Here is a 56,913-nt window from a genome sequence, read left to right on the forward strand (position 1 = left end):
TTATTACCGGTGCCTCTAAAGTAGAGCAGGTAAAACAAAATATGAAGGCTATTGATGTGGTTGATCAAATGACTCCGGATATTATGGAGCGAATTGAAGAAATCCTGGACAATAAGCCGAAGCCGGAAAAGAATTACCGGAGCAATTAATTAACATCGTTAATAACACCTGACCCTGAGGATCTGCGGATCCTCAGGGTTTTATTTATTATTGATGAGGAAGCTCTACTTCCAACGATTGCATTCTAACCCAAGAGCTTAGGTTATGTTGTGGCATGAAGCCTGAAAAATGAATCATCAGGCTAAGAAGTAGAAAAACAGGAAGCTCACTTGAAGTGAGCTTTTTAAGTGAAACTCTTAACCCATGGATTCATCCGTGGGTAAAAGTATGGCATTCACGATGAAATAATAGTTAGCGCGGGAATTAATTCCCGCGCTGGTGATATTACTCCTTTATTTTATTCTGTCAATTACTGTCTGCGGCAAGTCAGTTCGATCTATTTCCGTAATTTATTTGTGCTCGTAAATTAAACCTTCATATAGAATGGTATATTCGTTGCGAAAACGGATAGGTATTGATTTATCACCTTTTAAAACTGCGAAATGTAAGTGGGGAAAATTAGAATACCCGGTATTGCCGCTTAAGCCGATGACCTGTCCGGCATAAACAATATCTCCAACTTCTACAAAAGCTCCATCTTTCTTCAGGTGAGCATAAACTGCAACTGTCCCGTCGTCATGGCAAATTAAAACGCGATTTGTTTTTTCTTTCATGCTTGCATCACTGCCACGCTCACTATACTTATCAATTACATAACCGACTACGCCACCCCGTGCCGCAGAAACAAAGCTACCGACAGGCATAGCAAAATCGAATGCATATCTGGATATATCTTCGTTATGGGTAAAATCTGATTTATTCCCTTGAACTAATTCATACGCTTCCCCTTTAGGAAAAGGAAGTTGATACTGATATCTGTCATCGTGGACGACATCAGGATCTCCCAATATAAAATCGTATTCGAATATTTGATCAAAATTTTCGACCAGTACTTTCGGCGGGTCATTCCAGGAAAATAGTGTCCGCTTTTCATTTTTGGGGATAAACTCCTGGAAAGTTGTATCGAGCACCGATGATTTAACCGTCAAGGTGATTGGGCAGGGAAACTGATTTGTAACCTCCAGAACAAAATTGCCTTGTTCTTCAACTTCTGGAATATGGACATGCAAATTCTGTGCATTCACTCCGATACACGTACAAACAATGAATAATATGCTCATGACCAAACGCATATCAGCATATTTCGTTAGAAACGTTGCGAATTCTTGTTAACTCATACAATTATTTATCGATGAGGTTACTAGCTAATACTAACACTAAAAATAATAACCAACATTGATTTTTACAGCATAATCTTCGAAAAAATCCGGTGTGGACAATTCCATTTCTATCGGTCCGATGATTGTTGTAGCGCCCAGTGACAGCGAGTAGCCATATTTCATCCGCTCTCGATCCAGATTGAATGTCCACTTATCTGCCAGGTGAGCTATATTCATTCCTCCAGACAAATATATATTTTTATTAACCCTGAATTGTAATTCTGAACCCCAACCCATTACATTCATAGTACGCAGTTCTTGAGCCGAATGCCCCATAAATGGATACTGGCGCATATCAAAAATCGGATTTTGAGTTAGTCCGCCCAGATAATAATGATAGTGCAATGGAATTTCTTCACCGGACGTATATCCCGCAAATAGTTGGTTGTTGAAATTCAGATCTTTAATAATTGGGAATGTTGCTCTCCATTTTCCCGTAGCCTGTGTGAAATTGGACAGTCCGCCCCAAAGACGATCCGAGATAAGAGCTTTAAAATTTAAAGTTTGACCACGGGTGGGAAAGTACGGTCGGTTTAATGAGCTAAAACTAATCTTGCCATAGGGATTGAGTAAAAATCGAGTATTACCCAATACCAAAGTATTGCCTACAGCTTGATTAAGATTATAGAGTTCCGCTTCAACACCAGCCTCAAAATCGGTACGTTCTAAAATCCTAACCGATGCCGAAGAACGGAACGTAAGTTTTTCAACATCAATAGTTGACACTGCTTGATTTAAACTGTAAAAATCGATCGGAGAACGCTGAAAGTCGATTCCCATATTAATCTTCGAAAGCGGAGCCAGTGTAAAAGGAATACTGTACCTGGAACTGAGTTCGAGGATTTCACCCGCCCGCAGCCGCATGGTAAAACGGTCTCCTTCAGCCAAATTATTGGTTATAGACCCCTCAAACAGTAATGATGCCTTATACTGGCTGTCATATCGCATGCTAAAGCCCGCATATTCCTGCTGCTTTTCTTGAAATTCCAGTAGTAATGATTTACTACTGGAGCCGGAATTGTCTTGGAGCCGGTACGAAATTTGGCTAAATAATCCCGAACTATAGAGGCGATTTACTTTTCGTTCGATATCACTGAGGGTTAACAGGGCCGGTGTTCGGATATCGAGAGCGACATTCGCTTGTTTTTCAAGTGTTCCGCTAATATTTGCCAGCCTCACATCTGTGATAAACAAAGTGTCACTTTCAGCAGATTTGATCGGCTTAAACGAGGGAGGAGCTACTCTGTGGTTAGAAAGTTGTTCTTTCAGCTTCGGCATAATTTGTCGGGCTGCTTCTTCACCGCGTTCAATTATTGACCGGACCCGACTGTAGCTGAAGGAGGAAAAATCTGCGATGTTGGGACGAATATAAAGATCAGTCTGCTCTCGCTGCCTGATGTCAGATTCTTGCTGATGAAAACCTACAGACTGATATAATATATCCACAAAAGTATTGAGACTGTCTAATGGTTTTACAGGTTCGCCGGCATCGGAGGCAATAACGAAGTCAGCTCCCAGTTTTTTCACATCTTCTACAGGTATATTTCGGGCCACTCCGCCGTCAATGAAAGTTTGGTTGTTTATTTTTATCGGCTTAAAGATGGGGGGAATAGCACTGCTGGCACGCACAGCATTCGGCAAGTATCCCGTGGTAAATGTATGTGCCTTGCCGTCGGATAAATCTGTGGCAACCGAGGCAAAAGGAATGGGCAGTTCAGTAAAGTCCTGAATATTGTGGTAAGGCAGCATCAGGCGATAGAGCATCATCGAAATATTTTGCCCGTCGGTAAGGCCGGCCGGTAGCGTAAGACGTCTGCCATTCAATGGAAAGGTAAACAAATAAGTTGCTTTATCGGATATGCTGTTGGCGATATCTTGCGGGTTAATGCGATAACTGTCGTTGAAGAGAACATTCCAGTCGGCCGAAAGTGCAATGTTTTCAATTTCTTCGGGTGAATAGCCAATAGCGTAAAGTGATCCCACAATTGCACCCATGCTGGTACCACTTACCATATGCACGGGGATACCCTCTTCTTCCAATACCTTAAGCACTCCTATGTGTGCAAAACCTTTGGCTCCCCCACCACTTAGCGCTAATCCCAGTTTTATATTTTCATCGCTGGATATATTCGTTTGTTGCGAATTTTGATCTTCTTGACCCATACACACGTATGGCAAAGAAAAAAGGAGGCTGAATAAGATTATTGTTTTTGAGATAGATGAACACATAAGCGAGACTGGAGAACATGAATCAGTTTAGATGAATAATACTATTTTTAACCTTTTAAGGATTGTATCCGTTAGTCTGCAGACTGTCAACACTCAGCTATCCAGCAATGGTTAGCATTGGGTGGCCGATAGCCGACGACTTGCAGCTACATTTTGTAAGGGATGATTACGAACTCTTTTTAAGTGAGTTCAATTCCTTTTAATGGTAAATCGGTTATTTCAAAAGATAAATATATCATTAGACAATGGAACAACCGAAAACAAATAATTTTTCGGGATTATTATTTCTTAATGGAGGGGATCAGAGATTGGAGCTGTGAGCAGGATTATATTACCTAAAAACCTTGCTTTGAAGCAAATCCCGAAGCTAAGGATGTCAAAGGGCTCCTTTATTTTCTCAAGCCAGACAATATTGCAAGATTTTTTTATTTCGCGAATTGCAAACCTTGAATTAGATCGTCGGTATTCTTATTCTGTTATATATGAAAGAACACAAAGGAATGCGTCCCCAAGACGTCGTAATACTATTAAAAATCATTGCGTTAGGTGAAAGCAAGTGGTTTAACAAGGATTTGGCTTTTCAGCTTGGGATCAGCAACTCTGAAGTCAGTGAATCTTTAAACCGCTCCCTGATCGGTGGACTCATCCAGAGCGACAAGCGAACTGTCTGTCGCGAAGAACTGCTCGAATTTTTAGTCTATGGCCTCAAATATGTATTTCCGGCCGTTGAAGGGCGTCTTCTGAGAGGTATGCCAACCGCCTACTCGGCGCCCGTATTGGATGAAGGCTATGTGATTGATGATCCATATGTTTGGCCATCGGAAGAGCATTCGGTTAAAGGTATTGCTATTGCTCCGCTTTACAATACGGTGCCACAAGCCTGCGACGATGATAAACAGTTGTACGATCTGCTTGCACTTGCCGATGCGCTTAGAGTAAGTGATCAAAAGGAGGAAGTGGTAGAGCTGTTGGCAAAGAAGGTCTACAACATCGAATAGCTATCCCAGATTAAGATAATTAAGCGCTGTTTCCACCATTCCTTTGGATCCCACATACAATGGAGTACGCTGGTGGAAATCCTCTGGTTCCAGATCCAGGATCCGTCTTTGTCCGTCATAAGCCATGCCGCCGGCTTGTTCGCACAGCAGTGCCAATGCATTACATTCATACAATAGCCGGAGTTTCCCCTTAGGATGATTATCTGTTTCGGGATATATATAAATGCCGCCCTTCAGCAGATTGCGGTGAAAATCGGTAACAAGCGATCCGGTATAGCGCAGCGTGTAGTCTTCGTTTTTACAATGGTTAATATAGCTGATGACGGGGTCATCAACCTCGTTTGTGAGGCTTTCGTTAATAGAATAGATTATTCCTTCAGGTATTTCCATCTCCGGATGAGAGAGGAAGAACTCTCCGATAGAAGGTGAAAAGGTAAAACCATTTACTCCCTGACCCGTGGTATATACCAGCATTGTTGAAGATCCGTAGATTACATATCCTGCTGCCAGCTGGTCAGTACCTTTTTGCAGCACATCCTCTCTTGTGATATCGGAGCCCGTCTCCGATTTACGTTCGAAAATAGAAAAGATGGTTCCGACTGACACCGTCACATCAATATTTGACGAGCCATCCAGCGGATCAAGGGCAATGATATATTTTTTATCCTTGTCCACTTCAAAAATATCATCCTCTTCTTCTGAGACTATAGCACATATTTCTCCGCCATTTTCCAGCGCTCGGATAAAGCGGGTGTTTGCAATGATATCCATCTTCTTTTGCTCTTCACCCTGGATATTTTCGGTATCTGTATAGCCGCTGATATCCAGCAGTCCGAAGTGATTGAGTTCTCTGTTGATGATACGGGCTGCCAGGGCAATATCACGCAGCATCTGCGAAAATTCACCGGTTGCGCCTGAAAATTCATCCTGCTTCATCTTAATGAAACGATCGAGAGATATTCCTACCGGAGGTGCCAGATCTTTTTGCATAGTAATAAGGTGAATTGGACTTTGAATGACAGCTTAAGGTAATATTCAATTTAACCCAGAGAAATTTAATTTGTTCATTTTTCAGCACTATCAATCTCGGGAAGTTTAGCCGGATTTAAAACAGCAAAAATTTTTTCGATTCTTTCATCCGACGATATGTCGAAGGTCCATATGCTGTGGAACTTTTTGTCAAGAAAGACTTTAAAACCAGGACGATTATTCACTAATGCATATGTAGTAGAGACCCCTTCATTTTTTTCAGCTATTGAAAGTAAAAATTTGCTGACCTTTTTGGCACTTTTGATCGGCTTTGGAGCTGCTGTTGCCTCTCCGCCACCGTCTGAATAGAGAACTGCTTCATCCGTTAAGATAGCCTGTAACTTCTCAATATCTCTGGATTGTAGCGCATCGATAAATTTTTCAATGGTTCGCTGCGCTTTTTCAACGGAGGGATTATCTGGCAACTTGTTGTCGCGGATTTTTGCCCGGGCTCGTTGTGCGGCCTTGCGACATGCAGCGGATGTTTTATCCAGCAGTTCGGCAATTTCAGAAAACGGATAATCAAAGACATCATGCAGAAGATATATAGCTCGCTGGTCGGGCGATAAGTTTTCCAGGATATGGAGCAGAGCAACCGTCAGCCTGTCATTAAGTTCTATCTTTGTGTCCGGCATCTGAATATCAGATTCAACAACCAGGTTGTGGCAGCCAAGGACCGAAATATTCTTCTCGCTGCTCTCGGGCTGAACGATAATGATCGATACACAATCGTGAGACTATTGTTTTCAGATAGCTTTCGGGATTCTGGACCTCTTCGAGCAGTACGTTATCCCATTTCAGGTAAGCATCCTGTACAATATCCTGTGCATCGGACAGATTTCCCAGCATACCATAAGCAATATTTATAAGCTCAGTACGGTGCCGGCTAAATATTTTCGTTTTGTGGTCCATCGTTTATATCTCACATAATTCATCCGATGAAATATGCAACGGACGGTTGATAAGATTATAATAGTTTTCCACCGCATTTAGCCATGTGATCTCGACAATTTCTTTGTCGCTGTAATACTGCTGTAAATTTTCAAATATTTCATCGGTAACTTCTTTTTCGATCGTTGCCTGTTCAACATATCGAAGTGCTGCCTTTTCTGCCTCAGTAAAATTCTCTGACGATTCATATCTTACTAGCTCGCTGTAGTTTTGGAGGTCGGTTTCGCCATCAGCACTTGCTTTTGCAATATCGACACAGAACGAGCAGCCATTCAAGGTAGCTATATAACTCTTGATATAAAAAGCCAGCTCTTTGGGGAGTGAAAGATTTTCTTCGATGTTCACCAACTTTTGGGATAGTGAGAGCGTTTCGGGCATTCGAGCTTGTACTACTTTTATGGGCGTGATTACTTTGCCCATTTTCTTTTTGGTATACCAGTATGTAAGCTTGAGCTTAATGCTTTTGGGATTCTCTATGGGTTCAATTCTGGGTGAAGTGCCTGTATTTTTTTCGGCAGATGCTTTCGTTGTTTCCATGACATTATCTTTTGATTTGGGTTAACAATATAAGACGAAAGCGAGATCAAAAGTGTGACATGAAGTGCTGATTTTGAGAAAGAGGCTGATCTTTGTCTCTTACTCCACAATGATTAGAAAAGAAATTTTCCGATGAAAATACCAGCAACAGAAAATATGCTATCTGTCCAGACTCAGGATCGTTCCCAATCCGCCAACGATATATAGCTTATCCCGCACTCCCCAAATATCCATAAGATTTTCAAGGACCAGGCTGCTACCCTCTTTCCAGCTTGATCCATCGTAATGAATAATCATGCCACCAACACCGACAGCATAAATATTATCTTCAGTGTCTCCCCACATGCCGTAAATGCCTTTATCGGTTGGACTTTTTACTGCTTTCCATTCGGCGCCGTTGTAATGAAGTATAGTGCCCCCCGATCCAGTGGCGAAAACATTATCACCGGACGTTCCCCACACATTAAAAAGAGGAGGTTTATTACTTGCTATTGTTTCCCAACTGTTGCCATCGTACTGCAAAATCGATCCGCCGGTACCAACGGCAAATACATTATTTTCTGAACTGCCCCAGATGCTATTCAGTTGCTGCGTTTCCGGAGTTGTCATTTCTTGCCATTTCGTGCCGTTGTAATGTAAAATGGTTCCATTAGACTTTGCGATGAAAATATTATTGTTTGTACTTCCCCATACAGCATTCAGGTGCTTTATTGCCGGGCTCTCCATTTTACTCCATCCCGATCCATCATAATGCAAAATATTTCCGACCTCACCTACAGCAATAACGTTATCCGAGGAAGTACCCCAGACGTCCAGTAAATCTTCGGTAACACCGCTTTCCATTACATCCCAGTCGGACCCATCATAGTGTGCAATAGTACCGTTTGATCCAACCACAAAAACATTATTGGGCGCATTAGCCCATACACCGCTGTAGTACTCTTTGGGCCAGGGAAACTCCTCCATGTTTTTTTCTTGATTGTCGGAATCCGGTCCGAGACTGGTACATGTAGAAAAGAGCAGGCTTAAAATGATAAAAAGCATAATAAACCAAGAAATCGAGGAAATTTTCAAAAGGTATGCTGGTAATAAATTAAAATTGACAGAATATCTTCGAATTCTCTTCATAAGATCTCCTTTTGCTTCATCTGTATTTTAAAGATAGAACGATAGCAGAAAAGATTCAGATTTTTCTGTTATCACTCGGCAGTTATGGATGGAGGACAGAATTTTTAGCTAGATATAAAAAGCAACAGGTGTTTTTTTCATTATTTATTTTGATTCAGGACTATATACGCCGGAGTATTCCAGAGACAGGGTAAGAACGATACCGTATGCCAGGTGCATTACCAGTCCAGCCAATGTGGTAAGTACCGGGAACCAAGTATTTGTATAGAAGATACCAAACGACTCATCACCCGCCCAAGAAACTACCGGGGAGATTACTAGTGCGGCGGCAACCGAAATGATGACTCCATAAATGATCCCCTGAACAAACCAGTTGCCCGGAATATATTTGTCCAAAAATACAACCCATATTAATGCCAGCAGTAGGCCACCTGTATAACAAGCTGCATTTCCCCACACGATCGTATAGGGATCGTGTTCGTGAATATGGTTGAAGATCTCTTGTAAGATATGTCCAACATCGATAACCGGCAGCCCAAAGCCGCCCGAGAGAAAAGCAACCATCGACATAACAAAAGTAGCGATGAAACCCGAAATAATCGTCCGCCAAAATGTACTTGAGTGTATCATTTGTTCATTTCGTTAATTAGAACTCAATTTTTCTATATAGATAGACACTGGTAGAGAAACAAGTATGAATTAATTCTTTGGGAAGAAAGGTAACAGGCTGCTCCTGTATCATGGAAAGATTAAATTGTTTTATTACTTGTTTGTAACGTGTGAATGAAGGAATGTTATCCTTACATTATAAATTGATCAATGTGTAAAGCACCTGCACGTTAATCTCGCCATTTGAAAGCGAAGATAATATTAAGTAAAAAATCTTGAGAGAAATGAAAAAAGTAGCAGCTTTACTAACTATTCTGATTTTTATAGCAACTCATGTTTATGCTCAGGACGCTATTAGTTTGAGTGACAGTCTTGATGGCTGGACATATAATTGGGTGGCGGGTCTTAACGGATCACAGGCATCTTATTCTAACTGGTCGCAGGGTGGGGTTAATAATATAAGTGTTTTGGGCAATTCTACCTTCAGTACCAAATACCGCGAAGGTCAGACGGCCTATGGGTTTCAATTGACGACACGTTACGGCAAAACAAGAATAGAGGATCAGGGAACGCGTAAAATAGATGACCGTCTTTCCGTTCAGAATCGTTTTCTTTACGATCTCAACGAACCCGGAAGTAACTATTCACTTTTTGCGAATGTTGACTTCAGAACCCAGTTCGATCAAGGATTCGACTACGGAGCCGGTCCAGACGGCGGTGACGTGTTGATATCTAATTTTATGGCGCCCGCTTATTTTTCACAGAGTGCCGGACTGGCCTACACGCCGGCTGATTATTTCAGTGCTGAAGCCGGACTTGCCATGAAGCAGACGATTGTAGCGGATGAAGATCTGCGGCCGGTTTACGGACTCGATGAAGATGAATCGCTTAGAAACGAAGCAGGAGTTATGTTGGGAATGGATTATGAGCAAGCACTTGCACCAACTATTTTACTTAGTACCAGTGTTGAAACTTTTACGAATCTGGCACGGGCTGTCGACCGAACTGATGTTTACTTCACCGGAGAACTAACGGGAAAGATCACTGACATCATCAATACCTCGCTGCGGGTTAATCTGGTATACGATGATGATTTTTCGGATGAACTGCAGGTCCAGCAGGTACTCTCGGTTGGCGTATCGTTTGTTTTGATGTGAAATGAGATGATAAACTATTCCGTACAGAGCATTATGTATTTCGTAAATCCTATTCCTGTTACGTTGTAGGTTACAGCAGGAAGCGATCTAATCTTTATTACCAAGCCAACTAACCAGTTGATATGTCAGAGGAATATCGAATACATTTTTGTCCATAACAAAACAAGAATTTCAAATCCGATTTCATATCGCCTCCTTGTTTATGCTATGAAACACTAGTTATCCCTTGGCCGTAGTGTGTAACTAGTATGTTGGCTGAGACTAGTAAATAATCTAAAAACCACACATGAAGCTATCTTCTTTTTTTTATATTGGCAATCCAATATTCATTTTGAGCTATAATGCAATCAGATTTTTGATAAAATTAGATTGATTGCAACTCCTAAGAAGTTACAGAATTCAGTATTGCACTTCTAAAATGAAATACTACACTGTTTAGTTTTTTATATGGAATCAACTAATAAATCATCAACGATGAAGTATGTCATTACTAGCTGGATATTATTTTTCCTGTTAGCCGGATTAGGCCATTCAGCTGCGGCACAGGATATCACTCTTTTGGGAACGGTTAGTGACCAGCAGACAGGTCAAGCCCTAGAGATAGCCAATGTAACTCTGCAAAAAATCGGTAAAGAGAACGTGCGGGGGCAAACCACCGATCCGAACGGATTGTATGAATTTGGCGGGGTGGAAACCGGAATACATATCCTGCGTGTGAGTTACGTTGGGTACGAATCACATGTGGACACGCTTCAGCTGGAACAGGAGGGGATAACTGTAACCCATAATATTCGTTTGTCTCCTGTTGTAGAGGGACTGGAGGAAGTAACCGTAAGCGAACGGCGTTCTCAAACTGTTGCTGGTCAAACAACTGTTGATGCAAAAGAAATTGGAAGGACACCTACACCGGCCGGTAGTGGTGACCTCGTAGGTGTGCTGCAGAACCAGCCTGGCATCGTAGCCACCGGTGATCGGGGCGGCAACCTATTTATCAGGGGCGGTACTCCCTCTGAAAATCTCGTGCTGGTGGATGGTATTCAGATTTACCAACCATTTCATATTTTGGGCTTCTTTTCAGCATTTCCGGAAGATGTGATCTCAAAGGCGGATGTGTTTGCCGGGGGATTTGGACCCGAATATAGTGGTCGAACATCCTCGGTGATGGACGTACAGCTAAAAAACGGAAACCTCTATGAACAAAATTGGTCTGCATCAGTAAGTCCTTTTATCTCAGAGGTATTCATGGAGATGCCATTGGCAGAAGGTAAAAGTTCCATGCTGGTTTTGGGCAGAGGATCGCTGATCCAAGGCGCCAGTGATATCTATCTAAAGGAGCAGAAACCGCTCCGCTTCAACAGCCAGTTGATAAAGCTGAGCAGCATCGGGGAAAAAGGGCCCTGTTCTGCTCATATGATGCGCACCTACGATCGCGGAAAAGTCAATTTTGAGGAAGCGGATTATGTCAAGTGGAGTAATTTTGTGCTGGGTGGCCGCTGTTCAGGGGTGTCCGAAGGATCTGCTGTATCTTATGCTGATGTACAAGTAGGAGTCTCTCATTTTTCCAATGAGGCTGGTGGTATTGATTCACCGGGACGACGATCCGATATCACTAAATTTCAGCTGGATGTTAATCTCACTCAAAACACAGGAATCTTTCAATTAAACTATGGTGTTTTCGGGGGATTTAACTTTTTAAACTATGATGTATCAGATCTGTTTATCGGAGTTCAAGAAGAGAAGGAAACTTTGTTTTCAATCGGAGGATATTTTTCGACCGAAATTCCACTACATCAAACTTTAACGATAAATCCCGGGGTTTCCGTTACTTCTTATGTCAATCGTTTCAGTCCCAGTGTTGAGCCGCGGCTTAAACTTGCCTGGCAGCCATGGAATGAGGAGAGCGAGGAGCTGCATGCTGCGCTTGGTATCTATCATCAGCCACTACTGGGAGTGGGAGATTTCCGAGATGCGGGGAATGCTTTTACTGCCTGGATGCCGATGCCTGATCCCAACCGGAGAATGGAATCGCAGCATGCACTGTTGGGATGGAATCAGTCAATTGGCCGGCATCTGAGTTACGTCATAGAAGGATATTACAAGACCATCAAAAACAAACCGGTTTCGACGTGGAGCCAAATTGCAAAATTTTCAACTGACTTGGCTTATGCCAAGGGGCAGGTATATGGAACGGATGTACGGCTGAATTTTAACCACCGTTTTCTCTATGCCACTGTAGGTTACGGATATTCTTTTACCAAGTATGAAACGACGCAGGATCATTTCGGTCTCTGGTTCGGGGAACCGGTACAGGAATATCACCCGCCCCACGATCGTCGTCATCAATTGAATGTTGGGGTAGGTTTCGAATACGGTGATTTTACCGCAGATATAAGTCTTAATTACGGATCCGGTCTTCCTTTTACCCGTCCTCTCGGCTTTGATAGTTTTTTCCGGTTTGAAGAACATCTGCCGGATGTCAGAGAAGATTACGGTGATCCGCGGCTGCTTATAGATAAGCCGTTCGACGGTAGACTGCCTGACTTTCAACGCATAGATATATCGCTGGAACAGGCATTTCACTGGAACGCCGCGACCGTGCGTGCTCAGGTCGGGGCCATTAACATGCTTGACCGAGAAAATCTTTTCTACTACGACATCTTTAATCAGCAGGGTGTTAGTCAGCTTTCACTTATGCCTTTTATTTCACTCAAATACGAATCTGGATCATAAGTCATATATGTACAAGAAGACTATATCTACTGTAATTGGTTTATTATCAATTATTCTGGTTACCAGTTGTGATTCCACATTCGAGCCCATCCAGCCTAGCGACGAAATTGCTTTTTCAATGTTTGGGACACTGGATCTCCATGCCGACACACAGTGGGTACGGGTGATGCCTGTCGGCGAAACGCTGTTGGCGAAAGATCCAGATATAAAACGGGCGAAAGTAACCCTGACCCAGTTGGAAACGGGAGAAACGGTGACCCTTGAGGATTCTCTTTTTGCGTTCCGTAACAACACGTATGCGCTGAACTACTGGACTGCTGAGCCGCTACATCCCGAAGAAGATTATATGTTGGAGGCAGAAGCCGCTGATGGTCGTATCAGTAGCGTCCGTGTTTCCATACCACCCCCGCTTCCACGCCCGTTGATCGATTACAACACCCAAAGGGAAGAAGGTCTTATTGAGATACCCACCGATGATTCGCTGGTGGTGGTCGAATCCAAGTTTGTAGTACAGGAGCTTACCCCTTTTGGGCCCGCTCCCCCAACTGAAGTTACCTTTTCTCACTTGGATCACCTGTTCCTGACAGATGAAGGGAGTTACAGATTTCGTGTGGAAGGTGGCTCGTTGATTTACAATGAACTTGAGACGAGTTTTCAAGTGCTGGATCGGGAACTGATTATAGCAAAAGGTAGCAAAGACTGGCCGGATTTATCAGATCTTACAGAAGAGGAGATCCCCATACCTGGTAACTATTCGAACGTGGAGAATGGAACTGGATTGGTAGCCGGGATAGCCAGCCGAAAAGCGCCGCTGAAGCGGTGTGTAAACGATGATGATGAGCTGATTCCCTGTAAATGAATAGAATAATGCTGTTATAAACCTGATCAAAGAGATAAGATAAGTTTTGAGGACTAATGGAAAATTAAGCTGTAGCGGCAATCTTAAGCTATAGTATAAGGTGCTCTTTTTATTTAAATCAGGATTTTAAATATGCACAAAGCACTCACCTCTTATATAACAGGGCTAATACTACTTGGGCTGGTTACCAGCTGTGATGCCACATTCGAGCCAATCCAGCCGAGCGAACAAGTCGCTTTTTCTATATTTGGAACGCTGGATCTCCATGCCGACACACAGTGGGTGCGGGTGATGCCTGTCGGCGAAAAATTGCTACCGGATGATCCTGATATCAGGCGGGCAAAAGTTACTCTTACCCGTATTGAAACGGGAAAAACGATGACCCTTGAGGATTCTCTTTTTGCCTTTCGCAACAACGTCTATGTGTTAAACTACTGGACTGATGAACCCCTGCATCCCGAAGAGGATTATCTGTTGAAGGCAGAAGCTGCAGACAGTCGCACCAGTCGTGCCAAAGTTTCTATACCACCTCCGCTTCCACGCCCGTTGATGGACTACAATACCCAGCGAGAAGAAGGCCTCATTGAAATACCCACCGATGATTCGCTGATAGTTGTCGAATCACGGTTCTTGGTGAAGGAACTTAGAAGGTATGATCTTCCTGGTGATATAGTAGAAGTCAATTCCTCACATATAGATCACTTATTTATAACTGATGAGGGACATCAGCGATTCCAACTTAAGGGTGGAGAACTAATTGAGAATGAACTGGGTCAGGCATCATATGAGGTTCTTGAACGTGAAGTGATTATAGCTAAAGGTAGCCCCGAATGGCCTGATCTGTCGGATCTTACGGAAGAGGAGATCCCGATACCGAACAACTATTCGAATGTGAAGAATGGAACGGGTGTCGTAGCCGGCATAGCCAGCCATACAGTCCCACTGAAACGGTGCGTCAATGAAGACGAAAAGCTGATTCCCTGTGAAGAGTAGAATTGCATAATCTGGTTCTTTGTGTTAGTGGTTGTCAACCATTTTCTTTTTGGAAAGATTATAACTTCCCCTCTCAATTAGTTAAAAGTCTCTGGAGAGTTTATCAATAAAAATTTTTAGGGATGCGAATATGTAAATAGTGTACGGTTTTTCTTTTGAGTATCTTATCTGAAACCTGCTATCCTATCTGGGAGTCAGTAATATTTTGGCTAATAATCCATGAACAATTTCGTTATTTAAAAAAGCTCTACTCATCATGAGGGACTTAGAATGGTTAAAAAAATTAATGTACTTATTACTGATGATCACCTATTGATTCGGCAGGTTATCAGGAAGATGATTAATCATCAATTCGATATGCGGGTTATAGCGGAAGCCACCAATGGCATTGAAGCTGTTGAACTAGCAAGAAAGACTACACCCGATGTAATTCTGATGGATATTAATATGCCCAAGATGGATGGGATTGAAGCCACAAAAAAGATTACAGCTGACAAAAATCATGTACGGATTATTGGCTTATCGCTGCACGATGATATTAGCGTCAGGGAAAGCATGATGAAAGCCGGTGCTGTCGCATACCTTACTAAATCAGATGATCTGAAAAAGATATGCGAAACCATTCGAAGTTATGCTCAAGTGAAGGAATAATTCGTATCGAAAACTCTTCTAATTGATAGCCTAAGAACTTCTAAAGCCAAAAATTATGACATTAAATAAATATACGTGCTTTGGAAGTGGTAAACTATGAAAATTCACCATTTCAACCACTTTAGTGAGAGTCCTATTCCTATGCGAGTTTTCGATCCGGAGGATTATTCGATAAAGGATGTAAATTAGGCTATGGTTGTTCTGGATGGTTATTCAAGAGAAGAAATCTTATCGTTCACATATATTTGATCTTCATTCATCAGAGATGGTGCCGAAACTAAAAGAACAAGTGGTCCGGGCAGGGGATTCTCCATTACGATTACGAACTTTTCGTTATAGATATTACAAGTATATCCTATTTTCATTTATTGTGATTGCAGTGGTGTGGAGGTTTATTAAATATCAAAGTAGGAGGGAATCACTTTTTATCGAAAGTGCAGTGGGCAAACAAATGCCCTTACCTTTATTACTACCCTGGACAACAACAATTCAAAAAAGGAGAGAATATGTATACAAAACTAACACGGGATTTAACCAGCACACGAGTGAAAAGGTCGTGTATACACAAGACTTGGTTTTATGCAATAATGGCCATTGCCATCATCTTGACAAGTTGTGATTCTACGGGGACAGATGGTATATCTTCTGCGACAGATAACAACCAAACTCTTTCTCAGGTACAGTCAGTGGCTCCGACTGCCGCAAATGACGGTTTGACATTGCGAGATATTAGCGGAATTACGGCAACAAACTTTGTTACGGCAGGGACAGGAACAGCAAGTGAAGATGTAGAAACTATATCGATCGATGTACCTGCGGGTGCTACAATAGAAAAAGTATACTTGTACTGGGCCCGAAGAGGCTCTGAGAGTAGTCCATCTGAACCAAAAATTACTGTGGAAGGTACAGAGTATACAGGTTCCATCATTGGGGGACCTGTGGATATGATTTCTTCAAGCGAGGATTTAGCTCCTGTCTCATATCGTGTAGATCTGAGTGGTGAGGGCATTGTTGCCCCCGGCTCGAATAATATAGAGGTTCAGGATAATTTTGCTGATACCGAGTCTCTGGGAGCTTCATTATTGATATTTTATTCATTGAGTTCTGAAGAAAGCGAATTGGTACTTTACGACGGTGTTGATTTCTTATGGGCGGATGCTACAGCACCAACTTCTGATCAACAAAATGCTTTGAGAACTGCCGAGCCTATAACGTTCTCTTTCGATCCTGCCAGTACCAGTCGAACAGCACAACTTACGCTCTTTATAGGTGATGTTGAATTGGCAGATAGGACGGAGCGTCCCAATTCGTTGAAAATTACGATCGACGGGGTAACAACTACTTATGGGTCAGACGGGTCAAGTGGAGAACCGCTATTTCAATCATATCAAGGGGCTGAATGGGATAATTATAGACAATCTATAGAAATCCCGGCAGGCGTAACGGAAGTCACTGTTGAGCCTATTTCCGGTACAGGTACAAATCCTGCTTCGCTGGTCTGGTCACTGGCAGGCTTATCTGTACCTGTTGTGCAGCAAGAGGGCGGAGAGGGTTGTACTCCGGGATACTGGAAACAGCCGCATCATTTTGACTCCTGGACTACATACGCACCGGGAGATGATCTAAACGATCCTTTTGATGTACCGGCTTCACTAGATCTGGAACGCCCTGAACAAGGTAAGGCTATAGATATTACCCTTCTTGAAGGACTGGAACTGAGAGGTGGCAAGCTTAATGCACTCATCCGCCATGCCGTAGCTGCATTACTCAATGCATCTAATCCGGATGTCAGCTATGATCTATCTGTAGCTGAAGTTATTTCAAAGTTTAATGATGCCGTAGATGGTGGAGATATCAAAGCTGCAAAAAATGAATTCGAGAGCTTTAATGAGCAGGGCTGTCCGTTGGATTAGGGATAAATAATCACACGGTTAAAGTTGATTTCCAGAAAGATTGGCTTTTACTATCTATACCGAAAAGGGAGCACATTTATTTGTGCTCCCTTTTTGTATTTAACAAAACTTGCAAGCCACAGACCTACAAGAAGGATGGTGCCCTGGACTGGAGTCGAAAAGCGTAATGGGGTACTCTGATTATCGCTCTTCTAATACATAATACCCGTTTATGTAATGTAATGAGGATTTTTAAAATGGGTGAATTACGACTTTTGTTTTACCAATGTTTTACCAAACTTTCAATTGGTAAAATAAAATTTATTTTAGCCAAAGTTATCTGACCTAATTATGCCTGCAACATTTCATTACTATATAAGGGAAGAAAGACCCAATCATAAAGGAGAATGTCCTATATATCTTCGAATAACTTGTAATCGGAAGCTACAATACTACAATACTGGAATTAGAATTGATCCTTCTGATTGGCGGGACGATAAGGAGGAGGTCCGCCGATCTCACTCTATTTACAATAAGTTGAATGAGGAGTTGGATATTCTTCTAGAACAGGCTAAGGAAGCTGCCCGTATTTTGAGGCGTGAAAACAAAGAAAGTGCTACCGCAATTAAGGATCGAATTGTCGGTGCTTCAAAGAAGAACTTTTTTGTTATGGCTGATGAAGAACTTGAGGCACTTGAGAGGAATGATCAGTTCTATCTGAAAAAACAAACCAATGCTACTTTGTCAAAACTGAAAGAATTTAACGGATCAGAGGATCTGTTATTTACCGAGATCAACAGCGATTTTCTTTCGAGGTTCCAAGATTGGATGCAGCAAGAAAAGGGAAATAAAGGATCTACCATACGTAAAAATATGAGTGACATGCGACGGATCCTTGAGCGAGCCCGGGATGCAAACCTCATATTTAACGATCCCTTTGAAGATGTAAAACCGATAAAAAAAGGAGATCCAGCACCAAAAGTAAAGCTCACTCATAAGCAGATTAAAGATCTGGCTAATCTATCATTGCAGAAAGACACAATCGAGTGGAATGCGCGCAATGTATTTGTCTTAGCTTTTTATTTGAACGGTGTCCGGTTTGGTGACATGGCCAAATTGACGTGGGGTCAAATTGATAACGGGCGCCTGTCCTACCGGATGAGTAAAACGGGTTCAGTTATGTATTTTCCTATACCTGAACCAGGAAAAAGGATAATATCCTATTATAAAGACTCGGGTAAGACTGATAAAGATTACGTTTTTCCTTTTCTAGATGGATTATCCACGGAAGAGAGAAAAGATAAGTCTATTGTGGAAAATAAAGTCTCAAGCTCTCTAGTACTTGTAAATGAGGCAATAAAGGAGGTTGGAAAACAAGCGGAGATTAAAGAAAGCATTGCCGATCAAATTACCACCCATGTTGCCCGCCATAGTTTCGCTCAGTATTTGGTGAATAAAGGAGTTTCAATTTATGAAATTTCTCGTCAACTAAGACACTCAAAAGTTTCAACAACCGAAAATTATTTGGATAGACTAGGGCTACAAGCAAAGGATCAGACTATGGATAATCCATTTAGCTAATTGGGATAAAAAATGAATAATATGAAAAGTTATCCATTATTTAAGAATTTTTGGGATGGAACATAATTTATAGTTGCATCTGAGTGATATGATCCCTTATCTTTAAGTAATGCTTAAAAGCAGGATTCAGGGAATGATTAATATCCTGATTGACTAAAAAAGTTAGTCGGGTATTGCCAATCTCATTCTTTTGGTTAAAAAACCACAAGAATCTTGTAGCTAAGCAGTATGTGATGACTGTGAAAATCTCAGTCCTCAAAGGCACTCTCAAAAAGTGAGTGCCGACCACTTACTAATTATAATTCTAAGCGAGTTTCGCTTGGAGGGTGGTTCGAGGAATGAGGATAGCAGTTTTCACAATGCTCTTCTCTTTTACAATCCCTCATCCCCTTTCTTGCGAAGCTTACAGTCACACACATATTATGTCTCAAGATGACAGAGTTATTATTGTCACTCCGGCTGAATTCCGGAAACTTATAGAGGAGACAGTTGGTTCCCTTCTTGAGCGGCGCATCCCGAAAATAATACGTCGGGCTAATCGCAAAGAATACCTAACGACAGCTGAGTTCGAAGAGCTGACAGGCTGTTCCTCACGCAAACAACATTATCTGCGGAAGGAGAAAAAGATACCTTACTCCCAGGAAGGTAGGAAAATATTTTATCGCACCGAGGACGTGGAGAAATTCATGGAGGAGCGCCGCATTGAAGCCCGAGGTGAGGTATAGCGATGAGACGAGCCACACTAAAATACAAGGTAGCTGACAGTGTTGACAGGTTTGCAATCGATGCGTTTTCGTTTAGCCAGCTGGATCTTCCCAGCAAAAGTTACCTGCAAACCTACCGGATTGAAATCAACGGCATAATTTGGCACCTCAAGTTTGCTGAGCCTGTTAATGGGATCCGAAGTGGAAATGGATTGCTAGTCCCATCGGCGCTTGCCGGATATTTCGATCTCTCCCAGAGATCAAGAGCGACAATTTCGGTAAGCCAGGCTGATCAGGTCGATACTCTTCAATATGAAGTGATCGAAGACGATCCATCTGCTATACCAATTATGGAAGGTCTGGAGGTGCAACCTGGTGATATTGGTAGGCTTAAAGGTGAAACGATAAAAATTATTGAAGGTTCTGGATATATCACCAAGGAGACGCGATTAGAAAACGCGGAGCCGTCCAAAGATCACTCAAAGTCGAAGGTTCGCAGGCTGGGTCACCAGTCCTCCCAAAATGATGCAGACGGATATGACAGACTTGCGGGGAAGGATGATGTTATTGGAAAAATGAGAAACAAGGTCTTGTTGTCATTCAATAACCCTGATCAGGCAACAAAGCACCTCGGTAGCCCGCTCAATGGAGCCCTTATTTACGGCCCCGAAGGTGTGGGTAGATCAACAGTAGTTGAGGCCACTGCCGAAGAAGCCAATGCAACGATCTTACCTATACCGCCCACGGCAGCAGAAGATCCAACGAGCATCCGAGCCATTTACAAAAAGGCATCTTCACAGAAGGAGAGATCCGTTATTATCGTGGATCCCATCGAAGATATAATAGCAGCGGAAGATAAAGGGAATCCTGTTGTAGCCGTTCTGCAGGAGTGTTTAGATAACAGCCAAATGGACGAGCAGGTGATAACCATCGCTGTGGCCAGGAAACCAGACAAGCTTCCACGAAGTCTTTTGCGAGCCCGCCGCCTAGAACAAGTAATTGAGATGAGGCTCCCTGATCGCCAGCAGCGAGTGGAGCTTTTCAGGTTCTTTCTGAGGGGAGTAAAAGCTCATCCTGAGACAGATTGCGAGGTGTTAGCAGATCAAACGGAAACCTTCTCGGGAGCAGATATCCAAAAACTTGTCAGAGAGGCCGCACTGCGCGCAATGGTAGAGACCAAGACCGGCGGAGAGGGAGAAATTACTACTGAAAACATCCTCGAAGTTATTAATGCACGGGGCTTTCCTTGAGAGGTGAGCCCGCGTTCTCAGAAGTAGCTTAAAACACAAAATATTTCAAACTTTAAATTAAGTTATTATGAAATCAATAAAATTTTATCAACGATACATCCAAGAAATCACAGCAGAACAATCAATTGAGGGAAACTTTCCTCTTGAAGGTTCCTCACCGTTTGGAAAGGGGGAAATTCAAATCAGGGAAGATGGCTCGTTCAAATGCCAGCCCACCGGGGCAAAAGGTGGCAGGGAAGATTTCCTGCGCCAGCTCTATTCTCTGCTTACCGAGGCGGGAATCCAACGGGCCATCAATGCCGAATCCCACGACGATGAACAGCTCAGGAGACATATTTGTGAAAGTCGTCTGTCAGCGTTTCGGGAAGATCCCGAGCGATTGAAAGAGCTGGAGGCTATTAGCGGACTATCTCCCTCCATAGTCCAAGACTACCCGTTATGGCTGGACCAAGACGGCCGGACTTTACATTATCAGTGGCGAAGTGAGATTGGTCATCCTGTAAGCAGGTTTTCTTGGCAACATGGGCATCCCGGGGAAACCATCATCGGGGTGCCTCGCGTTGAGGAATACCCGGACGCCCCGAGAATCTGGTTCGTGGAAAATCCTCTTCAGGCTGTAACTTTGCAATATATCGTGGAAGAGCCGGTATATATTCGGCCTCATGACAGTGGGGTGGACTGGATCAACTACGAGCGACTTCTCCAGGATAAGACCGCTGTACTGCTTATTGGCGATGAGCGGGGCGAATGGGAATATTCATTTCACCCGTTTATTAAATGTCTTCAGGACATTGATACTCAGGTGAAAAGCATTCATACGATGCCATTAACTAGTGGCAAGTTATTTACAAAGTGGCTTTTAGGTAAGTCTGAACACAAGGACGCTTTGTTGGAAGCTGTTGAGCGAGAAAGTGCCAACCAAACGGTGGCCTATGACAAAGCCACGTACCAATCATTTATCAGCGGGGATAAAAGTGAATCCTTGTACTTTCCCCAAGATCACAAAGGTGGAATGTACTGGTACGGAACAGCTGAAGGAAAATTTGTCCATTCCCATCCATTCAATATTCTAGAGGTGCAGGAGGTAAAAGATATCTATAACATCGATGCCTCGATCCACGAGGATCCAGGGATTCGCCTAACGAAATCCGATGTCTTTAATATCGACCGCTCCTCGCGGCAACTGACGCCAAAAAATGCCTTCAACAGCCTGAAGTCCCTTATTCTGGATCATATTCACCTGGAACACCCGCAAACGGCCTCCCTCATCGGCCTGTGGATTATGGGAGGATACGTCTATAAGCTATTTAATGCCTATGGCTATCTCCACCTGCACGGGAGCAAGGGTACAGGGAAAACGACATTCCTTGAACTGATCACCAAGTGCGGGTTTAATGGGTTGTTGGAATCTCAAGCCACACGTGCCAGTGTTATTCAGCAGGTACATAAACTGGGATGCACTTTGGGTCTTGACGAGTTTGAATCCCATTCGAAGGGAACAGGAACGGAATATACTCACATGATAAACGTCGGATACAAGGAGGGCGGGAGCTACCGGAAGATGACGGGGAAAAATTCGACGACATATAATCTGTATTCTCCCAAAGCCTTAGCCAGCATTGATCCTATTCAAGCCCCGGCGCTTAGCTCACGTGTTATTCCCATTACTATGAGGCAGACACCAAATCAAAAAAGCCTTAATCTTTGGGAGCCGGATACTCCAGAGGTTCAAAATCGGATTGAACTCATCCGGCGGGGTTGCTACGCCCTCGGATTATACCATCACAAAGCAATACAGAAGTATTACAGGCGCATTCCTTCTCCTATTGACTTACCATCCGGCGGGGTCTTGAGCGGAAGAAAGCGCCAGCTGATGGCACCTCTGCTTTCTTTGGCAAGACTCGTAGATATCAACGGTCCTCAGCGGGCGGAAGACCAGTTGCTAGAGGCGGCTGAGCTTGCCTGGTATCCTAATTTGAAAGAAAAACAGAGGCGGGAAAAAATGCTGGCCACCTTGCTTGAGCAGTGGAGCAGTGATCCGGAATTTGACGCCTATGATGTCAAAGATGGATTTGTATGGATAGATAATAAACGTTGGATTGATACAGGTCTCGCAGCTCAAGCGGGAGGGAAGGATTCATTGTTGGTTTGGTTTGAGCAGTTCCCAGGGGTTAAAAAAGACCAAAAGCATATTCCCGGAATAGGGACCCGGGGATGTACGGCTTTTCCCGAAGATCTAAAAATTGCCGGAAAGGAGTTTAGGGAATGGTTTAGCTGATAATCACCCTCTGCAAGTTTCTGCGGTTGTTTCTAAAAATATAAATCGTCTAAACAAAATTACTCTAAAAGGGTAAATAGGCCGGATCAGCAAAGGAGAGATCCAATTGCCGATTTGGCCTTTTTAATTTAGGAGGTTTATAAATTTATTTTCTCCTCAAATCCTTACCTGTGGCTTGTGAGAGGCGATATTGAAATAAATTTTAAAAAGATGAGTATTTAGAAGATTTAGAGTTGAAATCTCCGATTATCTGAAATAGATTAATACAGAGTAAGGATGAGTTAAGTTCATCCATACCACAATTTGAAAACAGAAAACCTTACAAGAGACAACAAGCTTAGAAAATAAAGAGAATAATTAGAATAATTAGAATGGAAAAATTTGAATTTACCGCCGACCCTAACAGGTATGACCACAAGCCAACCAGCGCTGAGGCGGCTCATATTAATAACAGCCTGCGACGTGCCAATGTGAGCAGCATAAAAGATTTTATTGAAGGCATAGAACAAGGTATATCGTGAAGTCCCTCGGTTTTTGACGGTCAACGATCCAATCAGAATTGGGTTGGATCCTGTATAGTTGCATTAGATTTTGACGGAGGAATTTCCCCGTCTGAAGCTATAGAGCGAATACAGACCTACGATATCGTCCCCAATGCATTTTACCCTACCTACGGCGACAGCCCCGAAAAGCGAAAATTCCGTCTCATATTCTTTTTAGATACCCTCATCACGAATCGGAAAGCACGTAACTATCTCATGGATGGGCTGTTCGCGCTGTACCCGGAAGCTGATAAAGCTTGTCGGGATGAAGCGCATTTCTTTTATGGTACCAATAAGAAGGGGGAGGTGCTCAACTCAAAAGCCATTTCCTTAGATGTGCTGTTTTCGGTGTTGGAATCCGACAAAATTAAGAAAGGCGGACGCATGTATAAAATTAAAGCCGATGAGGAAGGTTCACGCTTTATCCGAGGTATTTGCGGAGAGCAGTCGCCTTATACTAATAATATAGGAGAACTGGAGAGCTCAATGAGTCTGGAGGAGAAAAGGCAGGCCATTGAAGCTCTTCGCGCCAACCGTAATAACAAAACCGTAGACTGGGATAAGCTGGAACAACGCGTACAAATTTTTTATGACTTCATGAACAGCGATCAGCGCCTGAAGTATGAGCAGCTTTTAGGCCTTGCTCAAAATCTCGTTTGAATGAAGGGGGGAAAGCGCATCTACGAAGAGCGTCTTCGGGAATTCAATGCCAACCATAAAGGAGATAATCCTTATCCGCATGACGGGCGCTTTGAATTAATACGGTCATTGCAAAAATACAACCGGACCGTGGAAGGAGCCTATTTCCCGCAGCGGCTGGAGAATTTTTCCCCCTACCGCGAAGACCATAAGTACCGAAATTTAATTCAGGCTGAACGGGATATGATCTCCGGCATCGAGCAGACTGAGCCGATAAGCAAGATTTCATTGGATAAAGCAGAACAGCTGCTGCAATATAAGCTTGACCGGGCATTGGATAGCCTGGATGACAAAATCTATATTTTCCGTTTGGTGACGGGAATCGGCAAGTCGTGGCGGGTTAAGGACCTTGACGATGTTACGCTGGCCTTTCCCACCAATGACTTGAAAAAAGAGATGTATGAGAGCAGGAAACAGCCCAATACGGCCGTAATGACACCCGAGCTTCCCACCTTTGGCCATGAACTGCTGAATCAAAAACTGGACCGGCTGTATGCTACCGGACTCGGCAAGCAGGCTCACCGGCTGCTGTGAGACCTGAAGAATGGTCATGTTGGCTACCCCAAAGACCAGCAGTTGGCTGCAAATTATCTGGATGCCAACAAAGCCGCTAAAAATTCCATCCAAACTGTTTTTACTACTCACGAGCGAGGCCTTCATACCTCGTATGGGGCTGATACTATCGTGTTTGATGAGGATCCGATCGAGCTGTTACTTAACGTGGATACGTTGAAGATTGCCGACCTGAAGAAAATCGAGAAGAAAGCCAATATGTTTGGCAACAAACATCTGGATATCCTAGACCTGCAGCGATACTTGGAGGAGGTGCAAGAGGATCACATCCTGGAGCTGCCCGGTAAGTTCGAGGTCGACTTAAGCAAGCATTGGGCATCGGTGATAAACGCGCGTGGTATTGACAGCAATATCATGGAATTTTTGGACTGCGAGTATTTCTATAAGGACCCCAATGACCGCGACAAAATTCACTTCGTGAACCGGCATAGCTTGCCCGAGGACAAAAAGATTATCATAATGAGTGCGACGGTGCCCATCTTTATCTATAAGAAGCTCTACGGGGAACGTGTAGAAGTCATCGATATCAGCGATGTCCAGCATAAGGGGCAAATCATGCTTCATCACGAATATTCCTACAGTCGTAATTCTCTGGCCAGCCGCCTGGAGGAGGCCAACGAAAAAACACGAGATCGCCCCACGATAACCTTTAAGAGTTTCAACGATAGTATTGAAAGCGCTTCTCCCACAATGTGATTTCAGAATTGCTCGGGATATAATGGCTATACGGGCGTCGACCTGAATGTGTTAGGCACGCCTCACAAACATAACAGCCAGTATATATTAATAGGGAAGGCACTTGGCGCAAATGTAGACCAGTTCAACAGGGAATTCAGCATGCGGACCGTGAGGCGAGGAGGATTTACCTTCTCGTTTAATACTTTTGCCAACAAAGATCTCCGGGAGATTCAACTCAGCCTGATCGAAAGCGAGCTAATACAAGCTGCCGGACGGGCGCGGGCTCTTCGCACAGATTCCAAGGTAGACATCTATTCCAACCTGCCACTAAGAATCGCGACAGATTTTAAGCCCTCAATCCGGCGGACATATCCGGTGGAAAGCGAAGCGAGCTAAAAAATATTCCAAGATTATATAATGAGCTACGAAATAAGAACAGCCTCACAGGCTATAAACCTTAATTAAATAAATAAAATACAAGATATATAACTATGAAAGATAAAAAGATCGATTATCCGGATGAGCGTAAGCCACGGAAAACAGAATACAGTAAAACTTATAAACTAATAGATCGCTACGGCCTTGATACCATCAAAGAGATTTGAATGGAGAAAGGCATGTATAGGGCGGCCAAAGAGCTGGAAGCAAGTCCCTACGTCATTCGATATGTGGCTAAAAAATACGGATGACAACGACCGGCCGAGAAAGCCCCGGTTATTTTAAAAGGAGTCAAGAATGGGAATTTAGATCCCGACCAGTACAAAACACTGGATTTTTCAAACGTAAACATAAATCAAACAAATGAGGAAGATAAAAATGAATAATAAAACTGAAATAGAACAATATACCGAGAAGCTATTTTTAGCATGAATTCCACAATACGATGGTAGCTTTACCTACTGCAATGAAGTCCGCCAGTGAATGGCATACGATGATAAAATGGCCAATGCCGGCTCCCTTGCGAAGCTCAAGCAGGTTATCCGTCAACACCGTGATTTTGAAGAGCGGCACGTACGGAAAGTGGACGCCGCCTTCGAGCATTTCATGAAGAGACTGGCTTTATATTGGCTTCTGACGTTGAAAATAGTGCTGAAGATTCCTTAGTAGGTAAGCTCCTCCACATAACCTGTGGAAGCAACTTTACTAATCCTTTTATACCCTGAGATTACCATCTCGGGGTATTGCTGTATAATAGGAGGGGGGGTAGGTTAATCGAGTTCTTTAGGATTTAGGTTCCATAACATAGCCCCACCTTTTTAAACTAGGGTCCCCAAGCAACATCATTTTTTATTTTTTCTCGCTCAGAAAAGGACACCCCTTCTATATAAACCATCCCCCACCTTCCAAAAGTTGATTTTTGTTTTTTTGTTATTTCCCTATCAGTGGATTCTTTTAGCCAGCCATTGTGTATGCTCACGGGAAAAAGCATTCTCAGAATCGTTAACGAAATCAGAGAATGCTTCTTCAGTATCTACCTTCTCAATTTCTCCTCTTACTGTACCTATTTCATGCGCAGTGAGTGAATATGCTGAGGATAATTCTTGAAACTTTTTTACTTGTATCCAGGTCAAACAGGCTCCTGATACTACTACTAAAATCTCTACTGGGAAGTATGGAAAAATGGGAAATTTTATTCTGAGGATTACTAAAATAAGAGCTAAGAAATTGAAGAAAAATAAAAGACCAAACCACAATGATTTCTTATCTCTGTTCTCTTTTGATTTTTTGGTATACCAAGTCCGTTGTTCATCAATACGATGAGTTAAATAAAAATCTTTTCTGTCATTCAAATCCATTTCCCGGACTGTATTCATAAAGTCAGTAACTTGCTCATTTTCACTAAACTCTCCCGCAAAATCAGATGAAAGGTCCCTGTTCTCTCTTAATAACCCCTTCAGTAAATTTCTAAATTCGCTTTTTACTATTTGTACATCCTCACAATCCTCATATGGTTCAGCCCTCATCATATACTTCCATGTACTTGTCTTAATGGATTCTGCCAAGGCCCGACAATTATACCAGCTATTTTCAAAATTCTTAGTAATGATTAAAATTGTTAAGGCTAGAGCAATGAAAAATACAACTGCTGCTACTATTGCTAGAACTGAATTACTTATCCCATAGAAAGAGAAACATGCTCCAATAATTAAACAGCTTAAATAACCTTTTACTGTCAGGTGATGATACCATTGCGTACGATTTGAACCAGTATCAGCTGCCTGGAATAAAGCTGGATAGTCTTGATTTTGCATACTAAAGACCTAATTTGCGATAGACAGAATCATTATAATATCGGGGACCAGAATCAGATGATTGTCTTCTATGATATTCTCCTGGGAAGTTGTTTAAAGCATGCTTAATAATTTCCATTTTAAAAGGAATGTGAACTACATATTCATCTCTAATTATCGGTGGTACAAGAGTCTTGTCTTGACTCCTTTTCCCATTTAAATTCACAGCTATGATGGGCAAGTTTAGATCCTGAGCCATTTCTAATTCCCATCTCACATACCGGTATAGATTCTTAGTTTTCTTGCCAATTAAAACAAGAATCTGTTTGGCTGTTTTAAATCTTTTCCTGAGTTCAGATTTTATGTAACCCTCATTTTGAGCTCTCCGTGTCAAAGCTCCAATATCATGAGCATCATGGAAATCAAAATTAATGTTATCATTATTTTTCCACCCTTTCATATAGGAGTAGGCCCACATATCATTATCCCCGTCAAATACCACGTAAGTTTTGTTTCTATAGCTCATAGTTATTGAAAATTTATTTAGCTTATACCGTCATACCTTTCAAAAGAACCCGTAAATAACGTGGGATCATCATGCCTGCCAGGATCATAGTTATTTGAGAGCCAGCTTAGAAATTCGAGTGCAATTATTTGGTCAACATTTTTATGTCCTTGGCCGGAAATACAAATTTCATTTTGATATTTGTTTGGTATATCAATTGCGCTGTTCCCGAAGTAATAAAAATTTTCAGAAATCAATACATAATCGCCACTTAGATCTCTTTCCAAATTGTAGCCGTTCACAGTACCATCTTCATAACTGTGGTGTGAATTTTCTTGTGTCCAGTTATCACTATCATCTTTATGATAGATATTATCACCATACATTTGGACTAAACTGCCATTCATTATCGGTTTTTTATATTCAAACCTTGGATCTTCCCAATACTGCTGATATGTTATTCTCTCCGTAACATTCATTGCAAATATAAGCTTGCCTTCAGCATTCATCTGCTTTGAACCAGTTCCAAATACCCAATCACCAACATTCAGATTTCTTCGAATTCTCTGTTTACAGCAGGCCAATGTACAATATTGCCCGAATGGATTAGGTGCAAATCCATAATCTCGGGCTACTATGTATGACTTAAATTTCATTAGCAATTTAAATGAGTTATTGTATTAGCAGGTTCTCTAGGATTGCCTTCTGGATCACACCAATTCTCTTCCCCAGTGAGATTTCCTTCAATAGCATCAGCGATTTTTTCAGATCGCCAAGGCACCAAACTGTCACCATATAAGTTAATGCCTTCCGGGACATCATTTTCAGTACCTCCATGCAAATAAATACCGACTATCCGTTTATCTTTTTTATGAGCTTGTTCAATTTCCCAATTAACCCAATCACGATTGTGGGTGTCAGGACCAACAAGACAGATGAAAGTACCAGCCCATTGGATACGCATTCTTAATAAGCGCCGAATGTACTGTGTATTAGTTGCTTGGTTAGGTTTAGAACTATCTATAGAGCTATTCTTTATCTGATAGCCTTGTTTTCCTAATAGCTTCTTGAGCTTGCTTATATTTTCTTCATCCTTACTGTGGTGACTTATAAATACATTTTTTGTCTTATCCATAGTTTTTATTTGTTTCGTTAAAATAAACGGGTCAAATAATTTCGATACTTCGTGCTTTTAAATCTACTTGCAGCTTTCCACCATCATTTTTTCGGAGATAGCGATATATTTTGTATGACTTTAGAATAGCATATTCCCATTCTTTTAAAGTTCTTTGTTTCACTTCAAAAGGTTCTACAAGGCGTTGAATTGTTTTTAATATCTCATAATCAACAGTTTCAACTTCTTCAAAAAAGTTTGTCTCTTTTGCAAAGGGATAAATATATGCTGAAATAGCTTCCTCAATAACAGCTGCTCTAGCTCCGTCTTCTACTTCATCAATTTGGGGATCACTTTTTCTCTTAACCTTGAGTAATTTTCTTAGAACTGGAGACCAACCGAGATATGCGGCAAATCCATAGTGGAAAATATCATGGTATCGATATCCATCATTCTCATATGAATTATCAGTAAGCGGATTTCCTACCTGTTTACCATCAAGAAGAACTTCTACTTTATTATCCCCACTGTTTGCAATTTCGTTGAACTCTAACTCAAAGTTCCGGGGTAGCTGTTCATCTGATGGAAAATTTTTATCGAATAGTTCATAATTATTTTCCCCGTTAAGCATCCATCTGTCTTGGTTTTTTTCAAGGTTTTTTTGTGCTATACTCTCCAGATCAAGATCCATTTTCGTTGCGATATTCGATAAATACCACAACACATCGCCAAGTTCTTCCTCTAGATGAGGTTTAAACTCTTGATATGATTTTCCATCCCTCAACCTTTTTTTAAATTCTGAGATAGTGGAGCCCATTTCCCCCACTAGCCCCAGAATGGGAATTAAGAAGTTGATGAGTTTATTGGAGCCTGGTCTTTGATCAGTCTCCTTTGACTTTATTTGATATTCTCTTAAATCCATGTCATGTAATGGCAATTAATTTTGAAAGAATGATAAAGAAGCCCTCCCGAACCAACGGGCGGGAGGGTCTAACATAAGGCTTATTATTTCTCGCCTACCCAAATAGGAAAAACTTTTCCGTTCTTTGGATAGACCCTTTCGCCGGTATCTGGATGCACGTAATAAGCCCGAAAGATGATTCTCTTTCCAGGCTTGTGCTCAGAATCTTTGGAATTTTCCATCTATGGACCTCCAAACATTTTACAAGTTTGCTATTGCAACAAAGCACAAGCCTCTTTATAATTGCCAATAGAGAAATGGCGTTAGCAGACATACTGCTTTGCGAGCGCTAGTTATAAAGCACTTGGGGCGCTAGTTCCCAAGTTGCGGTCCTTGCTTAAGGAGTTTATGAGCCCGTTTGATGTTAGAGCATCGAACGGGCTTTTCTTTTGCTTAACACAATATAAAGGACATACACTTTGGAGCAAGTAAAAACGGCAATTACTTTTCCACAAAAAGGCGAAGTTATCCACATTTCGCCAGCTTTTTTTATAAAAATTATCATAAATTTTACCTGTATATATTATTTAATCAGGTAGGGTGACACCATGCTGTCATAATTATCCACAATATTTCTACTCTTCAATAGCCATTGGAAAGTAATGCAAAGCATGAACCTATCTACCCATGTTTATATATTGCTTGGAACAGCTTTCCCGATCCAAAGTTTATGATTAAGTCAATTTACATAGATTAAACATTCAATGGACTGGCTGGATGATCCAATAAAGCCGATGCTGGCTAAGCTGACAGAGGAAATACCAACTGGCGATTATCTTTATGAAGTCAAGTGGGACGGTATCCGCGCTATACTGGTCATCAATGAGGGTAAACTCTCCATTTACACACGAAATCAGAATGACGTTACCGACCAATTTCCCGAACTGCAAGACCAGCTATTTGATGTAACAAATGGAGTCTTTGATTGTGAGATCATCTGCCCGGATAAAGAAGGCAAACCCACTTTTAGCCGAATTATTAAACGAGTCCGGACTACAAATGAGCTAAGTATCAAGCGTCTAGCTAAATCTCATCCGGTCCACTGCTACGTGTTTGATTGCCTCTATCTGGATAACAATCTGCTAATAAGCAAACCACTGTGGAGTAGAAGAGAGCAATTGTCTGAAGTATTAAGGCCGAATGAGCAGTACCGGTTAAGTGAAACTTTTAGTGATGGAGACAGACTTTTCAAAGCAGCCAAAGAGCAAAAACTTGAAGGAATCCTGGCCAAGAAAATCGACAGCCAGTATATGCCGGGAAAGCGATCAAGCAGCTGGAAGAAAGTAAAAATCAGACATTATGCCGATTGTAAGATCATTGGTTACACTAAGGGAGAAGGTGATCGCTCCAACACATTTGGGGCTCTTCATGTTGCTGAAATAGATAATAGCGATTTGATCTATCGGGGAAAGGTCGGTACAGGTTTTTCTTATAAAGACATGAAAGAAACGCGTTCATTGCTCGATATGCTTGATAAAACAGATCGGCCAGATTTTGCACCATCTTCCAAGGGAACCGTGTGGGTTAAACCTTTTATTACGGCGGAAATATCGTATAATGAACTGAATCCAAACGGCACTTTTCGAGCACCGGTATTCGAGCGTTTTAAGGTTGAATCCTAATGGAATAGGTAAATACTATTTAAGCAGAAACCACTTTGTTATTCTCATTTGTAACAACGTAATTGTTTTTGAGATTTAATTTATTCGATGACATGCTTGCTTCCATTGCGCCTAATATCTATACCTTTATCGCGGCTGTTATAGTCGCGACTCTTTATCTTTATTTACAGGCGGTACCAAAAACAGCTAGACAATGAGTAACCGGTGTTTGTTGCTTATAGTTCTACTGCTGCTATTACCAGCGTTAGCATTCAGTCAGAGCTTTTACTCTATTTCCCTGCAGAGCGGCTACAAATATACTGCAACCAGCGGATTTGGCGTGGACGGGAGCATCAATATTGGCATTTCGGATTTTTTCGTGTCAGTTTCTCCTTTAAACCTCAATGTAATGCCAAAGGGAGATCGCTACCAAGGTCAACAAGCCGGGGGATGGGAATACTGCCTAGATACGGAGCGAACAGACGTAGTTGATCAATCTCTTTGCTCAGGTAAGCTTAAAGCTATATACGGCTATAGCGGGGATATAAATTATTTAGTAAGGACTGATTACCTACTGCTGGGATTAGGTGGTGGTTACAGGCTAGGAAGAACTGCCACACCGTATCTCAATATTGAGATGATCCTAAATTCTCAGCCCCAGAGATCTGATCATTACTGGTATGGTAGCATTTCTGGTGGTCAGCAAATGATTTCGGTTGGTTTTGGTATAGCTTTTAGTTTATAACAAAATAAAAAAAGGCCAGCCCGCTAAGACTGGCCCGATTCATACCGGAAACATACAGAGTTCAATAGTAAGACCTTTTTGCAGCCGATTCCTTACAAAAAATTTTCATTTCATAGGTTTAACGCCTTCTTCATATTGTTTTTCATATTTTTCTTTGTATAATTCTCCCCCTATGAAATCACTTACAGACAAACAATCCGAGCTCTGGGAGTTTATTGTAGAATATCTTGATGATTACAGCCAGTTTCCCTCGTATGCCGAAATGCAGGAGGAGTTCGGCTATAGTTCTACCAACAGCATCTTCCAACACCTCAACGCCCTGGAAAAGAAAAACTATCTGATAAAGAAAGGGCGAGGGAACTATGACCTCCATCCCAGCAAGCGCAACCAGCTTCCTGGTTTTTATCCCGGCATTCCTGTTAAGGGACGCATTGCTGCGGGAGGGATGCATCAGGCGATAAGCGAAAACCTGGGCCATCTCCCCGTGGAAATTCATCCCTCCAAGTCGGACCACTATTTTGCCCTTATCGTGGATGGGGAAAGCATGATTGATGCGGACATCCGCGATGGCGATTATATTATCATCGATCCACGTCCGCCGAAAGACGGGGAAATCGGAGCAATCCTCTACAACGGGGAAACCACCTTAAAGACGATCCGGAAAAAGTCGGACGGCGTTTTGCTTCAGCCGGAAAATCCTTCTTACGAGCCCATAAGTATTACTCCTGATGAATGGGAAGAAATTACCGTCTTTGGGACCTTTGTAGGTAAAGCCTGGAAGAGCAACGGCAACTGGGGACTAATCTTCCGGTCCGGATAACCCGTTCCACTGGATATCTACGTCCACTTCCTTTTCGTCAAAGAGCATCTGATCGTCAAACTCATATAACAGGATCCAGATGATCTTATCAGCATCATAAACCAGGTGAAAGTAGCGATCTTCGTTGGTGCATATGACAAAATGGACCTGCACGCGCTTGCCCTTGCGCTGGGCATATGAGCGGCGGACTTCTTTAATCTCCAGGATCTCTCCCTTTTTACGCTGGACATACCTCGGTTCGATCCGCTTGTGTTCCCACCCGCTGCGGGAATGCTCCTCGGTGCCTTTAAAGCTGCGGAAGACCGAATACACGTTAACCTTTTCTTTTAGCACTGTTTGCATGGCATGAATAATATATTCTTATTTCATATATTTTTTCATGTATATTAACCATTGATAACCCTCAATATCAACTGTTTTTCATGGTACAAGAGAGCAATATCGACCCCGGTACCTATAACCCCGATGAAGACGTGCACAAGATTACCGACTACCGGTGCGTCAGTCGGGACATGCAACACAGCTCCATCAAGCAGCGCTTATATCTGCACCTGGACATGAACTGCTTTTATGCGCAAGTCGAGCAGCAGTGTTTTAAGCTGCACGGGATGCCCATCTACATTGGCGGGTGGTATAAGGGCGAAAAGGGAATCCCCAGAGGCATTGTGGCCACCAGCTCGTATGAGGCTCGAGCGCTGGGAATAAAGACAGCCATGAGCGCCTACGAGGCCGAGCAGATCTGCCCGTATATCATTGGCCTGCAGGCCGACTATGAGAAGTACAAAGGCATCAGCGGGCTTATTGAAGATGTATTAGAAGAGTTTGCTCCCACGGTGGAGAAGTATTCGATGGATGAGTACTTCCTGGATATCAACTTTCTGCAGGGCAAGCCTCGATCGGAGATCATCCGGTACGGGAAAGCGCTTCGGAACCTGATCTATAAGGAGATCGGGCTAGTCTGCTCGATTGGCATCTCCTACTCGAAAACTTACAGCAAGCTGGCCAGTGACATCAACAAGCCCGATGGACTGACGCTCGTTTTAGACAAAGAGGAAGCCTCGGAGGTATTAGGTCCGCTGCCGTTGGATGAAGTTTGGGGCATAGGACGAAAGCGGTACGAGAAACTGAAAAACAAAGGTCTTCAGACGATAGCTGATGGTATTCAACAGGGATACCAGCTGTTTCAGGACCTATTCGGAGAATACTTTGGAAAAATTATGTATGAGATGGTGGCCGGCAAGGACCGGGCGCGGGTTCTCACCGACCAGCTGGCGACCAAAGAGCAGCTCAACTACATGCATACCTTCAGCACGCAGTCCACTGATGTTACCGAAATAAGGGGAGAGCTGATGAAAGGTATTTCCCGGCTGTGCTACCGCATGAGAGGTTATAACCTGCGGGCCCGATCCTACTTCTGTTACCTGCGGATTCAACACCGGGAGCGTAAAGGCATTAGTTTTCGTTTTAACACAGATGGGTACACCAACCTGGACGGGTACATTCACCACGAGTGCATGAAGAAAGCACGCCCGCGAATTAAGAACCTGCTTAAGGGAGGATATGCACTTCGGGGCATCGGCATCGGGACAGTCAAAGTCGACCATTCAAATCAACAAGAGCTGTTTTTCCGGGAAGATAGCCAGCAGCGCCGCTTTTGCCTGGTTAAGGATGCTATTAATAACAAGTTTGGAAATAACACCTTAACCAAAGCCTCTATTATGGATTCTGTCAAAGGAAAAACGCACTTCCTAGAGCGCTCTTGATTTCTATGGGTTACAGCTGGATTTTCCTTTTTCGAAGATACTATACGGAGAGGAAAGGGCAGTTGCTATGAAGAAATACGGAGATCAATTCAAAGAATTTTGACAGGTAAAACTGCAAGCTGTTTAAAAAGCTTGTTGATTTCCTTGAAACCATTAACTTTCATATTGAGTCTATGAGCTAATGTCTTTGAAGCAAATATAAAGAGGTTAGACTATGTATTTTTTCTATTGCGATGAGACAAATCTACAAGACCATAATCAGTTCTTTGTCTATGGTGGTCTATCAATTCCCGAAATCAATGCGGAAGACCTATCAATGAGGGTTGATGAGATAAGAAGAGAGGCAGAGGTGGAGCAAGATTTTTTACTGAAATTCAATCCAGGTCCTGACAATCTTGATCATCAAGGATTTATTGACCTGAAGCAGAATGTAATTCAGGCAGCTATTGAACATGAATGTAAGATTTTTACCTCAATGATTCACCATAGAATCATTCATGGAGGTGATGTCAATCTTGCTCGGAGACGTGAAATAAATCGTGTGATTTTTAACTTCCATGAATATCTTAGAAACGATTATGGAATGATCTTATTTGATAGATTTGATGATGGTGAGATAGATAATCATCTAAGAGAAAAATTTTCAATTGGTTTGAGAGGATTACCTCACGAAGATCCATATCAGTTAAGTAACATCTTAGGTCTACACTACTCAACTATAGGCCAGTCAAACTTCCCTTCCGTTGTTGACATTATTTTAGGGTCTTTTCGCTTTGCGGTAAATGCATTTTCTTTGGATCAAGATGAACATTTAGAAACTGCTGGTATACTTCTACAATTGCTAGAACCTCTCTTCCTCAAAAATAATAGAGGTGATGTTCAAAGGGCTAGTCTAAACTTTAGCCCAATGGTGGTAAGACATGGAGGTTATCGACGAGATTATACTCAGCTACAGGAATTTTTAGAGTTGAATGGACTTAGATCAGAGCAAGAAATACTAGCTCATTCCTCTCGTAGTACGTGGCACTAATTTTATCTTCAAGGCATCGGCATTTCCAATAGCGAAAAATAAAATATAGACAAGGCAGAATAACATAATAATAGATCTAGGTAGATCGATTATAGATTGCAATAGTGGCAGTTTTGGATTGCTCTTAACTCTTTTTTGTTTGAACAGAAATTAATATCCTCACTCTGAATAGTACGTTCTAAAAAGGAGTCACCGTTTTGCCTCAGATCATATCTTAATAATACTAGAAATTTATCTAATAAAATTGTCAGGAGCTATTAGGATGATTACAATGATCTCTTTATCAACTGTGGAGTATCTCAATCTATTACTAGACATATTCTCGAATGACTTATCACAAATACGATGTGATGAGGATATCCTTACTCGGCTGGGGATAGGAATGATAGAGAAACACTAAACTGTATTATTTCAATTTTTATAGTATGGAAAAAGAGTTTAGTAAGTATAAAGTTGGTAATCCGTCAAAGGAGAAAAATTGGACTAATAGAAAGTGTTGTCCCATGTCAAAAGTTTGGCACGTGTGTCATATACCAACTGCCATAAATATTATAAGAGATGATAAAATCAAGCCAAGATTAGTATTTGATGAATCTAAACTAAATACTACCAGAACAAGAGTTTGTTGGCTTTCACCAAATACTTGGGGGCCTGGTTATAGATATGGAACCATTAGTTTTGAATTTGAACTTGAGGAAATTCTAAAAAACAAGAACATTTATTGGGTTGAAGTTATTGATGATTATAAAATACCAGCTTGTAGAATCTTGATTACCAATAAAGAGAGAACAGATCTAAAACCCTATGATCCAAGAAAGAAAATAGGTCCTTGGTGGTATGATTTTGAGAATGAACAACATTACTACAACAATTATATTTGCCTCGAGCTTATGGTGGAAGACAAGATTATGCTAGATAAATTGTCGAAGATTGAATTTGAAGATCACCATCATTCTTGGTGCTCACAACACAGCAATTCACCTGAAAATTGTCCTGAACTAGATATGCAATCATCTCAGGCAGGGGCTATTTTCTTAGCTAAGATAATTTCTCAATCAATCGAATTATCACAAATAAAGGACTCATTTTTTAGGGATAAAGAAAATTTTTCATGTAGTTTTTCAAATGCCTTAATGAAGTTGATTCCAAGAAATTTTCATGATGCGAATTATCAAAGTATAATTACCGAAGATTCTGATAGAGTTATACCAATTGTAAGAGGAGTTTTAAACTCCTTAGCTTTAAAACAATATGATGAAGCATTGAAGTTGGGCACCTTATTAGACTCAGAAGAAACTATAATAAACAAATCTTTGAGTATGCTTTCTGAATTAATGGAATATGACAATATTACCAAACTTAAAAAAGCTATTTACCTATAATTTCCTCACCTACATCTTAGGACCTACTTCCTAATTGGCTAATTAAAAGTCGATCTTTTATTCTAGTTTAGAAGGGGAGATTTTTCCCCAGTAAAGATGAATTAATTTATCTAACCAAGTGATAATTTCATCTTTTTTCTTGTACAAATATATGAAAGGTCCTATAGATATAGCTGAAGATATAACAGAAGACAAGATCGTAGCTACGGGTCCCTCTCCTAAGCCACTAGCAAATAAGACAGCTTGATATATTAAAAAAAGGAATAAAATTACTAGTGAAAGAAATGATAAATTGAATGCAATTCCAGCAAGACGTTTTGAACGTATTTTAAAATTTTCAATAAAACGGTGTTGCTTTTCTCTTAATTCAATATCCTCTAATCCTTTCAGGACAATTATGTGTTTAATAGAGGCCTGAGCGATTATTTCTCCAATATGGTCTAACCCTATTCGCAGATCTTCTTTGGCTGCTTTAAAAGCATTATTGAGTTCTAATTCCGTTAATGAATTCCCCGAACCAGCAATAATAAATAGTAGTACCTTGGTATACGAATTTTGCGAGCTACTTCCATTGATAGTTAGATGAATAGATTCAGTAAACTTTTTCTTTTCTCCGCCTTGGCTATTTAGCCTTGTTAAGCACAAATCATTTATCCAACTGCGTGAAATCCCAAACTTTATCACTCCAGAGGCTATTACAAATAACATTATATCATCATAAATCCATTGGCTATATTTATCATATTGCCTTTCTTTTATATAAGAGAGAGAGCGTTCAAATTTAGGCTTGTCATCTTCTTGTACCGCAACCATCGCTGCCAATACATGATGCCTGATATCTGACTCCTTGTATTGGTTTTTAGCTTCTATCCGTTGATCGGTTACAAACTCTTTGAAAACACTTAAATATTCCGAACTTCTTTCATTCATATTATAGGAACCATTTCTTTCGCCTCATTACATTAAGGAGTGATTCTGGAGTATACTCTGGTACATCTCGGAGTTTACCTAACAATCTTGCAATCATATTAGCATAATATAAAGTAACTGGCATGTGCGTTGGATTAATCGAACGCCATGAGTGGTGAGAGAATTTAAAAACCTGCTGGACAATATGATGCATATCCTTAAAAGTTGACTCTTGATGTAAGCGTATTAAAACTGGACTACTCGGAGCTTGTCCCGGAATATTTAATTCATCTGCTCCTAATGTTGTTAAAAGACATTCAGATTCATTTAGGATTAAATTGGTACCTCGTAATGGTACAAACTTTCTATTTACTCTACCTCCTTTATTTCTTCGAGCTCCCTTAGACTTTTTATCAAATAATAAGAATGGATGATTTTTTACTACTTGAACAAAGGCAAACTTTATTTCAAAATCCTCAAATTCATTAACGAGCTCTTGTATTACCCTTAATTCAGTATTCTTCATAGGTTTGAATACGTGAAAAATAAACCTAACTGTTTGTCCTTCTTTCCACGCCATTTCTTGACTTAATCGGTTGACCGACCTTTTCAAACTCAAAAGCAATTCTTCAAAGAAATTATCATAATCAGTTGCTTTACTGTTGTCAGAAAAAAGTAGGTTCCCATCACTTGAGAAAAAAGTGGTCAGGCCAACAATCCTAGAGTTTTCATTCCCACTGTATTGATTATCTCTTATATAAGTATGACTAACTCCCACGACAATTTCCCAATCTACATCATTAGAAGATGGTAAAACCCAAGGAACGCCCCCCATCTTAGAATAAATCTGAAGAGCTAATGGAGCTAAAATATATTGTAGACTCCTTTTATTTCGTGTATTTCTTGCTTGAAGGGCTTGAACTGGTATTCCTTGCGAAAGTAAAAATGCCTTAACCTGATAGTAAGGATTCTCTTTAGGAGTAGTATATTCATCTTTATCAGTACCCTCTAGAACCACTAAATCATAGTCATTTTGCGCTAATTTTTGTCTAATGACATGGAGATAAGCATCGGGAGTAGAATCAGCTATTTCGGCAAAATCAAAATTTAATTCTTGTAAACGGAATAGATCCTTCATACCCCTTCTATAGTAACTACTTGATGTTATTCCATCCCTTAGTGATCCCATCGCAGAAGAAAATCCACCTCTTGATTGTGAATGACATACTACTAGGATTTTTGGGGACTTTGGTGTAAAAGAATTTGAATCAAAAGGTCCAAACTCTTTTAACCCTTTGATTATAGATGAACTAGCAGATCCTGTACCATAATCAAAAATGAACTTGTTCGATTCAAGAGAATAGTCATTATGTATTAATTCAGAGTTTTTTGAGAAAATAAATTCAAATTCATCTTTACTATAATATCTCCATTTGCAAAAACCATTAGATACTAAGTTCCTAATTTTGCTGTAGTAATCTTTGTAATCAGATTTTATATAACTGCTTTTTCTAGCTTTACTTACTATTTTATCTGCCTGTTCTTTATTTAAAACTTGAGAAAGAAGTTCCTTTATCTCAGAGGTATTTCGTCTGAGATAAAGCTCATCTGTTGGCAATTCAACTTTACCATAATTAGAATCTATTTTAGCAGTATCTCCACTTATTTCTGCTATAGGTCCTAAAAATGATTCTGATGGAGCAAGAATACCTTTTTTCCCAGGAATAGGCTCAGAATGAATGGCATTAAGACCTTTAAGCTTAAACCCTCTTTTACTTAACCTCCCGATATTTTCTTTGATATCCCATCTATGGTTAATATTTATCGCGAACCCATATTTTAACCCACCCTTACTTGATGTTATAGTCCTCAATGCAATCTCATATTGGCGATCAAAAGAAATGAAATCTTTTAATTTATCAGGTAAATGAGATCTAACTGCATCATGACTATCTTTATTTGAAATAAAAGAAAATGGATGAAAATTTAGGGGTACTATATCCTCTGTATTTTGAATAAATGCACGAAAAAAGATATGCTTAATTAAGGAAGAAGTAGTTTCTTGAGATTCATTTGGAACAACCTGCACATCTTCACCTTCAATTTGCTCTCCCTCCATCCATGATCCAATAATTTGATCACCAACCCTAAAGAAGGAATGTGTCTCATTGTATTCTTTTCGTAATTTCCTAAGCTTATCTCTTGAATATGGGAAAATTTTTAACTCAATATATTCAGGATGATAAAGATCTATAGGAAAGAAGTTCGTCAAAATACTCTTTGATGACATATGTGGTGTAGTAGTCTATTGTTTTGTTTTCTTTTTAAATAGATTAATCATTGTGATAGCACAAGTAGTAAATAATGAAATAGTAGTAAATGCAAATTTTAAGACTAGCAAAATCATAGAAAATGAAAATTAATTTTGACATTCCTTGGCCAAGTGAAAACGATTCGATACACAATAAAAGTAAAGAAGGTCACGATGCTATAATAAAAGCTTTAACTCCAAGTTTTTACTCTTATGCGAATTCATATAAAAATGCTGCAGACTTGATATATCAACATAGAAATGATTATCAATCTTGGGAAGTAGATAGCTTGGTATATCCTATGTTTTTCCTGTATAGACAATATTTGGAATTACTCTTAAAAGAAATAATCAAGACAGGAGATGAGATTTATCATACAAATGAACTACAGAGTAACTTCCACCACAGGATATTAGAATTATGGGATAAATCGGATAAAATACTTAAAAAAGCTGACATCATTAATAGTAAAGTAGAGCAAAATATAGTTAGAGATATAATTATTGAGTTTAACAAGATCGATCCCCAATCTTTTTCATTCCGTTACCCCATGGACAAAGACCAAAATAAAAACTTAAAAGATCTTGATTCAATAGATATGAGAAATCTCTATGATATAATGCAGAAAGTGGGAAACTATATCGAGGCTTGTATAATTGATCTATACAATTACCAAAGTTACATGAGCTCTTGATATTTATAGTTCACTGATCGTCATACAATTTGAAATCTAACATTATGATAATCCCATAATTCACTTATTAACTTTCTTTCTATACTTACGTCATCATTATTGGGATTAAAGCGACCACTTATTGAACTTCGAATATTCCTATTTCGCGTTGTATCGATAAATGTATAAATAACGAAATCGAATTGTTTACTATATAGAATTGCTTGCCCTAGACCTGATCGTAAATTTGAACCCGAATCTCCCCTCTTTAATTACTATAGTAACTGATGTTTGACTTCGATCAGAAATAAATAACTTTGCATCTGGTCTATGATTAGTATTAAACAATGCGAAGTTTTTCACACTATGATACTTGTTTTGTTCCCATCGGAAATATTTCATGGATTTCATTCTTGTAATACTCTTCATCTTCATGATAATGACTAGCCAAATAGCTGGGAATACCCTCCATTAATTCATAGAAAATGGCTTTTTGCAACTCTCTTTCTGAATTATCGCGCTTCGTTGTATCATCGAAATAACGATAGTTCTTAATACAATCAGCTAAATCGTTAATCAACTTTATTCTTCTCTCGGTTTTACGTGCAGTAGTCATAGCTATTGTATTTTTAAGTCAGAATAACAACAACGATGATTTTTAGAGAAACCATCAAGTTTCTAAATCGTTTTGGAAAGACCTTCCCAAAAATATACACCTAAAAATATCCCATTTCTTGGTATAAGAATAATGCGGGCCGTATAGAACGGCCTTTCAACATATTCTTAACCAACCAAGGAGGTTCTTATGGACTTAAAAGATTTTTGCTTTCCCGTCGCTGAGCGGCGTGTCGCTGTTGATGATTTCCAAAGCGAATTCGTTGACTGGAGCAACGAAAACACTTATCTACAAAACGATTACAAGAGTATCGTCCGTGACGATACTAACGAAGTAATCAGTATTGTGAAAGATTCCTATCGGATCATTCGCAACGAAACACTTATCAATGAACTGCTGCAGTTTTTAGCCGTCAGCGGGGAGGAATTCAAGATAGATGCATCACATTCCTTCGTCCGCAATAATCGCATGCGGCTGATGATTACCTTTCCCAACCTGACGCTGCATGATTCGGAGTCTGATATCAATCTATCGCTCTACCTTCATAACTCGTATGATATGTCGGAAGGTGTGCGCTTCTACTTTGGAGCCATCCGTGCTATTTGTGCCAATGGCATGATATTCGGAGAGATCTTGGGGCGATATTACTCCAAGCATACCTCGGGCTTTAGCCTGGAGGATTTCTCGGAGAAGCTCGACGAAGCCAAGGCCCATTTCCCAAAGATTCAACAGCGGATTAGCATGTTGGAGAATGTTCCTGCTAATGAGGAACTCGTGGAAGGTATCAGCAACAAGATATCCAAGCGACTGGCTGACCAAATACTGGAGGAGCACGATGTTAATCGCATTTCTCAATGGCAATTGCTCAACCGCGTGACTAATTATATCTCCCATGATGTAGACAAGCCGCATCGGGCCCGCCACCAGCGAAGCGTATCCCAACTATTTGGGATATAGGTGCTGATATGAGCTTAGGTAAATTGATCGTAAAAATCATCATCATCATAACCAGAAAATAATGCTATGAAAGATTTAATCGATTCTGCCACGGAATTTATCCGTGATGTACTTCGGATTGTGCTCTTGGATGAGCACCCCACCGAGGAAGATGACCAAAAAGGCCGCCACTGAGCGGCCTTTTTTATTGGAATACACAAATTTGAACCCCTTTAAACAGCAAAAACTATGAATACCGACTATAACTCAGAAATTCCTACTGATCAGTGGGTCAAAGAGCGCCAGAACTACATTGGTGGCAGTGATATGGCTGCCGTTCTTGGAGAATCAAACTATACTACTCCACTACAGTTGTGGATGCGTAAAAAAGGATTGGTTGAACCCGAGACTAATAATCCTGTAGCAGATTTTGGGAACGTATTCGAGCCTGTAATGGCAGGCTACTTCGAAGATGTTACCGGTCTTAAAACAAGGCGGGTTAATAAGCCTTTTGTTCATGATGAGCATGATTTTCTTCGTGCCAATATTGATCGCCAGATCCTTAATGGAGACGGTGTAGAGGGTACTGGACTACTGGAGCTAAAGACTACGACAAGCCATAGATTAAAAGCATTGGATTATCAGTATCCCAAATCATGGGATCTGCAAATTCAGTGGTATCTAGGTATTACGGGTTATTCCTATGCCTATCTTTTCCTTTATACTCGGGACGAATGTGAGTTTTACGAACCCATCTATATAAAGAAAAATCCAGAGCTAATCGAGGAGATAGCTATCCGGGCCATCGAATGGTGGCAAAGGCACATGGTTCAAGGAAAAAGGCCAGTCTCTCAAAATGAGGAAGACTTGCTCATTCTCTATCCGGACTCTTCGGATGGGAAGGTTGTGGAGGCCACCAAGTCTGATCGTCAGCTCTACCAGCAACTTAAACAGGTACGGGCCGAAAAGTCTGAACTCGAAGATCAGGAGACTGAGCTGAAAAACCTGCTCAAGGACCAGCTCGGAGATGCCGAACGTCTCGTCTACGGCGGCCGCACCTTAGTCTCGTGGAAATCCTATAGCAGGAAGAGGCTCGACTCCAAGAAGCTTCGAAAGGAAAAGCCGGAGGTCTATGCCGCTTATCAAACTGAGAGCTCCTACCGGCGATTTTCAGTTAAATAATTTCAATAACAAACAAGGAGGTAATTATGCCATTAGTTATAAAGGAAAAACAAAAAGAATACCCAATCCCCGATGAAGGAATCTACAACGCCGTATGTGTGGATGTGGTAGATATCGGAACCGTCGAAACGCCATGGGGGCCGAAGGAAAAAGTAACGGTCATGTTTGAGCTCGATTCAGAGGATGAAGACGGTAACAGATTCGTGGTCGGGAAGCGATTTACAAAGTCGCTCAACGAAAAATCGAATCTCAGGCAGGATTTATCCAGGTGGAGAAATAGGAACTTTAAATCCAGCGAGCTCAAGAATGGATTTGATCTGGAGTTACTAATTGACGTGAGTGCGATTATATATATTTCACACAACCAGACAGACAAACGCACCTACGCCAATATAGAGTCGATACTTCCGCCTGAGCAAGGCAAGGACGGCAATCCACAGTGGTTTGTCACAAGACCCAGTGGGGAGTACGTCCGCGTAATCGAGCGGGAGAAATATCAAGAGCCAGAAGAGTACGCAGAATCACAAAACGGCTCCAGTTAAACATTAACTATGGGAGAGATAAAGTCTCTCCCATTTCTATAAACCATTCAGGAGAAATAGTTATGAATGCTGATATGTCTATTGAAACCTCGCCTTCACTGGCGGAGGTTAAACTATCTTACAAATCAAAAAAGCCAGTAGGTTCCTTTCCTCAAGTATCATCACCTGATGAAGCCGAAAAGGTTCTTCGGGAGGTATGGGACAGTGATCAAATAGAGCTGAAAGAAGAGTTTGTGGTGTTGTTGCTGAACAATGCCAAACGATGCATAGGCTGGAGTAAAATAAGTTCAGGTGGGAGCACAGCGACCATAGTAGATCCATCCACAATATTTCAGGTTGCGTTATTGAGCAATAGTACATCCATTATTGTAGCTCATAATCATCCTTCGGGAAATGTATCTATATCTAAAGCTGATGAAACGCTTACCCAGCGAATAAAGAAATCTGGGGAGATGCTCAGTATTACCTTAGAGGATCATATTATCCTGACGGCTGATGATTATGTATCATTTCGAGCGAAGGGGATACTATAGTCGGCTGCGGCCGAAAAAGGGGAGGGAAACCTTCCCTTTTAGGTTAAGATTCTAGAGGCCATTTCTATTATCCCATTTATCAAATTTATGAAAGCTGCCTATTTGCATACTCTACTTATCTTTTCGTATATACTTCTTTCGATTATGTACTTAAAGCAAAACAAATAAACAAAACATAACTATGGATGAAAGCACAGCTAGTCTCTTCAATCAAATGAAAGAAGAGTGGGAAAAGTTAGTAGAGAATCACGAAGACTTCGATCAAAAGGATAATAAAGCTGCTGGTCGCAGAGCCAGGAAAGCTGCCAATAACTTGAAGAAGTTGTTGACTCCCTACAAGAAAGCTTCTGTAGACGAAGCCAAAGAAATTTAGGGAGCAGATCGAGTAAGAGTTAGGCAAGGGGATGCGGGTTATCCCGTATCCCTTTTTTGTTTGCAAAACGATGCATGGGTTGGAGTAAGATTACTCCGGTCGTTCAACTGCCACTGTTGGAGATCCAGCAGCAGTATTGAGGATTGGGAAATTTGCAAATGCCACCTCGATCATTGTAGCACATAACCATCCATCAGGAAACTTTGAAGATTTCCTGTCATTTCGGGCAAAGGGGATACCTTAAGTTCAATAAAAGAGTAGGTTATTTTTCCTTCCCTTTTAGATTAGTATTTAATTTCGCCGTCTCATTAACACTTCTGTACTGCCTTTCCAAAACATTAGATACTGTTTAACAGGCTGTCAATCACAAAGATATGACGATTGATAAAGCACTTGGTGTCTCCAAATTGCTCGGATTCTTGGATTTTTAACTCTTTAGCTGCTTCGGTTTCAGTCATCCCTTCTTCGAAGATAACCACGTCTCCAGGTTTACCTCCATCAGTAAATTCATTTAAGGCAATGATATCTGCCTGAAGTAAAAATGAATTATTAGGAGATCTCAGCCAAGTGCGGGCAACGTTCTCGGCCTTAGATCGTTTAACTTTATTGGAGTAGACAACCTCTAAATGTATGACATTGTTCTCCACCTTGCTGACTTCAGAGGCCAGCCCCAGAAACATACGGAACCATTTATCTACGGCGCCGATGTGCCGATTGTTTAATTGTTTGATTTCTTGGTCTGTTAAGGAAAATGTGTTGTCTGGATTCATAATAGTGTAACAATTAGGTTTGTGGTTATGATTGTTACACCAAGACAAATGCAACAAAAGATGGGCTCGATTGTTTTGGATATTATCCCACATCATTTGACCACCGTGCCTTGAGTGGGTCGGTTGGCAAGCCTTCCGGCTTTCTTGATGTTATTAAAACATTAATAAATAGAGCTCATAAAACAAATCAAGGATTTCCAGGTCTATTATTCTTCATTAAATGAACTTTTTGACACCTTTCGTTTATGTGCATATTAATTGGGGAGTTATTAGTTTGTTTATAATAAAATTTTGTGTGACAATTGGCTAAATGGTACAAGTATCAATCACGCTGGAAGATGTTAGTCTTGGAGTTAATTTTAGTTACCTTTGTGCAGAAAATCATTAAAGGTGGGGTGACATAACGGTGACAGCCTTCTTTTTATTTTTGAAATGTCATAATTCATGGAACCCAGTCAAAACTTCTCAAGTAAATGCCAATTTCTAATTGAGTATGGCGAATCGTTGGGAGACTTTATGCCTTGGCACAGCACAAATAATCCTGTTAAGGTACTTGTTGCAGAAATTCTTTTAAGGAGAACTACCAGGACTGTAGCTCAGAAATTGTATAAAGATTTTTATGTATCATTTTCTAGCTTAAATGAGGTCAATGACAAGCACAGAGAAGAACTTGTTGAAATTTTAAAACCCGGTGGGTTATATAATCAAAGGGCAGATCAAATCATTAAGTTGGCAGGTGAGCTGAGATCTAAAAGTTTCGGTGAACTACCTAGTGATTTCGACATATTAAAAAACTTGCCCGGTGTTGGGCAGTATTCTGCTGAGGCAGTACTGCTTTATGCTTTTGGACAATCATATTTTCCAATAGATGGAGGTATCCACAGAGTTATCAGGAGATTAATTAGTCAACCTGTTAGCAAAGGGAATACGGATTTGAGATCTACAAAAAGGATTCAGTATTCAAAGGATAAAATAGTTCAGGCAGTTAAGTCTTTTCTTCAAGAAAAGTATGATGGAATTGTTTTGGAAAAAATTCATAAAGCATTACTTAAAATTTCTTGGGATTGGTGCTTGGAAAAACCAGCTTGTGAGGCTTGTAAAGCAAACGGAATTTGCGATTATTATTTAAATAATTTCTAGTAATGATAGATCTAAATACTAAGTCACAAAAAATTAGTTTGAAGAATATTGGCCAGGTTTTTACTCCAGATACTGTTGCAGATGAGATGGCTAAATTATGCAAGAAATATATGGATAAACCGGTCAATACATTTTTAGATCCTGCAGTAGGAAAAGGAATTTTCTTAAAATATGCTTATAAGAATGGTTTAATTGATACAAGTACTAAGAATTTATGTTTTGACATAGATAAGAATGTCTTATCAAAAACAAGGTTATTGGCAGATAATCTAAATTTAAATTGTGAAACCTTACATACGGACTATTTAAAAGCATCATCAACTGAATCGGTAGATTTAGTAATTATGAATCCGCCTTATGTAAGACAAGAAAAAATTCCTCAGGCAGACAAGGATGCTTATTTGCAAAAAATTCAAGATTCAATTGAAGTTGAATTTTCAAGGAAGAGTAATTTATATGTCTATTTTATGTTCAAAGCAATATCTGATTTGAAGAAAGGTGGAACTGGATGTGCTATTGTATATGATGCAATTGAACAAAGTAGATATGGACAAGAAACATTAAAGAAAATTAATGAGCTTGTAGATATAACAGAGAAAAGAAATGTACAAGCACCATTTCAAGATGCATTAGTTGATGCCTCAATATTAGTTTTTAAAAAAAGAACAGCTCGCATAAAAAGTACTGTAGCAAATATTAACTTTACAAATAGTCTTAGTAGTGAATATGAAGAATTAGTTTCTTTGAGATCGCTTGCTGAAATTAAAAGGGGAACAACACTTTTAAATTCAAAAGTTTTTATTGCAGATAAAAAGGATCTGCACTATGAAAAAGCGATTCCAATTGTGAAAAAACAAAGGTACATAGATGATTTAGTTGTTAGTTCTTCCCATCCTGAGAAAGCTTATCTGTATTCCGAAGATGAATCTTTAGACGAAAGTTTGACTTCATGGCTTAAAGACAAAGCGAATAGTGTTGAAGAAAATAATAAGACTCTAAATAGGGAGATCGCTAATAAACCTAGGAAATGGTACTACCATACAAAGTATTATCCTCCGATAATATTTAATTATTATGTGAGAAATAATCCTAGGCATCTACTCAATAAAAATAGCTTACCAGTTGCGGATAATTTTTATGGCATCTCTCCCAATGATTTCCCTATAAAAGTAGCGTGGTTATTATTAAATACAGATATCTACTTAAAATGTATCCTCTCGAATTCGAGATCTCAGGGAAATGGGCTTAGGAAACTTCAACTATACGAATACCGAAATGCTAAAGTACCAGATTGGAATAATTTTGAAGAAAAAGAAATAATGAGAATGGATAAGATGGCCAAAAGAGCTATCTCGAAAGGGAGTATTTCTGATGTTATTAAAAAGGAATTAAACAGTTTGCTAATAAAAAAATTCAAAAAATAAAATTGTCAGGAATGTCTGAATTTGAGATACCAACACCACCGGAATATCATCAATCAGAAGTTGATTATTTTCATCCTTATCTAAAAAAGGTTTTAGAACAAATCATCACTACATCATATGATGATGGATATGAAGTATTGCATCATAAGAAAATAGGGGCAATTGAAGCTGATCTAATTGTTAAAAATGTTTCAACTGGCAAATATCAACTTTTAATTGAAATAAAGAGGTTGCCTGGTGATGTTAACAGCACAAGAAATCAGTTACAGGCTCAAAATTATGTTCGAGAGGCAAATCCAGCGAAATTAGCTAGTAACAATCCATATTATGTATTAACTAATATTGGAAAAACTGAACTTTTTAGATTTTCCGAGCAAAAAAGATCTGTTGACCAACAAAGAATAAATCAAGGTCCTTTTTCAATAGATAAGTCGAAAGAAAATACAGAAGCTTTTTTTGAAGATTGTATTGATATCTTTTATAAAATATTAGAGATCTCAATTCAAGATTCTGGGGATTACGTAACTTCAAATCGAGTTTTGAATACTTTGTTGAATCAGCGTAAGGGTAATTACTCAGAATGGCATAAAACTTTTGTGACAACTGGCTATGAATATATAAGAGGTGCTCTTTCTCTAAACTCTTGGAATAATGCAGTTACGTATAAGCAAAGGCCTGAAATATTGGCGAGTAAAGGTCAGTCCATAGATTTTCAAAATGTATTTAAAGAGCCGTTACCTGAACCTAATCAGCCCGACTTATGGGAGCAAGATTATTTAGAAGAAACATATAAAAACGGTGAAGTTCATAAATCAGGTAAAGATCTTTCTCAGGTATCATTTTCTATTATTGCAAATGGCAGAGAAAATGAAGGATTAGTTCCAACAGATTTAGAGTTAGCAAGGTTATTATCTTTAATTTTAAATAAGTGTTTGGACAATAGTCTACCAAGTGATAAAAAAATATGTGATCCTGCTGCTGGTACCGGTTCACTTTTGTCAGAATTGGCCTCATTAACCCCTGGTATACAACCAAGTCAAATTTGGGCTAATGAAATTGAAGAAGAAATGATGGAGCCCTTATCACTGGTGTTGGGGCTTAACTTCCCTGAATCAATTAGCCAAAATAATTCCCCAAAAGTGACTAATAATAATGTCCTGAATTTAACTAAAGAGGATTTTCAAGATGTTAGTATTCTTGCTTTGAACCCACCTTTTTTATCAGGCGTTAGAGCTAGTGATATTAAGCAGCGATTTTCAAAGAGAATAAGTGAACTAAATAATGTTGGGCCTAAATTAAATGTCGGTCAAATTGGATTAGAGGCTTTGTTTTTAGAACTAATTATGAATTTAGTACCTGATGGAACCTTGTTGGGTTTAGTTTTTCCTAAGCAGTTCCTATTAGGAAGAGGTGCTGAGGCTAATGAGTTAAGAAAATATATAATTGAAGATTTTAATTTAAAATATATAATAAACTATCCTGGAACAGGTCTTTTTGAAGATGTAGTTAAAGCTACTTGTCTTTTGGTTGGTCAGAAGAACATATCTTCAGAAACAGTTAAATCGATTCAAATATCCCAAAGAGTGAGTGATATTGATCTAGATGATTTTCAAAATGGGTTGGACCACGTTAGAGATGAAGAGAAAGAAGTTGAAATTTCTTATGGAACAAAATGTAAAATTATTAAGTCGAGTGATTTATTAGATCAAGCTAATGATAGTTGGTTATTTATATCTAAAGCTCGTATTGAAGCAGAAGACTGGATAAATGAAAATTTTGCTAATAGTAACAACTCCCTAAACGAATCTGAAATATTTTCAACTAGAAGGGGACGAATTGGAAATCAAGGTGGCTCTGATCTAGTATTTCCAGACTCTGATTTAAGAAATATAATACCCTCAGAATGGCTAAAACCTACTGGATTGAGATGGGTTAAAAGTTTAGATGATATTGTTATGGATGATTCAAATGCACCAGAGACTGTACTTGTTGCCGATCCTAAAAGTTATAAAGAGGGGGAGAGTAATTATTCGTTATTATATTCAATTGTCGAAACCTATAAACAAAATATTGAAGATGATTCAAACGGAGGCAGTCAATCAAAAAAGGAAAAATCTGTTGAAGAATGGATTAATATTTTAGAGAAAGAGGCTAACCACTATACAGAAATAAATACGGTTCTGCTACCAAGAAATATTCGGAAAAGAGCGAGGGCTTTTATTACAGATTGCCCCATATATACTTCAACAAATGTAGTTGAAGCATATGGTGGCAATTCAGATCAGCAGTACTTACTGTTATCTTGGGTATTGAGTGTATTTGCACAACTGCATTTGGAAGTGTTAGCAAAAGATCAAGAGGGAGCTAGAAAGCTAGAAGTTGGATCGCAGAGCAAGCTTTTGATACCAGATTTTAATTCCATTGAGCAAGACGATATATCAGATATAATTGATATTTTAAAAAGTGATACTTCTTTCTTAAATCTATATGATATTGATTCTAGGGCGTTAGATAGGAAATGGGCTGAAATACTTTGGCCTGACAATCATCAGATTAAATTAAAAGAAGCTGTTGAACTGTTAGGAAATTTAGTTTACGAAAGAGATCCTAGATAATGTAACGAAGCTACATTGCTCTTTTCATTGCTTCTGCTAACTCATAAGCTAAAAGTGGAGGTACAGCATTCCCAACTTGTTTGTGCAAACTTCTTTGAGTAGTAAAATGTGGTGTAAAATAATCAGGAAAAGATTGTAGGCGTAAAGCTTCTCTTACGGTTATTAATCTTTCTTGAGAGTAATGATAATTTGCACCTACATTAGGTCTGTTAAAATACGTATTTATTGTATAAGCAGGTTTCTCGGGATGTAATCTGCCATAAGTGGTTGTTCTTCCACCGGTCTTTTTAAATTTCATGATTCTTTTGGTACTAATTTCATCAGGAATGTCTGTATAGTTACCGCCCGGAGGAATATGTTCAACCCACATCTTATCCTTTTCTGACATAGTTGGCATTTCTTGTAGCTCTACATGAGAATTTTGTTCTTTTCTCATAAATCTTGAATACCAACTATGAGGTTCTGCAGAATATTCAATTGGTGGAGACCCTTTTTCAACAGGTGATGGCAGATCATCCAAAGCTTCTTTAACATCTACTGGTAAATCTTGGGTTTCTCCATTTAAATTTTCAGCTACATATAATGATTGATTTTTATTTATTGGGAGTCGCATAGGATGATCTAATACACCTATCAAAAAGACTCTTTTTCGTTTTTGTGGTACAAAAAAGTTTGATGCATCTAATTTAAGTTGATGAACAGAATATCCAATTTTTGAAAAATCTTCTGCTAGGTAATTTGTGAGCCGTTTTTCATTTATGCGGGCTGATCTCATTCCTGGTACATTTTCAAGTAAAAAAGCTTTGGGTTTGATTTTTTTAACAATGTCATAAAACGTAAATACTAATTTACCTCTCTCATCATCAGGTTTTCTTTTTCCCACAAGTGAAAACGATTGGCAGGGAGGGCCTCCAATTACAATGTCAGCATCAGGTATGTCATCCAAATAGTCACTTATATCCCCCTGAGTAATATGGTCGCCAATAAATTTTTTATAGGTTTCAACAGCATCTTCTTCTTGTTCATTAGCCCAAACAATATCATAACCAGCCCATTTAAATCCTAAATCTAAACCTCCACAACCTGAAAATAGACTTACAACTTTGTCTTTTTCTTGCTTACTCAATTTAAAAAAACCTAAGGTTAGTACCTGTTAATTATTTGCGCAATAATAACAGAAATTTATCGAACTGGAAAAGAATAATCTGTATAAAAACGCTTAGTCGCTATTTGAGAATATAGAATAGACTATCTCCTCGGCTCGTTTATGTGCTTTTATATCTTCTTCATCATCTATCATATATTTGTTTTCTTCTAAGTGACTAAGTGATATCAAGATCAATATCTCGTTCATGAATCCAATCAGCTAAATTAGAAAAGCCTAGGCTTTGTAGTTCTAGAAGAAGTTTATCAGTTTCCATAAGAGAATAATAGTTATAGGTTAAATCGCGGTAATTAAAAATAAATAAAAATGAACAAGCATAAGAAGTTACTTGAGAATAAGTTTCAACATTCTCAAGAAGATTTATTATACAATACGGGTGGTGGGGTTATGTGGAGTTTATTCCGTACACAAAGTGGTGGAGTTACTATATACTACCACGACTCAGATGATTTTTATATAGTAAATCCCCAAGAGGCTCAACACTATTCATTAAAGGAAATTGCAGAAAGTTGGGAGCCGGTGACGAATACTATGGTTGCTATTAATTAGTTTTGGATTGTAGTTGTACGCACAATATTGAAGTCTTTGGTAATAAGATCAATTTATTTCAAGTTAGAGAGGAAAATGAGGCTTTTCCACTGATTTGTTTTACCAATGTTTTACCAACAAGAAAGCCGTAAAATGCCTAACTCTTGCGAGACAACACTTTACGGCTAATATTGCACTTCTTAATGTGCCCTGGACTGGAGTCGAACCAGCACTCCCAAGATGGGAACTGACCCCTCAAGCCAGCGCGTCTACCAATTCCGCCACCAGGGCAATGAAGATAATTAGGTTGTCAAATTGTTTTATACCCCTTTGGCTCACTTGTCCTCCGAAGCTCTATGCGTAGGAGGATTCCGCCACCAGGGCAAAGGTCAAAATCAATAAATCAACGTAAGCCACAAAAGTGGTTGTAGCTTATAGATCCTGAAAGGGATCCTGGATCAAGTTCAGGACTGAGGGTTCAGGATGACATATAAGGTACCTTAGAAACAAATTTTCAAGGCCTCAAATATATGAGTTAATCCCGATAAATTGAAACATTATTTGAGGTAAAACAAGAGAGTGATCTGTTTTAAAATGACAGATTCTTAGAACTTGCAACCCGCAATTCGTAACCCGCAACGCAAGTCACATTTCAGCCAGCTGATTCTTAACGTATTCGTTGTCAGGATCCATCTTATTGGCCTGCTCGTAATAGGTTTTGGCCTTGGCATTTTGACCGGCGCGCTGCATCAGGTCGCCCATCAGAATCCAGTTTTCCACATCTTTCGGATTCTTTTTGATGCGATCCAGCAGATAGCTGATGGCTTCGTTGCCCTGATCATCCATGATCATATACAGCACCTTATTGCGGTGGGCTGCCGGAGAATCATCCAGGTCGATGGCCTTGTCAAAATCTTCGATTGCTTTATCGAGATTTTCGAGCTGCAGGTTTGCAAAGCCGCGCAGATTATAGAGTCCGCTCTTTTCTTCATCCTTTTCGATAGCTTTTTCCAGCGCATCAATACTCTTTTCCCACTGGTTGAGCTTCTGCATCACCATAGCTTCCAGGTGATATCCATCAACTGACTCCGGTTCCATACTTTGCAGCTGGTGAGCGATATCCAGCGCGTGGTCGTAATCTCCTTCGTGCAGTAGCGATAATCCTTCTTCTAATTGATCTTCAAACTTCATGCGTAATAATGGCTTTCAAATTTGATGGTAATAGTTTGTTTAAGACTCCTAAAGATAAGCAAAGTTGGAGCGTTAATCAGATGATTTGGAAGTGGATTCTTCTTCATCGGTAATCTCCTCGTATTCGGCTTCTTCAATCTCTTCAAAGCGGCGCGATTTGTCGCCAGATTTCCGGTGATCACCATTTTGTTGCTGCGAAAAATGATCGAAGGTACGGTAAAATATACTCGGTCCTCGATTACCCTTCCGTTTTTGGTTCGAGGGGAGAAAGAGGCGGCTGATGATTTTTATCAAAAAATACATCACCACCAAAAATAAAAGTGTACGAAAAATCATTGAATTCTAGTCGGTAATGTGAATGTGCGTGTTACCGCGAATAGGCTGATTGAAAATTTGCTCTTCTATATAATCTAAGTGTTTTTCGTTACTAACGAAATCAATTTCTGATGTATTAATGATCATCAGGGGTGATTTATTGTAGTGGTAAAAGAAATGATTATATGCTTCGCTTAGTTCCGTAAGATATGATCTCGTAATTTGCCGCTCGTAGTCACGATCGCGTTCGCGGATGTTTTGCATCAGCCGGTCTACATTCGATTGTAAGTAGATAACGAGATCAGGTTTGGCGGCAATGCCGGCCATAATATTAAAAATAGAATCGTAGAGAGACAGCTCGTCATCCTCAAGATTCAACCGTGCAAAAATGCGGTCTTTTTCAAAGATGTAATCCGATATGGTCATTTGATGGAACAGGTCCTTACTCAGCATCTTTTGCTGCTGTTTAAACCGACTGGCCAGGAACGCCATCTGCGTGGGGAATGCATAGCGTTCACGATCCTTATAGAATTTGGGTAGAAAGGGATTGTCCTCAAACTGCTCCAGTACCAGTCGCGCATTGCGACGTTCGGTAAGCAGCTTAGCCAGCGAGGTTTTTCCTACTCCGATGACCCCTTCAATAGCGATAAATTCAAATTCATTTTGCATGATTTACCAACGTAGATCGGTTTTTTGTAATCTGAGTTCCGGAGCATCATCAATAAATTGTGCGACGGAAGTGCCTGACTTGGGATCTTTCCAATCGGGCAAGATTTCCTGCAGCGGTACCAATACAAACAGCCGCTTGTGATATTCCGGATGCGGAATGATAAGATTATCCGTTTGAATCACCAAGTCGCCGTAGGCAATAATATCAAGATCGATTGTGCGTGCGCTCCACCTTGGCTGGTCAGAAGATCGACCGTGCTGCTGTTCAAAATCCTTGAACTTTTTTATAAGCGGTTGAGGATCTTCGTCGGTCGTCATTACCAGAACCGCATTGTAGAAATCTCTTGTGGATGGACCCACAGGCTCGGTAATATAAATAGATGATTTTTGCAGGGGAGAGGTGGAAAGGTTTTCAAGAAAATTTCTGGCATCCGAAAGATGCTGATGCCGGTCACCGACATTTGATCCCAGAGCTACCACTACTTTGGCCATTGCATGCGGATTTCGGAATAAGCGGTTTTAGTGTCTAGCGGGGGATGAAGTTTGCGGACGGCGACTTCCAGTTCACGGGCTTCTTCAAAATGATCGAAAAGCTGATCCCCGATCTGTTTGGCCAGCGTTTCGATGAGCTTGCAGGAAGGACCCTCCATGACTGATGCTACAATATTTAGCACTTCCTGGTAGTCGATCGTATCCTGCAGGTCATCGCTGTCACCGGCAGATCGCATATCCCCCCGAAAAATAAGATCTACTTCAAAATCGTTGCCATCGCTGCGTTCCTTTTCATAGTACCCGTGAAAGGCATGAAACTGCAGGCTCTTTATCGTTAGCGTTTCCATTACTACAGCGTGGATACTTCAATTTTGTTGTGAAGTTCCTCGACAATGCGTTTATGTTTGGCCGTTGTTTGCATGCGTTCTTCAACTGTTGAAATCGCATGAATAACAGTGGAGTGATCGCGTCCGCCAAAATGCAGCCCGATTGTTTTGAGACTGGAGTCGGTAAACTGCTTGGCCAGATACATCGCAATCTGTCGCGCTTCTACAATTTCCTGCTTGCGCGTCTTTTCGCGTACCTTGTTGGTTTCGATATCGAAATAGTCACATACCAGATCCTGGATCTGCTCAATCGATATCGTGGTTTGAGATTCTTGGATCATATCACTAAGCACCTGTTTAGCCATCTGCGGCTCGATTTCATCCACATGCTGCAGCGAAGCAAAAGCCAGCAGCTTGATAATGGCACCTTCCAGATCGCGGACATTCGACTTAAAATTGTGGGCGATAAATTCGAGCACATCGTGCGACAGCTCAATACCGTTGTCGGAAGCTTTGCGTTCAAGGATGGCGTATCGGGTTTCATACTCCGGAACCTGCAGGTCGGCGCTGAGTCCCCAGCTAAATCGGGAGATGAGCCGCTCT

At 40.4% G+C, this 56,913-nt stretch carries 60 protein-coding genes, 1 tRNA gene, 1 pseudogene and 1 riboswitch (2 of these 63 cut by a window edge); of the genes and pseudogenes, 35 read left to right on the plus strand and 27 right to left on the minus strand.

All coding sequences use genetic code 11. From position 1 onward, the window contains the following. Positions 1-149 carry the end of a potassium channel beta subunit family protein gene (locus ACT3ID_RS14350; RefSeq protein WP_491542740.1) on the plus strand. It extends 853 nt beyond the left edge of the window, so only the last 149 of its 1,002 coding nucleotides appear in the window; its start codon lies off the left edge, out of view; the stop codon is at positions 147-149. A 360-nt stretch (positions 150-509) separates the two neighbouring features. On the opposite strand, the gene ACT3ID_RS14355 is transcribed toward ACT3ID_RS14350, so the two are convergent. Together ACT3ID_RS14355 and ACT3ID_RS14360 are read right to left on the minus strand one after the other, a co-directional pair. Next, positions 510-1,280, minus strand: coding sequence for a M23 family metallopeptidase (locus ACT3ID_RS14355; RefSeq protein ID WP_491542741.1), 771 nt, complete (start codon positions 1,278-1,280; stop codon positions 510-512). A 96-nt stretch (positions 1,281-1,376) separates the two neighbouring features. Next, a complete protein-coding gene (locus tag ACT3ID_RS14360) occupies positions 1,377-3,542 on the minus strand; it encodes a patatin-like phospholipase family protein (RefSeq protein ID WP_491542742.1) in 2,166 nt (721 codons plus the stop codon). 548 nt (positions 3,543-4,090) lie between these two features. Between ACT3ID_RS14360 and ACT3ID_RS14365 the strand changes: the two genes are divergently transcribed. Then, a complete protein-coding gene (locus ACT3ID_RS14365) occupies positions 4,091-4,606 on the plus strand; it encodes a hypothetical protein (RefSeq protein ID WP_491542743.1) in 516 nt (171 codons plus the stop codon). On the opposite strand, the gene fbp is transcribed toward ACT3ID_RS14365, so the two are convergent. The 6 genes from fbp to ACT3ID_RS14395 all read right to left on the minus strand — a co-directional run bounded on the left by fbp (position 4,607) and on the right by ACT3ID_RS14395 (position 8,881). Next, positions 4,607-5,596 (minus strand): class 1 fructose-bisphosphatase, encoded by a 990-nt coding sequence (gene fbp / locus ACT3ID_RS14370; protein ID WP_491542744.1) that lies wholly within the window; start codon positions 5,594-5,596, stop codon positions 4,607-4,609. It lies immediately after the preceding gene. Between the two features lie 74 nt (positions 5,597-5,670). Next, on the minus strand, positions 5,671-6,270 hold the full coding sequence (locus ACT3ID_RS14375) for a sigma factor-like helix-turn-helix DNA-binding protein (RefSeq protein WP_491542745.1): 600 nt from the start codon (positions 6,268-6,270) through the stop codon (positions 5,671-5,673). 13 nt (positions 6,271-6,283) lie between these two features. After that, positions 6,284-6,547 carry a sigma factor gene (locus tag ACT3ID_RS14380; protein ID WP_491542746.1) on the minus strand — a complete coding sequence of 88 codons (264 nt, stop codon included), beginning with the start codon at positions 6,545-6,547 and terminating at the stop codon, positions 6,284-6,286. Between the two features lie 3 nt (positions 6,548-6,550). Continuing rightward, positions 6,551-7,123, minus strand: a complete 573-nt coding sequence (locus tag ACT3ID_RS14385; RefSeq protein ID WP_491542747.1) for a carboxymuconolactone decarboxylase family protein — start codon at positions 7,121-7,123, stop codon at positions 6,551-6,553. A 159-nt stretch (positions 7,124-7,282) separates the two neighbouring features. After that, positions 7,283-8,197, minus strand: coding sequence for a WD40/YVTN/BNR-like repeat-containing protein (locus ACT3ID_RS14390; protein WP_491542748.1), 915 nt, complete (start codon positions 8,195-8,197; stop codon positions 7,283-7,285). 198 nt (positions 8,198-8,395) lie between these two features. Beyond that, on the minus strand, positions 8,396-8,881 hold the full coding sequence (locus ACT3ID_RS14395; RefSeq protein WP_491542749.1) for a DUF6789 family protein: 486 nt from the start codon (positions 8,879-8,881) through the stop codon (positions 8,396-8,398). A 263-nt stretch (positions 8,882-9,144) separates the two neighbouring features. Here ACT3ID_RS14395 and ACT3ID_RS14400 point away from each other — a divergent pair, with 263 nt between their 5' ends. The 5 genes from ACT3ID_RS14400 to ACT3ID_RS14420 all read left to right on the plus strand — a co-directional run bounded on the left by ACT3ID_RS14400 (position 9,145) and on the right by ACT3ID_RS14420 (position 15,250). After that, positions 9,145-10,017 (plus strand): DUF3078 domain-containing protein, encoded by an 873-nt coding sequence (locus ACT3ID_RS14400; RefSeq protein WP_491542750.1) that lies wholly within the window; start codon positions 9,145-9,147, stop codon positions 10,015-10,017. Positions 10,018-10,464: 447 nt separating this feature from the next. Next, positions 10,465-12,747, plus strand: a complete 2,283-nt coding sequence (locus ACT3ID_RS14405) for a TonB-dependent receptor (RefSeq protein ID WP_491542751.1) — start codon at positions 10,465-10,467, stop codon at positions 12,745-12,747. A 7-nt stretch (positions 12,748-12,754) separates the two neighbouring features. Continuing rightward, positions 12,755-13,606 carry a hypothetical protein gene (locus ACT3ID_RS14410; protein ID WP_491542752.1) on the plus strand — a complete coding sequence of 284 codons (852 nt, stop codon included), beginning with the start codon at positions 12,755-12,757 and terminating at the stop codon, positions 13,604-13,606. Between the two features lie 132 nt (positions 13,607-13,738). Next, entirely contained in the window at positions 13,739-14,599 is an 861-nt protein-coding gene (locus ACT3ID_RS14415) for a hypothetical protein (RefSeq protein WP_491542753.1), read from the plus strand. A gap of 270 nt (positions 14,600-14,869) precedes the next feature. Further along, complete coding sequence (locus ACT3ID_RS14420) at positions 14,870-15,250, plus strand: response regulator (protein ID WP_491542754.1); 381 nt, start codon at positions 14,870-14,872, stop codon at positions 15,248-15,250. Positions 15,251-15,459: 209 nt separating this feature from the next. Here ACT3ID_RS14420 and ACT3ID_RS14425 read toward each other — a convergent pair whose 3' ends face one another. Next, the gene (locus tag ACT3ID_RS14425; RefSeq protein ID WP_491542755.1) at positions 15,460-15,615 is read right to left on the minus strand and encodes a hypothetical protein; all 156 of its coding nucleotides are present in this window, start codon (positions 15,613-15,615) and stop codon (positions 15,460-15,462) included. A 141-nt stretch (positions 15,616-15,756) separates the two neighbouring features. On the opposite strand from ACT3ID_RS14425, the gene ACT3ID_RS14430 reads away from it, so the two are divergent. From ACT3ID_RS14430 to ACT3ID_RS14480, 11 genes are all read left to right on the plus strand, one after another. Continuing rightward, positions 15,757-17,163: a hypothetical protein gene (locus ACT3ID_RS14430; protein WP_491542756.1), complete on the plus strand. Its 1,407-nt coding sequence runs from the start codon at positions 15,757-15,759 to the stop codon at positions 17,161-17,163. A gap of 330 nt (positions 17,164-17,493) precedes the next feature. Then, positions 17,494-18,723: a tyrosine-type recombinase/integrase gene (locus ACT3ID_RS14435; RefSeq protein WP_491542757.1), complete on the plus strand. Its 1,230-nt coding sequence runs from the start codon at positions 17,494-17,496 to the stop codon at positions 18,721-18,723. A 422-nt stretch (positions 18,724-19,145) separates the two neighbouring features. Then, a complete protein-coding gene (locus tag ACT3ID_RS14440) occupies positions 19,146-19,448 on the plus strand; it encodes a helix-turn-helix domain-containing protein (RefSeq protein ID WP_491542758.1) in 303 nt (100 codons plus the stop codon). Positions 19,449-19,450: 2 nt separating this feature from the next. Next, positions 19,451-20,677, plus strand: coding sequence for an AAA family ATPase (locus tag ACT3ID_RS14445; protein WP_491542759.1), 1,227 nt, complete (start codon positions 19,451-19,453; stop codon positions 20,675-20,677). A gap of 67 nt (positions 20,678-20,744) precedes the next feature. Continuing rightward, positions 20,745-22,955 (plus strand): hypothetical protein, encoded by a 2,211-nt coding sequence (locus ACT3ID_RS14450; RefSeq protein ID WP_491542760.1) that lies wholly within the window; start codon positions 20,745-20,747, stop codon positions 22,953-22,955. A 371-nt stretch (positions 22,956-23,326) separates the two neighbouring features. Beyond that, positions 23,327-23,476 carry a hypothetical protein gene (locus tag ACT3ID_RS14455; RefSeq protein WP_491542761.1) on the plus strand — a complete coding sequence of 50 codons (150 nt, stop codon included), beginning with the start codon at positions 23,327-23,329 and terminating at the stop codon, positions 23,474-23,476. Between the two features lie 237 nt (positions 23,477-23,713). Beyond that, the gene (locus ACT3ID_RS14460) at positions 23,714-24,157 is read left to right on the plus strand and encodes a hypothetical protein (RefSeq protein ID WP_491542762.1); all 444 of its coding nucleotides are present in this window, start codon (positions 23,714-23,716) and stop codon (positions 24,155-24,157) included. Continuing rightward, positions 24,158-24,730, plus strand: coding sequence for a hypothetical protein (locus tag ACT3ID_RS14465; protein ID WP_491542763.1), 573 nt, complete (start codon positions 24,158-24,160; stop codon positions 24,728-24,730). 42 nt (positions 24,731-24,772) lie between these two features. Continuing rightward, positions 24,773-25,465, plus strand: a complete 693-nt coding sequence (locus ACT3ID_RS14470; protein WP_491542764.1) for a hypothetical protein — start codon at positions 24,773-24,775, stop codon at positions 25,463-25,465. A 141-nt stretch (positions 25,466-25,606) separates the two neighbouring features. Continuing rightward, positions 25,607-25,843, plus strand: coding sequence for a hypothetical protein (locus tag ACT3ID_RS14475; protein WP_491542765.1), 237 nt, complete (start codon positions 25,607-25,609; stop codon positions 25,841-25,843). A gap of 525 nt (positions 25,844-26,368) precedes the next feature. Then, positions 26,369-26,551, plus strand: a complete 183-nt coding sequence (locus ACT3ID_RS14480) for a hypothetical protein (RefSeq protein ID WP_491542766.1) — start codon at positions 26,369-26,371, stop codon at positions 26,549-26,551. Between the two features lie 275 nt (positions 26,552-26,826). On the opposite strand, the gene ACT3ID_RS14485 is transcribed toward ACT3ID_RS14480, so the two are convergent. From ACT3ID_RS14485 to ACT3ID_RS14505, 5 genes are read right to left on the minus strand one after another with little or no spacing between them, the layout of a single operon-like run. Further along, positions 26,827-27,699, minus strand: coding sequence for a DUF4231 domain-containing protein (locus ACT3ID_RS14485; protein WP_491542767.1), 873 nt, complete (start codon positions 27,697-27,699; stop codon positions 26,827-26,829). Between the two features lies 1 nt (position 27,700). Then, positions 27,701-28,204: a TIR domain-containing protein gene (locus tag ACT3ID_RS14490; RefSeq protein WP_491542768.1), complete on the minus strand. Its 504-nt coding sequence runs from the start codon at positions 28,202-28,204 to the stop codon at positions 27,701-27,703. Positions 28,205-28,221: 17 nt separating this feature from the next. After that, positions 28,222-28,839, minus strand: a complete 618-nt coding sequence (locus ACT3ID_RS14495; RefSeq protein WP_491542769.1) for an Nmad2 family putative nucleotide modification protein — start codon at positions 28,837-28,839, stop codon at positions 28,222-28,224. Continuing rightward, positions 28,839-29,318 carry a TIR domain-containing protein gene (locus ACT3ID_RS14500; protein ID WP_491542770.1) on the minus strand — a complete coding sequence of 160 codons (480 nt, stop codon included), beginning with the start codon at positions 29,316-29,318 and terminating at the stop codon, positions 28,839-28,841. The genes ACT3ID_RS14495 and ACT3ID_RS14500 overlap by 1 nt, the downstream gene beginning before the upstream one ends. A 31-nt stretch (positions 29,319-29,349) precedes the next feature. Continuing rightward, the gene (locus tag ACT3ID_RS14505; RefSeq protein WP_491542771.1) at positions 29,350-30,219 is read right to left on the minus strand and encodes a nucleoside triphosphate pyrophosphohydrolase family protein; all 870 of its coding nucleotides are present in this window, start codon (positions 30,217-30,219) and stop codon (positions 29,350-29,352) included. 743 nt (positions 30,220-30,962) lie between these two features. Between ACT3ID_RS14505 and ligD the strand changes: the two genes are divergently transcribed. From ligD to lexA, 3 genes are all read left to right on the plus strand, one after another. Beyond that, positions 30,963-31,880 (plus strand): non-homologous end-joining DNA ligase, encoded by a 918-nt coding sequence (gene ligD, locus ACT3ID_RS14510; protein WP_491542772.1) that lies wholly within the window; start codon positions 30,963-30,965, stop codon positions 31,878-31,880. Positions 31,881-32,073: 193 nt separating this feature from the next. Next, a complete protein-coding gene (locus tag ACT3ID_RS14515) occupies positions 32,074-32,604 on the plus strand; it encodes a hypothetical protein (RefSeq protein WP_491542773.1) in 531 nt (176 codons plus the stop codon). A 172-nt stretch (positions 32,605-32,776) separates the two neighbouring features. Next, on the plus strand, positions 32,777-33,424 hold the full coding sequence (lexA, locus tag ACT3ID_RS14520) for a transcriptional repressor LexA (protein ID WP_491542774.1): 648 nt from the start codon (positions 32,777-32,779) through the stop codon (positions 33,422-33,424). Here the strand turns inward: lexA and ACT3ID_RS14525 are convergent. After that, positions 33,404-33,766 (minus strand): hypothetical protein, encoded by a 363-nt coding sequence (locus ACT3ID_RS14525; RefSeq protein ID WP_491542775.1) that lies wholly within the window; start codon positions 33,764-33,766, stop codon positions 33,404-33,406. The two genes, lexA and ACT3ID_RS14525, sit on opposite strands and share 21 nt — an antisense overlap. An 80-nt stretch (positions 33,767-33,846) precedes the next feature. Here ACT3ID_RS14525 and ACT3ID_RS14530 point away from each other — a divergent pair, with 80 nt between their 5' ends. The 3 genes from ACT3ID_RS14530 to ACT3ID_RS14540 all read left to right on the plus strand — a co-directional run bounded on the left by ACT3ID_RS14530 (position 33,847) and on the right by ACT3ID_RS14540 (position 37,599). Next, the gene (locus ACT3ID_RS14530) at positions 33,847-35,187 is read left to right on the plus strand and encodes a Y-family DNA polymerase (RefSeq protein ID WP_491542776.1); all 1,341 of its coding nucleotides are present in this window, start codon (positions 33,847-33,849) and stop codon (positions 35,185-35,187) included. A gap of 214 nt (positions 35,188-35,401) precedes the next feature. Continuing rightward, entirely contained in the window at positions 35,402-36,217 is an 816-nt protein-coding gene (locus ACT3ID_RS14535) for a DUF3800 domain-containing protein (protein WP_491542777.1), read from the plus strand. A 425-nt stretch (positions 36,218-36,642) separates the two neighbouring features. Continuing rightward, positions 36,643-37,599 (plus strand): hypothetical protein, encoded by a 957-nt coding sequence (locus ACT3ID_RS14540; RefSeq protein WP_491542778.1) that lies wholly within the window; start codon positions 36,643-36,645, stop codon positions 37,597-37,599. Positions 37,600-37,656: 57 nt separating this feature from the next. Here ACT3ID_RS14540 and ACT3ID_RS14545 read toward each other — a convergent pair whose 3' ends face one another. Both ACT3ID_RS14545 and ACT3ID_RS14550 read right to left on the minus strand, forming a co-directional pair. Beyond that, the gene (locus tag ACT3ID_RS14545; RefSeq protein WP_491542779.1) at positions 37,657-38,529 is read right to left on the minus strand and encodes a hypothetical protein; all 873 of its coding nucleotides are present in this window, start codon (positions 38,527-38,529) and stop codon (positions 37,657-37,659) included. A gap of 1 nt (position 38,530) precedes the next feature. After that, positions 38,531-40,798, minus strand: a complete 2,268-nt coding sequence (locus ACT3ID_RS14550; protein WP_491542780.1) for an argonaute/piwi family protein — start codon at positions 40,796-40,798, stop codon at positions 38,531-38,533. Positions 40,799-40,920: 122 nt separating this feature from the next. On the opposite strand from ACT3ID_RS14550, the gene ACT3ID_RS14555 reads away from it, so the two are divergent. Further along, on the plus strand, positions 40,921-41,514 hold the full coding sequence (locus ACT3ID_RS14555) for a hypothetical protein (protein WP_491542781.1): 594 nt from the start codon (positions 40,921-40,923) through the stop codon (positions 41,512-41,514). A gap of 343 nt (positions 41,515-41,857) precedes the next feature. Here the strand turns inward: ACT3ID_RS14555 and ACT3ID_RS14560 are convergent, their stop codons facing one another. Beyond that, the gene (locus ACT3ID_RS14560) at positions 41,858-42,109 is read right to left on the minus strand and encodes a hypothetical protein (protein ID WP_491542782.1); all 252 of its coding nucleotides are present in this window, start codon (positions 42,107-42,109) and stop codon (positions 41,858-41,860) included. A gap of 189 nt (positions 42,110-42,298) precedes the next feature. Between ACT3ID_RS14560 and ACT3ID_RS14565 the strand changes: the two genes are divergently transcribed. From ACT3ID_RS14565 to ACT3ID_RS14590, 6 genes and pseudogenes are all read left to right on the plus strand, one after another. Then, a complete protein-coding gene (locus ACT3ID_RS14565) occupies positions 42,299-43,066 on the plus strand; it encodes a DUF932 domain-containing protein (protein ID WP_491542783.1) in 768 nt (255 codons plus the stop codon). Positions 43,067-43,294: 228 nt separating this feature from the next. Then, positions 43,295-44,227 (plus strand): YqaJ viral recombinase family nuclease, encoded by a 933-nt coding sequence (locus ACT3ID_RS14570; protein WP_491542784.1) that lies wholly within the window; start codon positions 43,295-43,297, stop codon positions 44,225-44,227. 26 nt (positions 44,228-44,253) lie between these two features. Further along, on the plus strand, positions 44,254-44,769 hold the full coding sequence (locus tag ACT3ID_RS14575; protein WP_491542785.1) for a phage replication initiation protein, NGO0469 family: 516 nt from the start codon (positions 44,254-44,256) through the stop codon (positions 44,767-44,769). Between the two features lie 74 nt (positions 44,770-44,843). Then, positions 44,844-45,302, plus strand: coding sequence for a JAB domain-containing protein (locus ACT3ID_RS14580; RefSeq protein WP_491542786.1), 459 nt, complete (start codon positions 44,844-44,846; stop codon positions 45,300-45,302). Positions 45,303-45,483: 181 nt separating this feature from the next. After that, a complete protein-coding gene (locus tag ACT3ID_RS14585; RefSeq protein ID WP_148897553.1) occupies positions 45,484-45,675 on the plus strand; it encodes a histone H1 in 192 nt (63 codons plus the stop codon). Between the two features lie 106 nt (positions 45,676-45,781). Further along, a pseudogene (locus ACT3ID_RS14590) lies at positions 45,782-45,919 on the plus strand (JAB domain-containing protein); the annotation flags it as partial. A 94-nt stretch (positions 45,920-46,013) separates the two neighbouring features. On the opposite strand, the gene ACT3ID_RS14595 reads toward ACT3ID_RS14590, so the two are convergent. Continuing rightward, positions 46,014-46,445 carry a hypothetical protein gene (locus tag ACT3ID_RS14595; RefSeq protein ID WP_491542787.1) on the minus strand — a complete coding sequence of 144 codons (432 nt, stop codon included), beginning with the start codon at positions 46,443-46,445 and terminating at the stop codon, positions 46,014-46,016. A gap of 60 nt (positions 46,446-46,505) precedes the next feature. Further along, positions 46,506-46,601, minus strand: a riboswitch (SAM-I-IV-variant riboswitch). Positions 46,602-46,889: 288 nt separating this feature from the next. Here ACT3ID_RS14595 and ACT3ID_RS14600 point away from each other — a divergent pair. The 3 genes from ACT3ID_RS14600 to ACT3ID_RS14610 are packed head-to-tail and all read left to right on the plus strand — an operon-like array spanning position 46,890 to position 51,624. Beyond that, on the plus strand, positions 46,890-47,585 hold the full coding sequence (locus ACT3ID_RS14600; protein ID WP_491542788.1) for an endonuclease III domain-containing protein: 696 nt from the start codon (positions 46,890-46,892) through the stop codon (positions 47,583-47,585). A 2-nt stretch (positions 47,586-47,587) separates the two neighbouring features. Then, positions 47,588-49,009, plus strand: a complete 1,422-nt coding sequence (locus tag ACT3ID_RS14605; RefSeq protein ID WP_491542789.1) for an Eco57I restriction-modification methylase domain-containing protein — start codon at positions 47,588-47,590, stop codon at positions 49,007-49,009. An 11-nt stretch (positions 49,010-49,020) separates the two neighbouring features. Next, positions 49,021-51,624: a BpuSI family type II restriction endonuclease gene (locus tag ACT3ID_RS14610; protein ID WP_491542790.1), complete on the plus strand. Its 2,604-nt coding sequence runs from the start codon at positions 49,021-49,023 to the stop codon at positions 51,622-51,624. A 10-nt stretch (positions 51,625-51,634) separates the two neighbouring features. On the opposite strand, the gene ACT3ID_RS14615 is transcribed toward ACT3ID_RS14610, so the two are convergent. Then, complete coding sequence (locus ACT3ID_RS14615) at positions 51,635-52,750, minus strand: DNA cytosine methyltransferase (RefSeq protein WP_491542791.1); 1,116 nt, start codon at positions 52,748-52,750, stop codon at positions 51,635-51,637. A gap of 345 nt (positions 52,751-53,095) precedes the next feature. On the opposite strand from ACT3ID_RS14615, the gene ACT3ID_RS14620 reads away from it, so the two are divergent. Then, entirely contained in the window at positions 53,096-53,338 is a 243-nt protein-coding gene (locus tag ACT3ID_RS14620; protein WP_491542792.1) for a hypothetical protein, read from the plus strand. 185 nt (positions 53,339-53,523) lie between these two features. On the opposite strand, the gene ACT3ID_RS14625 is transcribed toward ACT3ID_RS14620, so the two are convergent. From ACT3ID_RS14625 to dnaA, 7 genes are all read right to left on the minus strand, one after another. Next, a tRNA-Leu gene (locus ACT3ID_RS14625) sits at positions 53,524-53,608 on the minus strand. 354 nt (positions 53,609-53,962) lie between these two features. Further along, entirely contained in the window at positions 53,963-54,508 is a 546-nt protein-coding gene (locus ACT3ID_RS14630; protein WP_491542793.1) for a tetratricopeptide repeat protein, read from the minus strand. A gap of 72 nt (positions 54,509-54,580) precedes the next feature. Continuing rightward, entirely contained in the window at positions 54,581-54,844 is a 264-nt protein-coding gene (locus tag ACT3ID_RS14635) for a hypothetical protein (protein WP_491542794.1), read from the minus strand. A gap of 6 nt (positions 54,845-54,850) precedes the next feature. Then, on the minus strand, positions 54,851-55,492 hold the full coding sequence (locus tag ACT3ID_RS14640) for a deoxynucleoside kinase (protein ID WP_491542795.1): 642 nt from the start codon (positions 55,490-55,492) through the stop codon (positions 54,851-54,853). A 3-nt stretch (positions 55,493-55,495) separates the two neighbouring features. Further along, positions 55,496-55,984: a 2-amino-4-hydroxy-6-hydroxymethyldihydropteridine diphosphokinase gene (gene folK, locus ACT3ID_RS14645; protein WP_491542796.1), complete on the minus strand. Its 489-nt coding sequence runs from the start codon at positions 55,982-55,984 to the stop codon at positions 55,496-55,498. Next, complete coding sequence (gene folB / locus ACT3ID_RS14650; RefSeq protein ID WP_491542797.1) at positions 55,972-56,331, minus strand: dihydroneopterin aldolase; 360 nt, start codon at positions 56,329-56,331, stop codon at positions 55,972-55,974. The genes folK and folB overlap by 13 nt, the downstream gene beginning before the upstream one ends. Positions 56,332-56,333: 2 nt before the next feature. Continuing rightward, positions 56,334-56,913 carry the final stretch of a chromosomal replication initiator protein DnaA gene (gene dnaA / locus ACT3ID_RS14655; protein WP_491542798.1) on the minus strand. It continues 872 nt past the right edge of the window, so the window shows 580 of its 1,452 coding nt (coding positions 873-1,452); the start codon falls outside the window, past its right edge — the gene reads right to left on this strand; its stop codon occupies positions 56,334-56,336.

The organism is Fodinibius sp. GM108 (genome assembly GCF_058386985.1).

What these genes read in the sequence shown, in the direction of transcription:
- ACT3ID_RS14355 (WP_491542741.1), bottom strand. Translation starts at nt 1,280, where the DNA reads ATGAGCATATTATTCATTGTTTGTACGTGTATCGGAGTGAATGCACAG.
- ACT3ID_RS14360 (WP_491542742.1), bottom strand. Translation starts at nt 3,542, where the DNA reads ATGGGTCAAGAAGATCAAAATTCGCAACAAACGAATATATCCAGCGAT.
- ACT3ID_RS14365 (WP_491542743.1), top strand. Translation starts at nt 4,091, where the DNA reads ATGAAAGAACACAAAGGAATGCGTCCCCAAGACGTCGTAATACTATTA.
- fbp (WP_491542744.1), bottom strand. Translation starts at nt 5,596, where the DNA reads ATGCAAAAAGATCTGGCACCTCCGGTAGGAATATCTCTCGATCGTTTC.
- ACT3ID_RS14375 (WP_491542745.1), bottom strand. Translation starts at nt 6,270, where the DNA reads ATGCCGGACACAAAGATAGAACTTAATGACAGGCTGACGGTTGCTCTG.
- ACT3ID_RS14380 (WP_491542746.1), bottom strand. Translation starts at nt 6,547, where the DNA reads ATGGACCACAAAACGAAAATATTTAGCCGGCACCGTACTGAGCTTATA.
- ACT3ID_RS14385 (WP_491542747.1), bottom strand. Translation starts at nt 7,123, where the DNA reads ATGGAAACAACGAAAGCATCTGCCGAAAAAAATACAGGCACTTCACCC.
- ACT3ID_RS14395 (WP_491542749.1), bottom strand. Translation starts at nt 8,881, where the DNA reads ATGATACACTCAAGTACATTTTGGCGGACGATTATTTCGGGTTTCATC.
- ACT3ID_RS14400 (WP_491542750.1), top strand. Translation starts at nt 9,145, where the DNA reads ATGAAAAAAGTAGCAGCTTTACTAACTATTCTGATTTTTATAGCAACT.
- ACT3ID_RS14405 (WP_491542751.1), top strand. Translation starts at nt 10,465, where the DNA reads ATGGAATCAACTAATAAATCATCAACGATGAAGTATGTCATTACTAGC.
- ACT3ID_RS14410 (WP_491542752.1), top strand. Translation starts at nt 12,755, where the DNA reads ATGTACAAGAAGACTATATCTACTGTAATTGGTTTATTATCAATTATT.
- ACT3ID_RS14415 (WP_491542753.1), top strand. Translation starts at nt 13,739, where the DNA reads ATGCACAAAGCACTCACCTCTTATATAACAGGGCTAATACTACTTGGG.
- ACT3ID_RS14420 (WP_491542754.1), top strand. Translation starts at nt 14,870, where the DNA reads ATGGTTAAAAAAATTAATGTACTTATTACTGATGATCACCTATTGATT.
- ACT3ID_RS14425 (WP_491542755.1), bottom strand. Translation starts at nt 15,615, where the DNA reads ATGAAAATAGGATATACTTGTAATATCTATAACGAAAAGTTCGTAATC.
- ACT3ID_RS14430 (WP_491542756.1), top strand. Translation starts at nt 15,757, where the DNA reads ATGTATACAAAACTAACACGGGATTTAACCAGCACACGAGTGAAAAGG.
- ACT3ID_RS14435 (WP_491542757.1), top strand. Translation starts at nt 17,494, where the DNA reads ATGCCTGCAACATTTCATTACTATATAAGGGAAGAAAGACCCAATCAT.
- ACT3ID_RS14440 (WP_491542758.1), top strand. Translation starts at nt 19,146, where the DNA reads ATGTCTCAAGATGACAGAGTTATTATTGTCACTCCGGCTGAATTCCGG.
- ACT3ID_RS14445 (WP_491542759.1), top strand. Translation starts at nt 19,451, where the DNA reads ATGAGACGAGCCACACTAAAATACAAGGTAGCTGACAGTGTTGACAGG.
- ACT3ID_RS14450 (WP_491542760.1), top strand. Translation starts at nt 20,745, where the DNA reads ATGAAATCAATAAAATTTTATCAACGATACATCCAAGAAATCACAGCA.
- ACT3ID_RS14455 (WP_491542761.1), top strand. Translation starts at nt 23,327, where the DNA reads ATGGAAAAATTTGAATTTACCGCCGACCCTAACAGGTATGACCACAAG.
- ACT3ID_RS14460 (WP_491542762.1), top strand. Translation starts at nt 23,714, where the DNA reads ATGGATGGGCTGTTCGCGCTGTACCCGGAAGCTGATAAAGCTTGTCGG.
- ACT3ID_RS14465 (WP_491542763.1), top strand. Translation starts at nt 24,158, where the DNA reads ATGAAGGGGGGAAAGCGCATCTACGAAGAGCGTCTTCGGGAATTCAAT.
- ACT3ID_RS14475 (WP_491542765.1), top strand. Translation starts at nt 25,607, where the DNA reads ATGCGGACCGTGAGGCGAGGAGGATTTACCTTCTCGTTTAATACTTTT.
- ACT3ID_RS14480 (WP_491542766.1), top strand. Translation starts at nt 26,369, where the DNA reads ATGGCATACGATGATAAAATGGCCAATGCCGGCTCCCTTGCGAAGCTC.
- ACT3ID_RS14485 (WP_491542767.1), bottom strand. Translation starts at nt 27,699, where the DNA reads ATGCAAAATCAAGACTATCCAGCTTTATTCCAGGCAGCTGATACTGGT.
- ACT3ID_RS14490 (WP_491542768.1), bottom strand. Translation starts at nt 28,204, where the DNA reads ATGAGCTATAGAAACAAAACTTACGTGGTATTTGACGGGGATAATGAT.
- ACT3ID_RS14495 (WP_491542769.1), bottom strand. Translation starts at nt 28,839, where the DNA reads ATGAAATTTAAGTCATACATAGTAGCCCGAGATTATGGATTTGCACCT.
- ACT3ID_RS14500 (WP_491542770.1), bottom strand. Translation starts at nt 29,318, where the DNA reads ATGGATAAGACAAAAAATGTATTTATAAGTCACCACAGTAAGGATGAA.
- ACT3ID_RS14505 (WP_491542771.1), bottom strand. Translation starts at nt 30,219, where the DNA reads ATGGATTTAAGAGAATATCAAATAAAGTCAAAGGAGACTGATCAAAGA.
- ligD (WP_491542772.1), top strand. Translation starts at nt 30,963, where the DNA reads ATGGACTGGCTGGATGATCCAATAAAGCCGATGCTGGCTAAGCTGACA.
- ACT3ID_RS14515 (WP_491542773.1), top strand. Translation starts at nt 32,074, where the DNA reads ATGAGTAACCGGTGTTTGTTGCTTATAGTTCTACTGCTGCTATTACCA.
- lexA (WP_491542774.1), top strand. Translation starts at nt 32,777, where the DNA reads ATGAAATCACTTACAGACAAACAATCCGAGCTCTGGGAGTTTATTGTA.
- ACT3ID_RS14525 (WP_491542775.1), bottom strand. Translation starts at nt 33,766, where the DNA reads ATGCAAACAGTGCTAAAAGAAAAGGTTAACGTGTATTCGGTCTTCCGC.
- ACT3ID_RS14530 (WP_491542776.1), top strand. Translation starts at nt 33,847, where the DNA reads ATGGTACAAGAGAGCAATATCGACCCCGGTACCTATAACCCCGATGAA.
- ACT3ID_RS14535 (WP_491542777.1), top strand. Translation starts at nt 35,402, where the DNA reads ATGTATTTTTTCTATTGCGATGAGACAAATCTACAAGACCATAATCAG.
- ACT3ID_RS14540 (WP_491542778.1), top strand. Translation starts at nt 36,643, where the DNA reads ATGGAAAAAGAGTTTAGTAAGTATAAAGTTGGTAATCCGTCAAAGGAG.
- ACT3ID_RS14545 (WP_491542779.1), bottom strand. Translation starts at nt 38,529, where the DNA reads ATGAATGAAAGAAGTTCGGAATATTTAAGTGTTTTCAAAGAGTTTGTA.
- ACT3ID_RS14550 (WP_491542780.1), bottom strand. Translation starts at nt 40,798, where the DNA reads ATGTCATCAAAGAGTATTTTGACGAACTTCTTTCCTATAGATCTTTAT.
- ACT3ID_RS14555 (WP_491542781.1), top strand. Translation starts at nt 40,921, where the DNA reads ATGAAAATTAATTTTGACATTCCTTGGCCAAGTGAAAACGATTCGATA.
- ACT3ID_RS14560 (WP_491542782.1), bottom strand. Translation starts at nt 42,109, where the DNA reads ATGACTACTGCACGTAAAACCGAGAGAAGAATAAAGTTGATTAACGAT.
- ACT3ID_RS14565 (WP_491542783.1), top strand. Translation starts at nt 42,299, where the DNA reads ATGGACTTAAAAGATTTTTGCTTTCCCGTCGCTGAGCGGCGTGTCGCT.
- ACT3ID_RS14570 (WP_491542784.1), top strand. Translation starts at nt 43,295, where the DNA reads ATGAATACCGACTATAACTCAGAAATTCCTACTGATCAGTGGGTCAAA.
- ACT3ID_RS14575 (WP_491542785.1), top strand. Translation starts at nt 44,254, where the DNA reads ATGCCATTAGTTATAAAGGAAAAACAAAAAGAATACCCAATCCCCGAT.
- ACT3ID_RS14580 (WP_491542786.1), top strand. Translation starts at nt 44,844, where the DNA reads ATGTCTATTGAAACCTCGCCTTCACTGGCGGAGGTTAAACTATCTTAC.
- ACT3ID_RS14585 (WP_148897553.1), top strand. Translation starts at nt 45,484, where the DNA reads ATGGATGAAAGCACAGCTAGTCTCTTCAATCAAATGAAAGAAGAGTGG.
- ACT3ID_RS14595 (WP_491542787.1), bottom strand. Translation starts at nt 46,445, where the DNA reads ATGAATCCAGACAACACATTTTCCTTAACAGACCAAGAAATCAAACAA.
- ACT3ID_RS14600 (WP_491542788.1), top strand. Translation starts at nt 46,890, where the DNA reads ATGGAACCCAGTCAAAACTTCTCAAGTAAATGCCAATTTCTAATTGAG.
- ACT3ID_RS14605 (WP_491542789.1), top strand. Translation starts at nt 47,588, where the DNA reads ATGATAGATCTAAATACTAAGTCACAAAAAATTAGTTTGAAGAATATT.
- ACT3ID_RS14610 (WP_491542790.1), top strand. Translation starts at nt 49,021, where the DNA reads ATGTCTGAATTTGAGATACCAACACCACCGGAATATCATCAATCAGAA.
- ACT3ID_RS14620 (WP_491542792.1), top strand. Translation starts at nt 53,096, where the DNA reads ATGAACAAGCATAAGAAGTTACTTGAGAATAAGTTTCAACATTCTCAA.
- ACT3ID_RS14630 (WP_491542793.1), bottom strand. Translation starts at nt 54,508, where the DNA reads ATGAAGTTTGAAGATCAATTAGAAGAAGGATTATCGCTACTGCACGAA.
- ACT3ID_RS14635 (WP_491542794.1), bottom strand. Translation starts at nt 54,844, where the DNA reads ATGATTTTTCGTACACTTTTATTTTTGGTGGTGATGTATTTTTTGATA.
- ACT3ID_RS14640 (WP_491542795.1), bottom strand. Translation starts at nt 55,492, where the DNA reads ATGCAAAATGAATTTGAATTTATCGCTATTGAAGGGGTCATCGGAGTA.
- folK (WP_491542796.1), bottom strand. Translation starts at nt 55,984, where the DNA reads ATGGCCAAAGTAGTGGTAGCTCTGGGATCAAATGTCGGTGACCGGCAT.
- folB (WP_491542797.1), bottom strand. Translation starts at nt 56,331, where the DNA reads ATGGAAACGCTAACGATAAAGAGCCTGCAGTTTCATGCCTTTCACGGG.